This window comes from Bacillus haynesii, from assembly GCF_001969855.1.
GTDB lineage: Bacteria > Bacillota > Bacilli > Bacillales > Bacillaceae > Bacillus > Bacillus haynesii.
Genome location: NZ_MRBL01000008.1, coordinates 1 through 55902 on the forward strand (window position 1 = coordinate 1; position 55902 = coordinate 55902).

The window sequence follows — 55902 nt, forward strand, 5'->3', positions numbered from 1 at the left end:
CGCCGCTAACCTAAGGGAGCAAGCTCCCGTCGGTCCGCTCGACTTGCATGTATTAGGCACGCCGCCAGCGTTCGTCCTGAGCCAGGATCAAACTCTCCATGAAGTTTGATAATGACTACGCACACTCACATGTGCGATTTATTTAATGAATTAACAGGTACGTTTGTCTTGTTTAGTTTTCAAAGATCATTATTAAAGCGACTTTTATATTATATCCAATCTCGGATATTAAGTCAAGAACTTTTTTGAAGTTCTTTTTTTCTTTCGCCGCCGTTTTGCGGCAACGAATAATAATATACCACCGTATTTATGATTGTGCAATACTTTTTTGAGAAAAAATTTAATTTGTTTTAAATGAGCAGCAGCCGCTTGTTACGCAGCTGCTGCCCGAAAGTCATTTAACGATGTCTCATTTGCGGGAATAGTAAAACGTCCCTGATTGAAGGAGAATTCGTCAAAAGCATAATCAGTCTGTCGATGCCGATTCCAAGACCGCCGGTAGGAGGCATTCCGTACTCCAGCGCTTCGACAAAGTCTTCATCCATCATATGCGCTTCATCGTTTCCTTCTTCACGCTCTTTTAATTGCGCTTCAAAACGTTCTTTTTGGTCGATAGGATCATTTAATTCAGTAAATGCATTCGCATGCTCACGGCCTACGATAAACAGCTCAAAACGGTCCGTAAATCGAGGGTCTTCAGGATTCTTCTTAGCAAGCGGAGAAATTTCCACAGGGTGTCCGTATATAAAAGTAGGCTGAATCAACGTTTCTTCAACTTTTTGCTCGAAGAATTCATTAATGATATGTCCTACTGACATGCTTTCAGAAATTTCAATTCCGTGTTCTTTGGCAAATGCTCTTGCTTCTTCTACCGATACTACTTTCCAGAAGTCTACACCGGTGGCTTCTTTAACAGCATCGACCATATGGAGTCTCTTCCATTCAGGCTTGAGGTCGACTTCATAATCTCCGTATTGAACAGTCGTAGTGCCGAGCACTTCTTGTGCAATATGAGCAATGAGGTTTTCCGTCAAGCTCATAATATCTTTATAGTCAGCATAAGCTTCGTAAAGTTCGATCATCGTAAATTCAGGATTGTGCCGTGTGGAAACTCCTTCATTTCGGAATACACGTCCGATTTCATAGACTTTTTCCAATCCGCCGACAATCAGCCTTTTCAAATGGAGCTCGATAGCGATCCTCATGTAAAGCGGCATATCAAGCGCATTATGATGTGTAATGAACGGACGGGCAGACGCTCCGCCCGGAATTGCGTGCATCGTAGGCGTTTCAACTTCTAAGTATCCGTGGTCATCTAAGTATCTTCTCATCGATTGAATGATTTTGCTTCTCGTAATAAACGTATTTTTGCTTTCCGGATTTACGATCAAATCCAAATAACGCTGACGGTAGCGCTGCTCGATGTCTTTTAATCCGTGATATTTGTCCGGAAGCGGACGAAGGGCTTTTGTTAATAAATCAAAAGATGTAGCTTTTACAGACAATTCGCCTACATTCGTTTTAAACATGACGCCTGTAACGCCGACGATGTCCCCGAGGTCAGAGCTTTTAAACCACTCGTACTGCTCTTCACCGACACTGTCTTTTCTGACATAGATCTGAATCTGGCCCTTTAAATCCTGAATATGCGCGAATCCCGCTTTCCCTTTTCCGCGCTTTGTCATCATCCGGCCGGCAATCGTTACTTCAATTGCTTTTTCTTCTAATTCTTCTTTTGAGAATTCATTATACGATTCAATGAGTTCAGTTGATTGGTGGGTGCGGTCAAAACGGTGTCCAAAAGGATCTTTCCCGCCTTCTCTCAATTGATTCATTTTATCGCGTCTGACTTGCAGCTGGTCGTTTAATTCTTCATGGTTATGCTCTTCATGACTCATCATATATCACTCCGTTACTTTTAGTCTTTCAGGAAAAAAGCAGAAAAACTGCCAGTGAAAACTGGCAGTGAGCAGAGGTCGGATTTATCCTACTTTTGCATCCTGAAGCTCTTTTGCCTCGGCTTCAATCGTAAACGCGTCTAAAAGCTGAACGAGCTCATCTCTCGTTTCACAATGGTTGATTTCATTCCGGACCTTTGCGTTTCCTCTTATGCCTTTTAGATACCAGGCTGCGTGCTTTCTCATTTCGCGGACCGCAACATTTTCGCCTTTCAGCCCGATTAATCGGTCAAGGTGAAGTTTGCAGACAGACATTTTCTCACGCACTTTCGGCTCATCTTTCAATTCGCCTGTTTCCAAATAGTGAACCGTACGGTAAATCATCCAGGGGTTACCTAGCGCTGCACGGCCGATCATGACACCGTCCACCCCTGTTTCATCAAGCATGCGTTTTGCATCTTGCGGAGTTTTGACATCACCGTTTCCGATTACCGGTATTGAAACGGACTGCTTCACTTCTTTGATAATATCCCAGTTCGCCGTTCCTTCGTACATTTGCACGCGGGTCCGTCCGTGAAGAGCGACCGCTTTTCCGCCGGCGCGTTCTACAGCTCTCGCATTCTCAACAGCAAAGATATGGTCTTCATCCCAGCCCATTCTCATTTTTACGGTCACTGGCTTGTCAACAGCCTCCACTACAGCTGAAACCATTTCATAAATTTTATTCGGATCAAGCAGCCATTTGGCTCCTGCATCACATTTTGTGATCTTTGGCACCGGACATCCCATGTTTATATCAATAATATCTGCAGTTGTGTTTTGGTCAACAAACTTCGCCGCTTCGACAAGCGTTTCTTTTTCGCCGCCGAAGATCTGCAGGCTGAGCGGTTTTTCACGTTCATCGATATAAAGCATTCCCATCGTTTTCGCATTATTGTAAAGGATCGCTTTATCGCTGACCATTTCGGCGCAGACCAAACCCGCTCCGAATTCCTTAACCGTCAAGCGGAAGGCGGAGTTGCAGACACCGGCCATCGGCGCAAGCACAACCCTGTTTTTTAATTCTATATCACCGATTTTAAACATTTTTAGTCCTCCTTTCTTATTCTTCTGATGGAGATAATTCCTCCACTGTTATATTTAAAGTATTGGCTACATCCCTGAGCATGCTCTCCGTCGGCATACGATTCCCGCGTTCTACTTCACCAAGCACAGAAACGGAAATACCCAATGCTTTGGCAAACCCTTCTTGAGTATAACCCTTCAGCTTTCGATATGCACGAATTCGTCTACCCCAGATTTCTGCTTCCATACTCTTACACCTTCTTGATTTTTAGCATGATTAGCTCCCTCAAGATCCGGATAAATCTCCAGCAGCGGGATGAGTACAAACAAACGTTCATGCATTCTAGGATGAGGAACGATAAGTTGCTCTGTCTCAATATTTTCACGATTATACAACAAAATGTCAAGGTCTGCAGTCCTCGGCCCCCATCTGATGTCGCGTTTGCGGCCGAGCTCTTTTTCAATACGCTGAGTCAAATCAAGTAATTCAAACGGTGAAAGAGATGTTTTAACAGCTGCAGCCATATTTAAAAATAGATCTTGGTCTGTATACCCGACAGGATCAGTTTCGTAAATCGACGAGATGTCTGTCACCTGTACAGACGGATGGTGATGGAGGAGAGAGACAGCTTTTTTTAGATATTCTTCCCGCCGGCCGATATTCGAGCCGAGCGCTATATATGCCGTGTTGTTCATTTTCGCTTTCTCGTCATCTCGATGGCCACCGATTTATAGTGCCCCGGTATAGGCGGATCAGGCTTGACGACTTTAACCGTACATTCCTGAACCGCTTCAAAGTTCTCCAGCACTTGTGCGGCAATCGTTTCCGCGAGGGTCTCCACAAGGTTGACCGGTTCTCCCTCCACAATCTCTTTGCACAGCTTATACAGCTCTGCATAATTAATGGTGGCATCAATATGATCCGTTTTCCCGGCTTCGCTTAAATCTAGAAAGGCTGTCAAATCAACGCGGAATCTCTGGCCAAGTTTGTTTTCTTCTTTGAAAACACCGTGATATCCGTAAAACTCCATGCCCTCTACATGCACTTTATCGATGATAAACGCCTCCTTTATCAATCATGGCATCCATCATTTTTGCCATCCTGGAAATTTGCTTGACGTCATGCACCCTGACGATATCGCACCCCTTTTGAATACCGAGGCATACTGTCGCCCCCGTGCCTTCCGCCCTCTCCTCAGGCGGCAGATCCAGGACGCGGCCGATAAATTTTTTGCGTGACGTCCCCAATAAAACCGGGTATCCGAGTTCGCTGAATTTCTCAAGCTGATTCATGACCGCCAGATTGTCTTGATACGTTTTGGCAAAGCCGATACCGGGATCAAGTACGATGTGATGATCTTGAACGCCTGCTGATTTTGCAATGCTCACACATTCCATCAAATCAGACAGCATGTCCGGGATCAAGTCCTTATAATTCCGTTCCTCGCGGTTATGCATCAAAATAATCGGCACATTATGAGCGGCTGCAACCCGTGCCATGTCAGGGTCTGCTTTTGCTCCCCAGACATCATTGATGATCGCTGCACCGGCCTTAAGGGCTTCATCGGCCACTTTTGCTTTATAAGTGTCGACGGAAATCGGGACGTCGATTTCCTGAACGAGTTTTTCAATTACAGGTATGACCCTTGACAGCTCCTCATCGAGAGAAACCTTTTCGGCCCCCGGCCTCGTCGATTCTCCTCCGATATCAAGGATATGGGCGCCGTCTTCGATCATTTGTTTTGCATGAATGACGGCGCGGTCGATGCTGTTATATTTTCCGCCGTCTGAAAAAGAATCGGGCGTCACATTTAAAATTCCCATAATCAATGTTTTATCTTCATAAGACAACGTGTATTGCTTTGCGATCAGCTGCTTTGAACGCACCGCTGTTTGAAGCGCCATATCCTTCACCCTTTAATTTAAATATAGTCTTTTGCTGCTTTTCTATCGTTAGTGTATGCCTCTTGCAGACGTTTCGACAAATTTCCATCCTTTCCCGGAAATTCAGTGCTGCCGATTCTCCGGAATGGAACGATTTCCTGAACGGAATTGGTCATCCATGCTTCGTCCGCAAAGAGAAGCTCCTCCAAAGGGTATACCCCCTGTATGACTTCGATTCCCATATCTGCAAGGCGCTCGATGACATATCGCCGTGTGACGCCGCCTAATATGCCGGTATCAAGTGAAGGTGTATACACACATCCGTCTTTTCGCCAAAAAATGTTGGAAACAATTCCTTCGGCTACAGCTCCACCTTCGGTAAGAAAAATCCCTTCTTTGGCAGCGTCGTGTCCGAGCTCCCTTTTTCCGTACAAATTATTTAAAAAGTGATGCGATTTCAAGCGGAACGGACCCTCTGGCGTATTGCGGCGGACCTGTAAGATGACGCCCTCCTTTTCAACCGGAACGGATGCAGGCTGAAAAGGATTCATCATCACCATGACACCGGGGTTTTTGTATACTTCAGGAAAAAGGCCTGATCCGCCGGGACCGGCGGATATATTTAGCCGGACCTTGGCATCCAGATTTGGCGGCTGATTCAACTGAAGCAACCTGTCAAGAATGGCAAACACTTCGCTTTTTGTCAGCTCGAGCTCAATTTTCAGCTGTTCCAAAGCGCTGTACAGCCTGTCCATATGCCAGTCTAAAAGGAAGGGCTTTCCTTCATAAAGGCGGAACGTTTCAAATACTCCGATTCCGTATAAAAAACCATGGTCAAAAGGAGAAAGCATTGCTTCTTCCTCCTTCACATATTGACCGTTCAGGTAAATGATCATGCGTTCACTTTCTTTCGGTAAGTCTCAATAAAATTCTTCAGCATCTCCTTTCCGGAGGCGGTCATAATTGACTCCGGATGGAACTGAACACCTTCAACCGGCAGTTCTTTATGCCTGATGGCCATAATCTCCCCTTCTTCCGTCCAAGCCGATGTCACAAAACAATCGGGCAGCGTATCCGGTTTGACGATCAAAGAATGATACCTCGTGGCCGTGAGCGGATGTTCCAAGCCTTTAAAAACCGTCAACCCGTCGTGCGAAATCTCGGAAGTTTTCCCATGCATTAACCGTTCCGCCCTGACGACGTCGCCGCCGAAAACCTGGGCGATTGACTGGTGACCGAGACAGACCCCGAAAATCGGTATCTTCCCGGAAAAATGGCGGATTGCTTCAAGGCTGATTCCAGCCTCATCCGGACTGCAAGGACCGGGAGAAATCATCAAAAAGTCAGGCGACATATCCTCTATTTCCTGAAGTGTGATCTCATCGTTCCGCTTGACGACCAACTCCTCGCCAAGCTCTCCTAAATACTGAACCAAGTTGTACGTAAACGAATCGTAATTGTCGATCATTAGAATCATATCTCAGCTCTCCTCTGCTCTTTTTTCTCTTCTTCACTCAACTGCAGCGCTTTTTTCATCGCCAGGGCCTTTTTAATTGACTCTTTATATTCATGCTTAGGGTTGGAATCGATGACGATTCCCGCTCCCGACTGCATGAATGCCTGGCCCGCTTTCACATAAATCGTTCGGATCACGATATTAAAGTGCATATCCTGATTATATCCGAACCACCCTATAGAACCAGTATAAAGCCCCCGCCTCGTCGGCTCAAGCTCCTCAATAATTTCCATCGTTCTGACTTTCGGCGCTCCGGTGATCGTACCGCCGGGAAACACGGCATGGATGATATCCACGGCATCGCATTCGTCCCTTAGTTCACCGCACACATTTGAGACGATATGCATGACGTGGGAATACTTCTCAATCACCATGAATTCATCGACCCGGACCGAACCGTACTTGGAGACCCTGCCGAGGTCATTACGCTCTAAATCAACGAGCATCACATGTTCGGCGCGCTCTTTTTCACTCTTGATCAATTCGTTCGCGAGCGCTTCATCCTCCGCTTCATCCGCCCCGCGGGATCTTGTCCCGGCAATCGGCCTTGTTTCAAGCCTGGTGCCCTTTTTCTTAATGAGCAGTTCAGGCGACCCGCAGATGATTTGAAAATCCGGGGTTTCCAAGTAGGCCATGTACGGCGAAGGGTTGATTTCTCTTAACATCTTGTATACCTCATAAGGAGGCGCAGAAAGACGCTCCGACTGGCGAACAGAAAGGTTCACCTGAAATACGTCACCGCTTGCGATGTATTGCTTCACTTTCTCAACGGCCTGAGAAAAGTCGGCTTCTGTAAATGAGGCCGTGAATGACGGGATTTTATTATCATTCGGTTGATGACCGCCAGCGGTCTTCGGATGTTCCATCTTCCACATTTGCTCAAGTCTGTCCAATTTCTCTTCCGCAGCGGCCGGCGTTTCATCATCGGTGTGGGTAATCACCCAAAGCTGCTGCTGCTTATGGTCATAGACGGCTATATCATCAAATACGAGAAAGAATAAATCCGGCGTTTGCAGATCATCGATAGACAGGATTTTGAATTTCTCAATATACCGGGCATAGTCATAGCTTAGAAAACCGACAGCCCCGCCCTGAAAGTCGGGAAAATCTGCAACCGTCTCCGTTTTCAGCGTTTCAAACCACTGAGAAAACTGCAGAAACGGATCCCCCTCTTTGAAAATGATGTCTCCTTTATATTGAATCGTCGTGATGCCGTCTTTCCCTTTCGCTATTGCGACAGGGTCGATCCCGGCTATGCTGTATGCTCCGCCTCTCGCGCTTTCCAGCAGAACGCGGTATTCTTTTCCTTTCGAAAGGCTTTCAAATTGCTGCAAAAACCGGGGATTGGAAAACGGGAACGCTCTGGCTACAGGCCTTCGTTGTCTCATCGTATCATTCCTCTGCCGTTAGTCTAATGTCCTTATTGTAATGCATATCTTTTTTCTAGGAAAAGAGAATTTCATTTCCAATATAGAAAAAAGTCCTTGAGCATGTTCACTCAAGGACACCGAGTTTTTTAAAAGGGCTGCGCTTCATGACAAACAAAAGGCCGCCGACATCGTCGGCAGCCTCCCGTTTCAGCTGGAGCCTATTCAAATTGATAAAGAGGCGTGCTTAAGTATCTCTCTCCGTTACTAGGCAGCACAGCGAGAACTTTTTTGCCTTTTCCAAGCTTTTTAGCGACTTGAAGAGCAGCACAGATCGCCGCGCCTGAAGAAATTCCTCCGAGAATTCCTTCTTCACTCGCCGCTTTACGGGCAAATTCAAAGGCTTCTTCGTTTTTCACTGTGATGATTTCATCGTAAATTTCCGTATTCAAGATTTCCGGAACGAAGCCCGCTCCGATTCCCTGAATTTTGTGCGGACCTGGTTTTCCTCCTGAAAGAACAGGAGAATCAGTCGGTTCCACCGCAAAAATCTTGATGGACGGATTTTTTTCTTTCAGAACTTCTCCGGCACCCGTTATCGTTCCGCCGGTTCCGATGCCTGCAATGAATGCATCTAAACCGTCTCCGAATTGTTCAGCAATTTCTTTACCCGTCGTGCGACGGTGAACTTCTGCGTTCGCAGGATTGTTAAATTGCTGAGGCATAAAATAGCCGTGTTCCTCAGCCAGTTCTTCCGCTTTTTTAATCGCGCCTTTCATTCCTTCAGCACCCGGAGTCAGTACAAGCTCAGCTCCATATGCACGCAGAAGGTTGCGGCGCTCAGAACTCATTGTATCAGGCATAACAAGAATCGCTTTGATGCCTTTCGCTGCAGCGACCATGGCAAGTCCGATTCCCGTATTTCCGCTTGTCGGTTCAATCAGTGTATCCCCTTCTTTCAGAAGGCCTTTCTCCTCAGCGTCTTCTATCATAGCAAGCGCGATCCGATCTTTTACGCTGCTTCCAGGGTTCATATACTCCAGTTTCACATATACTTCAGCACTGTCTTCATCAACTAGTCGATTTAATTTAACGACAGGTGTATTTCCGATTAAGTCATAAACAGAGTTTGCAACGCGAACCATTTGAACACCTCAATTTCCGAGTAATTTTATTGGGATTATATCTAATTTATCAATATCAAAATATTTTGTCAATCTTTATTTTTTTCGTCATAAAACCAGGATACTTTCGCATCTTTCCATAGTGTCTTGACCGAAGCTTTGTCGCCTAATTGATCCATCGCGATCTGCCTTCTGATTTGATTTTTTACTTCGCTGTAAGTGAAAGCTTGCCCCGGGAGCTTTTCTTTAAGCTGGATGATCGCATAGCCTTGGCTCGTTTTAATCGGTTCATCCACCCATTGATTTTCCTTTAGTTCCTCGGCTTTCGCTAAATATTCGGCCGGAACGTTTTCGTGCTGATCATTGACGAATCCGAGGTCGCCGCCGTAAGGAGCCGTATACCGGTCAGTCGAGTGTTCAGCTGCGGCTGCTTCAAAGCTGGATCCTTCCTTCAGCTCTTTAAGAACTTGTTCTGCTTCGTCTTGATCTTTGACAATGATATGTTTGAGGCGGTAAGAATCATCGAATTTATATAAGTCCTTATTTTTGTTATAGAATGACTTCAATTCGCTGTCAGAAATCACAATGTCTTTTGTCAGGAGCTCTTCAAGAAGAATATTATGCTTGATCTGCTCTTTCCATTCTTTTTCTGTCGTGTCTTCGTCTTCGTAGAAGGAATTGTATACAGCTTTAATCAGCAGAAATTCTCTTTCAATGTCGTCATCAGACACTTTGATCTTGTTTTTTTCGGCCATTTGGGTAACAACGCGGTCGTTGATCATATCTTCAAGCGTTGATTTTCCGTAGCGCTCTTCCATTTCGCTCAGCCATTCTTCACGCGTGATGCCGTTTTTTCCGATATGTGCAATGACTTCTTGAGCTGACGATGAAGAAGCTGTCTGCGCTTTCGTGAGAACATACGCGATTACGATACAATTGACGAAGATCGCACCTAAAATAATCGGCCAAAGTGTTCTTGATTTCAATATGGTGTCTCCCCTTTCCCCATTGTAAAAGACCCGCTACTGATAGCGGGCTTATATTTCATCTCGAAGCGCTTCAAGCTCTTCCTTTGTAAACCGATACGTTTCATTGCAAAAATGGCATTGAGCCTCAGCTTGGCCATCTTCATCAATCATCTGTTGAATTTCATCCTTGCCAAGACCGATGATACCTCTTGAGAAACGCTCTTTTGAACAATTGCATGTAAACCGGACAGGAACAGTTTCCAGTATTTCCGGTTCTTCTCCCAATACCGCAGCCAGCACTTCCTCAGGTGTCAGACCTTTCTGAATCAGCTTTGAAATGGGCTCCACTTGAGAAAGGTTTGTTTCAAGCTTCGTGATGGTTTCATCGTCCGTGCCCGGCAGCAGCTGAAGGATAAATCCGCCTGCAGCTAAAATCGTATTGTCGGGGTTGACGAGCACCCCTACACCAACCGAAGAAGGAACCTGCTCAGAAGACACGAGATAATATGTAAAATCCTCGCCGATTTCTCCTGAAACGATCTCAACCTGGCCTGTAAATAAATCGCGGAGACCTAGATCTTTGACTACGCTTAGCGTGCCTGACGTTCCGACGGCTCTTCTGACGTCAAGTTTGCCGTGTTCATTTAAGTCGAAATGAACGTGCGGATTGGACACGTATCCTCTGACATCTCCTTTTGCATTTCCGTCAGCGACAATCGCGCCGATCGGTCCGCCTCCTTCAATCTTAACGGTAAGCTTGTCTTCGCCTTTCAGCATAGCGCCGAGCATGACAGCCGCCGTCATCGTTCTTCCTAAAGCGGCGGAAGCGGTAGGCCATGTGTTATGCCTTCTTTGGGCGTCATGAATCGTTTCTGTTGTATTCGCTGCATATGCCCTCACTTTGCCGTCATATGCGATGGCTTTCACTAAATAATCCATACCTTATCCTCCTATACACTTTCAACACGATTCCGTTCATAAATAAGTTCTAGTCCCTTCAACGTAAGGAACGGGTCAACAATATCGATGCAGTCCGATTCGTCTGCAATCAAGGAAGCAAGGCCGCCCGTCGCAATGACTTTCGGATTTTTCTTGGACTGCCATTTCATCCGCTTGACAATGCCTTCAACCTGTCCGACATAGCCGTAAAGGATTCCGGACTGCATCGCGCTGACCGTACTTTTGCCGACAATATGATCAGGCCGTGCAATTTCAATTCTGGGAAGCTTGGCAGCTCTTGAATAAAGCGCTTCAGTTGAAATTGTGATGCCCGGCGCGATCGCACCGCCCATATACTCCTTGCGCTCGTTAATATAACAGTACGTCGTAGCCGTTCCAAAATCAACGACAATCAGGGGGCTTCCATAGAGATGAATAGCCGCCACTGCATTTACAATGCGGTCTGCTCCGACTTCTTTCGGATTATCGTATTTTATGTTTAATCCTGTTTTCATTCCCGGACCGACAATTTGAGGCTCGATCTGAAAATATTTGTTACACATTCTTTCGAGGGAGAACATGATCGGAGGTACAACTGATGAAATAATAATCCCTTCGATTTGGTCAAACATCAGTCCGACATAATCAAACAAAGAACGAAGAAGCATGCCGAATTCGTCTTCTGTTTTATGGCGGCTTGTCTCAATCCGCCAATGATATTCGAGCTCTCCTTCGTGGTAGATGCCAAGGACGGTGTTTGTATTTCCCACATCTATAACAAGCAACATTCTGATCACCACTTTTGACTAGTTTCTCTTACTTGGACATAAAACATTCTACCATCATACAATACACGATGCCGATTCTGTTTGTAAACGAATCAAACCGGGGTGAATAAAGATTTTCGAAAGCGGATTTTTCAGCCATAAAAAAAGAAAACTGCCAAAAGTAAGCTTGGCAGTTTTCCTAAAGATGCGAAAGAGCGTCATTACTCTTTTTCATCCTCGTTTTTCTCTTCGTCATCTCGTTTATTGATGTTAACTTTCACATCATCTGTCTTCTCCTGATCATCCGAATATGTGCGATCAGGAAGTCTTCCGTGCTCAGACAAATGTTTGATTTGTTCAGCGTCGAGCGTTTCAACTTCCAGCAATGTTTGAGCGATCAGCTCAAGTTTGTCGCGATTTTCAGTAAGGATTGTTTTTGCACGTTCATAACATTCCTTAATGAAGCGCTGAATTTCCTTATCGATTTCATACGCAATCGCGTCGCTGTAGTTTTGGTCATTGTTGAAATCGCGTCCCAAGAACACTTGCCCGCCTTGCGATTGTCCGAATTGAAGAGGACCGAGCTTTTCAGACATACCGAATTCGGTCACCATTCGTCTGGCAATGCCTGTAGCGCGCTGGAAGTCGTTATGGGCACCCGTGCTGACCTCGCCGAAGATAATTTCTTCAGCTACACGGCCTCCAAGCAAGCCGACGATTTTATCGAGAAGTTCGGGTTTGGTTTGGAAATAACGGTCTTCCTTAGGAAGCATGACGGCGTATCCGCCTGCTTGGCCGCGCGGTACGATCGTTACTTTATGCACCATATCCGCTTCATCCAAGACAAGTCCGATAACGGTGTGTCCCGCCTCGTGATAAGCCACGATATTGCGTTCTTTTTTCGAAATCACCCTGCTTTTCTTTGCAGGTCCGGCGATGACGCGGTCTGTCGCTTCATCGATGTCTCGCATATCGATCTTTTTCTTATCTTGACGCGCCGCTACGAGAGCCGCTTCATTTAGAAGGTTTTCAAGGTCTGCACCTGAGAATCCAGGCGTCCGCATCGCGATCGCTTTTAAGTTTACGGATTCATCAAGCGGCTTGTTTCTTGCGTGTACTTGAAGTACAGCTTCACGGCCTTTGACATCCGGGCGGTCAACAGTAATTTGACGGTCAAAACGTCCCGGGCGCAGCAATGCAGGGTCTAAAATATCGGCGCGGTTTGTCGCAGCGATAATGATGATTCCTTCATTGGCACTGAATCCATCCATTTCAACAAGAAGCTGGTTGAGCGTCTGTTCACGTTCATCGTGACCTCCGCCAAGACCTGCTCCCCGCTGGCGTCCGACAGCATCAATCTCATCGATGAAAATCAGACACGGCGCATTTTTCTTGGCGTTTTCGAACAAGTCGCGAACCCGTGATGCACCAACCCCGACGAACATTTCAACGAAGTCAGATCCGCTGATGCTGAAGAAAGGCACCCCTGCTTCACCGGCACAAGCTTTCGCCAGCAATGTTTTACCGGTACCCGGAGGTCCGACCAAAAGCACGCCTTTCGGAATCCTTGCTCCGAGCTCAGCGAATTTGCGGGGATCCTTGAGGAAATCAACGACTTCCACAAGCTCTTGCTTTTCTTCATCTGCTCCTGCCACATCTTTGAATTTGACGCGTTTCTTTTCTTCTGTATAGAGCTTCGCCTTGCTTTTTCCAAAGTTCATAACACGGCTGCCGCCGCCTTGAGCCTGATTAAGCAGGAAGAAGAAAAGAATGAAGATAATAACAAAAGGAATGATGGTGGTAAAGAACGTCATCCATCCATTTGCTTCCTGTGCAGGTTCTATTTGTATCTTCGTTTTTTTCACTTGATCAATGATTTGATCTGCCCCTTTTCCTTCAGGAACATGGGTCAGGAAATACTGATCTTTCTCATAGGTCGTCAGCTGCCCTCGAACCTCGTACACACCCCTGACAGGCTGGATCGAGACATTTTCAACCTTCCCGTTATCTAGGTTTGAAACAAAGTCACTATACGTCATATTCTCTGTTTTCGGATTTGCGGTTTGGAAGTAGCTCACAACTCCGATCACAACTAATAAAATAAGTAAATAAAAAATGGTATTACGGAAGACCCGATTCATTCCTTACCTCCTCCCACAGTAAGCACAACTATGTTCAATAGTATCATAGAAAATCGTTCCAATACAACAGATATCCCTTTCGCTGACAAGCCCGAATCAGCTCTCATAAACCGCAGGTTTCAGCACTCCGATGTACGGAAGGTTACGATAGCGTTCAGCATAATCGAGACCATATCCGACAACGAAAGCATCGGGAACTTCAAAGCCGACGTAATCCGCTTTGATATCCGCTTTTCGTCCGCTTGGTTTATCAAGAAGGGTTACGATCTTAATCGATTTTGCTTTGCGGTATCGGAAAAGCTCTACAAGATAACTCAAGGTTAGCCCACTGTCGATGATATCCTCAATAATTAAGATGTCACGGCCCTCTACAGATGTGTCCAAATCCTTTATGATTTTTACCTCTCCGGAAGAAACCGTGGAACTGCCGTAGCTTGATACATCCATGAAATCCATTTCCAAATATGTATCAATATGCTTCAAAAGATCAGCCATAAACGGCATGGCTCCCTTTAACACACCGATTGCCAGCGGAAACTTGCCGCTGTACTCTTCTGTCAGAGTCGCGCCCAGCTCCTTGACTTTCTTTTGGATCTCTTCTTCTGAGATCAAGATATTTTCAATATCCTGTTTCATTCTTTGCTAGCCCCCTACACTTTTCATGCTGTCTATATTGTAATACAATGCGATCATTGTTTGTAACATCAAGTTCCTCAAAAATGGTTTTTTTCAGACCAGGTAACCAGATAATGTTTCCAACCGCGTCTGTTACAATGGGCCAGCTGTCTCTTTTCGAAAGAGGCACTTTTTCATCAATAAATATATCTTTAACCTTTTTTGAGCCGTTCATCCCTTTAAGTTTGACTCGGTCTCCGTTTTGCCTTGTCCGTACATAAAGGGGAAACTGAACCTGCTTGGGACTTGTTGCAAAAACATCATTTCCTTGCAGCTCCCGGGTTGAACCGGGTCCGCTCACATGAAGGGAGGAGCCGTTGGGAAGCATCAGTTCTTCTTCGTCTGCCCCGCTTATTTCATAATGATAGGAAATATTTTCACATTGTAAACGCTGAAATGTAAACAAACATGTATGATAAGATTTTGCGACTTTTAACCCATTCGGAAAATCAAGGGAACCGGATGGTCCATCTTGTGAAATCCAATCCAGAAACACTTGAATATGATGGGCTGAAAACGCTGATGGAACGTTTTCATAAAGATAGTTTAATATTAGATGAACTCCCCTTCTTTGTAAAGGCATAGGGAGCGCAAGAAGTCGGTCGATGCTGATTTCGACACCGGAACTTGACTTGCTTGTGATTACTGTATTCATTTTGTCTTTCGTTAATGCCTGTAAGTATAATTCGTCTTCTGTCAGGAATTCACTGACGGCTTGAAACCTTTTATGGACATCTTCCGACTCTTTCTTCAGAAAAGGGAGAACATGGTGCCTGAACCGGTTCCTGGTGTAATCATCCTCACTGTTGCTCGGATCGGTTCTAAACGGTATTCGATTCTCTTTACAGTAAGCCAAAAGATCATCCTTTGTCAGCCTTAGAAACGGCCTGAGCAGCCAGCCGCTGTCAAAACGGCGCTTTGGCTGAATTCCGGCAAGCCCGATCCCGACAGTGCCTTTTGCCATCTTCATCAGCATCGTCTCCACCTGATCATCTCCATGATGAGCCAGAACCATGTATTCAGCCCGGTGCTTTTTCATTAACTCCTGAAAAAACGAATACCGACATTCTCTCGCAGCAGCCTGTTTATTCAGATTGTTTTCAGCGGCAAATGTCAGGACATCGATTTGCACCGCCTCGCATTGTATGCCTTCCGCCTCACAGTAGTCCTGAACGAACTGCATATCACGTTCAGACTCTTCGCCTCTGAACATATGATCGACGTGTGCGGCAATCAGCGTCGCGGAGGCAGGAACCGTACGGTGCAGAGCATGCAACAGCGCCATCGAATCAGGCCCGCCGGAGACACCTGCAATCAGCGTCACTCCATCAAATGACAGTTCGTATTTTTTCATGAAATCTTCAATACTTCTCACAATGTCCTCCCACTAAGAGCAGGGTGTATTTCAAAAGATATAAATATCCTAACACTTTCAATCGGTCCCTGCAAAGAAGAGCTATCCGCCGAGAAAGCAGAGCTAAATAAAAAAGAGAACGATATACGCAAAGTAAAGGGCAAGAACACTTACGACGATCAACAGCGTTTCAAAAACGCCGCCGGATTTAGAACTGTTTCTTTGCTTTCTGCGCCCGCTCCTTAACCTTTGCTGCTGAGACGTCCCCCGCTTATGCCGCAGGCCTTGAGACGGGGCGGATGCCGATGAAGAACTGGCTGTTCTCGACTGGCGGCTGCTTTGCATTCGGGACGGCCGGCCGATTTCCAGGAGATCTTCCTTCATTTCATCAGCTGTTCGATAGCTTCCTTTTAAAGCAGAAGCAAGAACCGGTTTATACCGTTTTAAAAACGGATGGCCGTCAATGACTGTCATGAGCTGTTCCTGAGGTCTTGCTGTCTTTTTGAATTCTTTTTTCACTGCACAGTTCACCATAATCATGGCGACGGAAAACAGATCATACGACGGCTCAGCCTTACGGGTGCCAAATTCCCAATAGCCTCTGTCAAAAAACTCCGTATATTCCTTAATTGCCCGGCCTTCTTTTGTCGTCCCGCCCACATCAATGCAGCGGATTTGCGGCGGAGGACCCGTCACGATTAAATTCTCGGGCTTTAAATCTCCAAACACCCATCCTTCGCGATGAATTGCCGACAGGCTTGAGAGAAGCTGGCTGATCAGCACCGGAATCCATTCCTCGCCTTTTTCGTTTACATATCTTAAAAGAAGCGGACCCTCAATATATTCCATGACATAAAATGAAAGTTTTTTGCCGGTACCCGCAACCATCATGTCATCCACATCAAAAAAAGAAGGCCCCATTGCTTTTGCCTGGGCCTTTGAGAAAGATTTCAGAACATTCACTTCCGAGGTAATGGACAGGCTGTCATCGCTCACTTTTAATGCAACGCGGCCCTTTCTTGAATCGGCCAGATACACAACGCCATTCGCCCCTTTTCCAAGCTGTCTGATGATCTTGTAGGAATGATTGTTCCACTTTCCAACAACGGCTGCACCCGGCTTTAGACTAGCCGCCAAACTCGTCGAAGCGTTTTTCATCGTCTTCTAACATTCTCCTTCTTGAGCCGATTTTGTTAAAATGCTGAATCGCCTCTCGTATTGCAGGTCCTGTCGGCGTAATGCCGCCGGCTGAAACCTTGGAAAATATTGAAGAAAGAGATTCAAACTTCGGGGTCCAATCGAGCACAAGCTCGACCTCTTGTTTTTTCCCGGGAAATATAAGCATCGCAAATTCGTTTTCGCCGATTCTTGAATTGAGACTGATGGAAAGGTCTATCAATGCTTCTTTAACGGTCGGAAGCTTCGGATTCATGCTCGCGCTTGTATCGACAAGAACCAATACATGAAGATGTACGGTCTCACCGAGCTCGTCTACGACTTCCATGACTTCACCGCGTTTATCAGGAGGCAGTTCATCCATTTCGGTATGCTTGCCGAGAATTTGTTTGAGCTCACTGTTGACCACGCCTTGAAGGGTTTGTGTCATCGCCTTTTTTGTCACCATTTGAACGGTCTGCGACAGCTGCGACGTATAAACAACCTGGTGAACTCCCCCGCCTGCGAGAGCAATCCCTTCGACTTCTTTCATCGCCTCCTGATCCATTTCATGCTCGTCCATAATCCCAATCACATTCACGGTAATTCCCTGCTCCTTCGCAAAGGCAGCCATGGCCTGCGGGTCTTCGCCGCGGTTTGAACAGCCGTCCGTCAAAAGCAGGATTTGATTCAAGTGCCCCTTTTTCATCGTTTTTATTCCTCCTGGACAAAGATATCTTGATTTAGTTCCATCATCGCCAGAAGAAATTTGATTTATACGAATGCTAAGAAATCTCTTGATTCTTTTGGAAAAAAGCCGGCGCCGGAATGGAGGCCCACTTTGGTGTATTATGGTCCAGCTTGATGACAATCACCGTCATGTCGTCCTCAATCAGACCCGACCTTGTCCGGATCACTTCTTCCATGATTAAGTCAGCGATTTCCTGCGGCTCCTCGGTTTTCAGCGATTTCAATTTGCGCTTCATCCACAGATCATGATTTTCAACATGTCTCGGCCCTTCAAAGATTCCGTCACTCATCATGATCAAAAGGTCTCCCGCTTTTAATTGCTCGCTGACAACATCGACATCAAATTCTGTAATGATGCCGATCGGCAGATTGCTGGCCTGCACTTTGATAATTTGATCGCCTCTTTTAATAAAGCTCGGGGTGGAGCCGATTTTCAAAAACTTGCAGCTCGCATCCTGAAGATCGATGACCGATAAATCCAATGTCGAATAAATTTCATCTGTCGTCCTTAATGAAAGAATGCTGTTGATCGTTTTAATCGCCACTTTTTCGTCGATGCCCGACTGAAGAATCTTTTCCAGCAGCTTGATCGTCTCATTGCTTTCAAAATGGGCCCTTGCGCCATTTCCCATACCATCGCTGATGGCGGCGGCATATTTGCCGGTGCCGAGCTCCATCATATTGTAGCTGTCGCCGGAGACAAGCCCTCCGCCTTTTGCTGCATGCGCGGCTCCTGTCACCACCCTGTATGACTTCGCGGAACCGAAGGCAACGTGACAATATCCATTCGGATGACCGGCGCACTGTTCTGCTTTGACGATAATTTGTTCTTCCAAAATATCGGACAGCATCGGAGCGATGATTTTCTCACACTCCCCATGGCCGTTGCAATACGGGATACTCATTTCAATATCGATGTTTCCCTGCTCAAGGCTGTAAATTTCGACTTGCTGAATCTCAATGCCGAAGTGTTGCAACGCATCCCGAATTTGTTCTTCTTGAATAAAATGCTGCTCTCTCTCTCTTTTTATTTCCCGAGAAAAGTCCGCCATAACCTGAGAAACTCCGAGCAGCTGTTCTGCGACGAGACGCCTGCTGTCATGCACCTTTTGTTTTAATGTCTGGTTCGCCCTAAAATGAGTCAGCTCGTCTTCCATCAGCGCTTCTACTTGCTTTGATTTGGAGCAGTGCTGATGAAACTCCTTTTTCAGCTTGCGGTTTTTAAAATATTGCTTTTCTTCTGTTTCCTGCATAACTCGTTTCATCAAGTCATATGTTTTATCAAAGTTCTGAACCCAGCACTTGTTTTTCTTATAGCAGGACTGGCAGGAGTGTTCTGTCACCGTGCTCAAAAACAGGTCGATCTCTTTTTCTTTCCCTTCATCGTCTGGAACTGAATGATAAAAGGTAGCGAAGCTTTCGGATAAAGCGTGAAAAACGCTCGAAAACTGATCGACCTTTTGGGCGGTGACATCACGGATTTTTCTTGCATACTGCTGCTGTTCCTGGGCGTGCTCAGTCGTCCCCGGTATATACTTGGCCACTTTTTTCGTAATTGACTGAGGGGTTAAAAGGAACAGGCCGATTGCAATCAAAGATTCATAAAGCGTCGGTACCAGTTCAGCCGAACCTTCTCCGTACAGCGAAATCAATAGAGATCCTATCAATAAGCCGACCGCAGCACCGAACTTTTTTCCTTCTTTTAGCAAACCACCGAGAAGGCCTGAAAAAGCCAGCAGGCTCATCTGATATAAATTGCCGATATTTGAGAGGCTGAGAATCAGCCCGGTCACAACCCCGACTGTACAGCCGATGCTTGCGCCTCCGATGAACGCGAAAGCGAGCACGACATAACGGGCCAATATCAGTTCAGCCTGCATGCCTTGAAAAGAAACGCCTGTCAAGCCCGTGAGAACAGAAGCGATTAAAATCATAAAACAAATGATCTCTTCAATTTTCAGCGACTGTTTCGCCCGCTTTGATGTGACAATCGGCAGGCTTTGCAAAAAAATCAGTGTGAGGATAAACGATAATCCGGCTTCAACGAAAGCCATAATATAGTGATAACCTGAAACCGTACCGTATTCGGCATATACGAATCCGCATCTTGTCACAGCCATCGCCAAAAAGACGACGACAGGCAGCGTTCTGACACGGTCTTTTATAATAAGAGACGTCATTTTTGAACATATCGCAAATGTAAACAGAGCCGCAAGCACGAACAGCGAATGCTGAGGCGATATGCTCAGTGCTCCGGCAAGAAGCGCCAGGCATGCAAGGAAAGCTTTATCTTTTTTGATTAAAAGCATCGCTCCGAAAAATGGAAGAGCAAAGGGAATGACCTCTGACAGAATGAAGGCTCGTCCCAATAAAAAACCGATGACCATATAGATCAGCCCTTTATAAAAAAAGAGGGAATATAAATGCTGCATCACGAGCTTCGTCATGCTGCCAAACCATGAATACAATTTTTGAACAGCAGGTCCAGCTATTGGGCTGTTCACTCTTCTTTCCGCTTTTTCCATGCTCTCATCTCCCACTCGTTTATTCGTTGCTTGCCATTATAGCGAAAGATGAAATAAGATTTTGTCAAAAGAAGGTAACGAATTCAAAGAACTGTTCGACGCTTTTTGTAGCATGCTTCAATCACTCTTGATAAGTCGAGTCCATTCCCGTTATTTTGCATATTTTTATGCAGCAAAAAACCGGCTTCAAAAGAAGCCGGTTTCCGGAATGACCCGTACGGGATTCGAACCCGTGTTACCGCCGTGAAAGGGCGGTGTCTTAACCACTTGACCAACGGGCCGTCATATAAGTAGCGGCGGAGGGGATCGAACCCCCGACCTCACGGGTATGAACCGTACGCTCTAGCCAGCTGAGCTACACCGCCATGTTGTTGATTTCTTTTAACGCACAAGTTCTATAATACAAAGGATTGTCCTATCCGTCAATAGAAATTTTAATAAAATTTTATAAGAAAATAAAAAGGCATCCGCTGGGATAAGACGAATGCCTTTCGTATATTATAGAAAGCAGCAAGTTAACCTCTTCTTGCTCCGCGCCCTCCACGTTTTGATTCCGTGTTGCGTTTTAGAGACGATAAGCGATCTTCACTGTCTTTTAAAAACTTATTCATTTTCTGTTCAAACGTTTCTTTAGAGCGGAAATCATTTTTAGGTCTCGAAGGTCTTGATGATTGAGGACGGTCTACAGCCTTTTTGATAGACAAGCCGATTTTCCCATCTTTCTCAACATTGATGACTTTAACTTCTACTTGATCACCGACCTTCAGATGATCATTAATGTCCTTCACGTAGTTATCGGCTACTTCGCTGATATGAACAAGACCTGTTGATCCTCCAGGCAGTTCAACAAACGCTCCGAAATTTGTAATACCTGTTACTTTCCCTTGCAACTTGCTGCCAACTTCAATCGACATAAAAAAAGTGCTCCTCCTTAGACTTAAAAAAGATCATTTGTTTAATTATACATAAAGAAAAAATTAAGTGTCAACAAGGCTACTTGCTCTTATCTTCAAACTTGAAGATGATTTCGCCATCCTTTGAGAGGTAATAATCCTTTCTGGCAAGCTCTGCAACGTAGTCCTCGTCCTTTAATTTCACAATCTCATCTTTCAAATCCGATTTTTTTGCTTCCAGCTGTTCCAATTGTTTCAAAAGATCTGCTTTCTTCTCTTGCTTCGCGCTGATATCCGAAGTCTGCGACCAGAGTGAGCTGACAATCACAATCGCCGACAGCAGCACAACGGCGCCGAAAACCATCAACCGTCTGTATAGACCGCGTCTTTTTCTTTTCAGCTGCTGCTGTTTTCGCTCCATCTGCTCTTTGTATTCGTTCTGTATTTGCGATATGTTGCGTCTTGTGGGATCATTCATTCCAGACGGCCTCCCTTCATTTTTTTAAAAGTTTTGCCCTAATGGTTATGAATAGTTTCTTCCCCTTTTCGAAAAATCCTGCTCCTTTTTGCAAAAAGCGTCTCAACAATCCCCGAACCGGGGCGGGAAGAAGCCTGCAGCATTGATATAGTATAAAATAAATCGGATATCCTGCAACTTTTAATATCTTATATAAACATACCGCAAAAAAACGAAAAAGAACATAGATATTTCTCATTGTAAAGAGAATGATGGCTAAAATAGCTTGAAACGTCCATACAACAGGCCGAAACACCATCATACGCATCATCTTTGAGACCAGCCTGGAGATGAATATAAAAAAGGAAATCATCCATTCCAAAAGCTTGATATAGACCTGCTTAAAAAGGCTTTGATAAGCGGCAAACCCAAGCATGACCGCCAGAAAGATATAAATTCGGAATTCCCCTTCATTCACGCTCAGCAAAACATAGAAAAAAAGGAGACCTTGTACCACCCAAAACAAAAAGTCATGGAGAAACAACAGCCACCTTGCTGTTTTCGGGCGAACGACAAAACGGGTATAGGTGTCAAGGGAAGCGCCAAGCCATGCCCCCATTCCGGCCATGGCCAGCATCGTATAGAACTGTGTGGTCAGCGTCATTTAAACAACTTGCTAAAAAATCCTTTAGCTTTCTCCCCCTGCTGCTCATCCAAATAGACGAGATCAAGCACTCTTCCCTTGATGGAGACCACGCCTTTTTCCACATCGAGATTCTTCATCTGCAGGTTTTCGCCTCTGACCGCAAGCATGCCCATGACCGTCTCCAGTAAAAATTCCTCGTTGTCAAAGCTCTCGACCTGTTTGACACCGGATATATCCAGGAGCTTGCGGCCCTTCATCGTTACATTATGTTCAGGACCAGATGCCCCGCCGGAAGGGTTGTGCTGATCATAATATACATTCATCGATTCATCCCCCATATCCTCATACTAAAGATTCGATACTGCATTGTATGAGACGGGGGATTTTTTTAGAACAAGCCTATTCTCCTCCCAGCTTCTCCTCTTTGAGAATGGTATACATATCAGCGGCTTCTTCTTTTTTTGTCGTATCCTTTAATTCATTGACTTTGACGGTTACAAGTTTTTGGCCGAAACGCACCGCAAGCTCGTCTCCCGCTTTAACAACAGAGCTTGCTTTCGCCTGCTGGCCATTGATTGAAATTCTTCCCTGGTCAGCCACTTCTTTTGCAAGCGTCCGTCTTTTAATCAGCCTTGATACTTTAAGAAATTTGTCGAGTCTCATCGCTTGTCAGCTCCTTTCAATGTCTTTCGCTTCATCCCACAATTCGTCCATTTCTTCAAGCGTCATACTTTCCAGATCCTTGCCCATACGCTTTGCAGATTGTTCAATATGCGTGAACCTTCTGTAAAACTTGGCATTTGTCATCGCAAGGGCTTCTTCCGGTTCGATTTTATAAAACCGGCCGATATTGACGAGCGCAAATAAAAGATCGCCGAACTCTTCTTTCATTTTTTTGCTGTTCTGTTCGGCTTCGGAAATTTCTGAAGAAAATTCTTTCATTTCCTCCTGGACCTTATCCCAAATATCCTCGACATTCGACCAGTCGAATCCGGTCTTTGCCGCCTTTTTCTGAAGCTTGTTCGCTTTTGACAAAGCAGGAAGCGGCTTTGGAATGTCATCGAGGAGGGATGGATCGTCCGCTTGTTTCTCCTGCTTCTTGATCTCTTCCCAGTTTACCATGACGTCGGCCTCATCACGAACCGAGACTTCTCCGAAGACATGCGGATGCCTTCTGATCATTTTTGCGGTGATGCCGCGAATGACATCATCAATTGAAAAAAGGCCGTCATCTTCACCGATCTGTGCATGCAGCAGAACTTGAAGCATCACATCGCCGAGCTCCTCTACAAGGTGGTCGGGATCTTCTTCATCAATCGCCTCGAGCACCTCATAGCATTCCTCGATTAAGTATTTTTTGAGCGATTCATGGGTTTGTTTCCGATCCCATGGGCAGCCGTCCGGCCCGCGCAGCTTCCTGATGACGCTGCGGAACATCGAAAATTCCTGGTACAGACCCTCTTCGTCTTTGACAGGCGGAACGTAGACGCTCGTTAAATTATTGATGCCCACACTTCTGTCCAATTCGTAAAGAGGAACTGTCCGAATGTCTTGCATGCTGCTACCGGCCGCTGTTACAATGACAATTTCATAGTCATCAGGAAGCTTTTCCATCAACGTCAGTTTGACTTCTGAAGCCGTCATTTGATCATATACTTGGCAAATAATCAAATGATGACGGAGCTCGATTTCGTCAGCGGAAAAGCGGACGGCATCGACAAACTGAAACCCGTCAATCGGATCGATCTGCAAAGCATTTAGCGTCGCATCAATAAAGCTGTGGCCTCCCTCGACGACGACGTCGGCCTGATGAGCGTCCCGCCTCTCAAGCAAAAGCTGGACCGTTTTTTCAGCGACGAACGGATGGCCTGGAACGGCATAGAGCACATCCCCCTGCTTCGCCTCTTCAAAAAGCCGCTCTACGATCTCCTCGTAAACATCTTCGAATTGATCATGCTTTTCATAAACCTCATCAAAGAAATGAATCTCCGCTATTTCTTTTTTCAGGTCTTCTATTAATGGATGGTCTTTCGTCCTGACATAAAGAACCTCCGCTTGTGTGAGCCGTTTATATACACCGAGGGTTAATTGATTCATATCGCCTGCCCCCAGGCCGACTACCGTGATTTTACCGGCCATGCCTTCCGCCCCTTTCTCGTTTTAATGCCAGGAGCTTGCTGCCAAAAGGTACAAGCTCAAGTTCTTTTTCTGAAAACACGCGTAATGTGAAGATACCGGACAAAAAGACAACGCCGCCGACGAAAACGGCGCTAAGACTTTCCGCCGCTGAAATCCATCTGCTTTTATGAGGTATGGCCGCTTCAAATGCAAAAAGCCACACCGGCAGAGCGGCCGACATGATCACAGCCGACAACAAAACACCCGCTATCCTGTATTCCGACAGCTTCATCCAGCCTTTTCTTTTCAGCTGAAAAAAATTGAGCCCAGCGACAGTGGCGAATGACATCATAGTCGCAAAAGCGGCCCCGGAAATGCCGAAACCGGGGATCAGGAGCTCGTTCAATACGGCTTTCACCAAAAAGCCGCCGCAGACGGAAACAGCCGGAAGACATGTATTGCCGAGTCCTTGCAAAACAGCGGTCATCGTGATCGCCAGCGATGCAAAGAGAATCGACACACTGAAAATTTGAAGTGCAGCCGTTCCATCGCTGTTCTTAAACAGCATCACATTCACCGGCTCCAAAATACATATCAGACCGGCGGCTGCCCCCGTGCCGATGACGAAGCTCATTTTTAGCGAATACCGGATCTTTTCCTCCAGCACTGCAGTTTCTCCCTTTTTCTTCGCTTTCGTAAGGGACGGGACAAGAGCCGTCGCAATGCTCGCAGCAAAAACGGTTCCCAGCTGCAAAAGCGGCTGTCCCCTGTCATACACCCCTTTTGTATGTTTCGCCTGAAGTTCGTCCATTCCTTGTCCGGCCAACAATGAATACAAGTTCAATGCGTCGACGAGCTGGATGAGAATCAGCATGAGGCCGGCGGTACAAATCGTAACCGAATACAGACACAGCTGTTTCAAAATATCACCCGTACCGGCCTCCATCCGGGCAGCAGTGGTTTTCTTTTCACGCTTGGCCCAAAACACGGCGAGAATGAAAAACGCCGCAAGGCCGCCGACAAGGGAGCCAAAGGCCGCCCCTGCACCGGCGTCATATAAGGAAAAGCCGCTTTTGACGAGCCACCATGTCAAAACAAGAATCGCCCCGACCCGGAGTGTCTGTTCTCCAATTTGGGAAAGTGCGGTCGGCAGCATCCGTTCGCTTCCTTGAAAATAGCCTCTCAACAAAGACACGAACGGTAGCAGCAAATAAGAAAACGACACGGTGCGGATCACCCCGGCAAGGTCGGGATCGCCCATAAACCTTGCGATGGCTCCAGCTCCGGCAAACAAGAGTAGAAAAAAGCCGAGGCCGACAGCCGATAAAAAGAGCATAGACACACGGAGAATCTTTGCCCGGTTTGCAGACCCGTAATCATTCAGCAACTTTGAAATGATGACCGGGAACCCGGAGGTGGCAAGCATCACAGATATTCCGATCATCGGATACACCTGCTGAAAAATATAAAAACCGACATCTCCAACTATATTTTGAAAAGGCACTCTATATACAGCGCTTAATATCTTTGATAATATCCCCGCCAATGATAGGACAAAGGCGCCTTGCCAAAGCCATTGTCTTTGGCCTTTTAAAAACCCCATTCCTTTAAGCTCCTTCCAATGCGCTTTCTGAAAAGCGCACGAAACGTGCTTATTATACCATATTCAGGACTCGTACCCCGCCTGCAACTGTGAATTAAAAAAGAACAGCCCAAAAGGTGCTGTTCCAACTGCTGATGCTGATTCAAGCTGAGAAAAACACTTTCGGCATTCCAGCTCGTTCGAGCAGGAATGTCAAAATAAAAGGAATAAGACCTATTGTTCCATTTGACGGGCTAAAAAGCCGGCGGCAGTTTCAACCGCTTTATGTTCCACTTCGCCGATTGACTGGTCTTTTGAAAAAATGACAACCGCTCCGATCGGATCGCCGTTTGCAACAATCGGGCCGACGGTATAAGAAGCAACCTCTTCATCAATACCATCAATAAACTGAATTGTCTTCGCGTCTCCGTCCAAAACAGAATTGCGCTGATCCATCGCCTTTTCGACCATGTCGCTGATCGATTTGTTTAAATAGTCTTTTTTAGACCCTCCGGATACCGCGATATACACATCCCGGTCGCAAATCAGCACGGAATGGCCCATGCTGTCATAAAGCGCATCTGCATACTCCTTTGCAAAGTCGCCGAGCTCGCTGATCGGAGAATATTTTTTTAAAATAACCTCCCCATCCCGGTCCACAAATATTTCCAAAGGGTCTCCTTCACGAATGCGCAAAGTTCTGCGGATTTCCTTCGGGATCACGACCCGGCCTAAATCATCAATTCGACGTACGATACCAGTTGCTTTCATCTCTGCTGCCTCTCTTTCATTTGATGATATATCTGGTGGATATAAACAGAGCTGTGTACTTATGTAACACTCTCCACTCTTGATTGGTTTTAGTATCCTTCACATCAAATGTAATATACGCGAGAAACAACAAATTTTTATGATGAAGCGATCGTTTGCTTTTTAACGTTTTGAAGGCCTTTCAATATATCGAGAAGCGTTTCCAGCCACTCCTCCGGTTTTCGGTTTTTCACTTGAATCGAAATTTTCAATTTCTTTCCTTCCATCCCGAGGCCGATCTGTCTGCCGTACTTGCTGCCGAGTTCAAACAGTTTTTGGCCGTCAATTTCGGCACTGGCTTTTTCGTCAATCGTCAGCTTGACGGCGTCTTTATCCTGTTTGATCAGCTCGACGCGTTCTTTGATGGCATATACCTTCGCCTCTGCGATGGCGAATAAATATTCGACTTCTTTCGGGTATTCGCCGAAGCGGTCAATCATCTCATCTTGAAGCTCGCTCTTTTCTTCAATGGTTGAAATCGCCCTGAACCGTTTATACATATCTATTTTTTGCTTGCCGTCTGTCACATAAGTCTGCGGAATATATGCGTCAAGCTCCAAATCGATTTCCGGCTCAAACTTTTCAGCTTGCGGTGTATCTCCCTTGCGCGCTTCTATTGCTTCCTTGAGCATTTGCGAATATAAATCGAAACCGACAGAATCGATGAACCCGTGCTGCTGCGCGCCTAAAAGATTTCCGGCGCCGCGGATCGTCAAATCGCGCATCGCGATTTTAAATCCTGACCCGAGTTCTGTAAATTCTTTAATCGCCTGAAGCCTTTTTTCGGCCACTTCCGTAAGGACTTTGTCCTTCCTGTACGTAAAGTAAGCGTAAGCTACACGGTTTGAGCGGCCAACTCGGCCCCTCAACTGATACAGCTGGGAAAGCCCCATCTTATCTGCGTCAAATACGATCAGGGTATTGACGTTTGGAATATCAACGCCCGTTTCAATAATCGTTGTGCTGACTAGCACATCCGATTCTCCCTCTAAGAAATTCAGCATAACCGATTCGAGTTCGTTTTCTGTCATCTTCCCATGGGCATACGTCACCTTGGCATCGGGCACAAGCATCGAGATTTCTTCTGCTTTTCTTTCAATATCCTCGACCCGGTTGTACAAGAAGTAAACCTGACCGCCTCTGGCCAGCTCGCGTTCTATCGCTTCCCTGACCAATGCCCCGTTGTATTCGACAACGTACGTCTGTACCGGGAAGCGGTTTTCCGGAGGCGTTTCAATGACTGACAAATCTCTGACACCGAGCATGGACATATGAAGGGTTCGAGGTATCGGAGTCGCCGTTAACGTCAAAACGTCGACATTTGCTTTAATGCGTTTAATTTTTTCCTTATGTGTGACACCGAACCTTTGTTCTTCATCGATGATAAGCAGTCCAAGATCTTTGTACACAACATCCTTGGACAACAGCCTGTGAGTGCCGATCACGATGTCAATCGTTCCGTTCTTCAAGCCCTTAATCGTTTCATTTGCTTCTTTTCTGGTCCGGAACCGGCTGAGCAAACCGATATTAATCGGGTAGTCCTGGAAGCGTTCCAATATCGTTTCATAGTGCTGCTGTGCGAGGATCGTAGTCGGCACAAGGATCGCGACCTGTTTTCCGTCTGCAATCGCTTTAAAGGCGGCGCGGATCGCCACTTCGGTTTTGCCGTAGCCCACATCGCCGCAAAGGAGCCGATCCATCGGTCTTTCTTTTTCCATGTCCCTTTTAATCTCATGGATCGATCTCAGCTGATCCTCTGTCTCCTGATAAGGAAATGCGGCTTCAAATTCACGCTGCATTTCATGGTCGGGAGAAAACGCGTAACCTTTGCTTGCTTCCCTTTCGGCATAGAGCTTGATCAAGTCATCGGCGATATCCTGGACAGAGCTTTCAACCTTTTTCTTAACCCGTTTCCATTCGCTTCCCCCGAGTTTATAAAGTTTCGGCTCTTTACCTTCGGAACCGACGTATTTTTGCACCTGATCAATTTGGTCAACCGGTACGTAAAGCTTGTCGCTTCCCTGGTAATGAATATTCAGGTAATCCTTATGAATGCCGTTGATCTCCAGCGTTTCAATCCCTAAATACTTTCCGATACCGTGGTTCACATGGACGACATAATCGCCGATCTGAAGCTCAGAGTAGCTTTTGATCCGTTCGGCATTGGTCAGTTTTTGTTTGCGCGCCTGCTTTTTGACACGCTTTTTAAACAGCTCTTCCTCGGTAATGACGGCCAGCTTGATCATCGGCAGCTCAAAACCGGATTGAAGACCGCCTTCCATAATGTAAATCTGGCCTTGGGCAAGCGCTGTATCCTGGTCGGCCTGGGCGGCTTCGATGTCATAATCGGACAATACAGATGCAAGCTTTTCGACGCGCTCTTTGCTGTCCCCTAGGAAAACCGTCGTATATTTCGATTTTTTAAACCGTTCGATCTCATTTTTGAGCACATTCATTTGTCCGTGAAAGCTTTGCATTTGCTTGCTTGAAACATTGACGATGTTTTGCGGACTGGTGTGCTGTACATGCCTTAAAAACAGCGAGTAATACAAAATCGGGCGGGACTGTTTTGAAATGAGGCTGTGAAAAGGAAATGACATCGATGTATCATGAAGGATTTTCCCTTCTTCCAGCAGGCTCGTAATCCACTCTGCCTCTTCCTTTTGCAGCTGGTCTTCCATTTCATGAATACGGCTGATTTCATCTAGTATCAGCAAAGTATTTTTCGGGAAATAATCTAGTAAACTAGCAGGCTTCTCATAGAAATAAGAAAGGTATTTGACCATTTCCTGGCCGATATGCCCTTCCTTGAGCCGCTCTTTATCTTCCGCGATATTTTGGTCGAGAATTTCCTTTTGTTTATCGAGCTTCAGCTTTTTAAGACTGTTGGCAAGGCCTTTATCGATTTGTTCAAGCGCCCTTTGCCGGTCTTCATCCCGCACGATCAGTTCCTTCGCAGGGCCGATCGTTACTTCATCGCGCGTTTCCAGTGAGCGCTGATCATCCGTATTGAAAATACGAATCGAATCAACTTCTGTATCAAACAATTCAATCCGGACAGGGTTGTCTTCAGTCAATGAATAGACATCGATAATACCCCCGCGAATGCTGAATTCGCCTGGAGCCGCCACCATATCCGTACGCTCATACCCCATTTGAACAAGCTTCTGGAGAAGCTGTTCCGGGTCAATGTCGCGCCCCGTCTCAATGTGAATCTGACTGTTTTGCCATGCTTCGACAGGGGGCAGCATTCTTCTGACGGCTGCTGCCGGTGCAATAACGATAGGCGTTTCACCGCTTGCAAGCCTATTTAGAACATCCAGCCTTTGCGAGCGCAGCTCGGGGCTTGCCACTGCAATTTCAGAAGAAATCAATTCGTTGACAGGATATAAAAGGACAGGCTGATCTTTTACCAGCCCTGTTAAGTCATCTGTAATTTTTTGAGCCTGATAAAGGTTATGCGTAATTAAAAATACCGGCCGTCTCGTTTCTTTTGTAAGAGCGGCTGTAAATAATGACCGGGCAGATCCGGAGAGCCCCGCAAGCAGCTGTTCCTTCAGCCCTTCGTTCAAGCCGTTGACGATGGATTTAAAATCATCGCTTTGTGTGATATAGGATTGAATATTGTTCAAATGAGCCCCTCCTCTCTTCCTCAAATAGAAAAATGCTTTGGTCTAGTCTCTACACCAAAGCTATTTATTGAATAAACGAATGATATTGGTGATAATCCGGGTTTCGCTCAAGCGCTTCTTGACAATCTTCACATATCGTCTTTACGTGTAAATCCCCATTATCCATATAAGAAATCATATCGTTTCTTTCATCGTTTGTTAAGTGGTTAAAGCCTAACTGTTCACTGTTTACATAAGAATGATCAAGACTTCCGACTTTAATGCCGCAATGCCGGCAATAATAATGTAAAGCCATAAAGGAACCTCCATACCGAGTCTTTTTAAAACTAGTATGTTCCGTTCCCTTTTGCCTTATACCTTTGCATTAAATTCATTCATGACTTCTAAAAAAGGTTTATCCAAAGAAGCTTCACAGGCCTTGGCCGATTGTCTGACGGCCTCTTGTATCGCCGGCTCTTCTTCATCTGTAAAAGCGCCAAGCACATAGTCGACGATTTTCATGCCGTTGACCGGACGGCCGATTCCGATTCTGATCCGGTTAAACTCCGTTGTTCCCAGATGCTGAATCATCGATTTGATGCCGTTATGGCCGCCTGCGCTTCCTTTCGTCCTCAGACGGATTCTTCCGGTCGGAAGATCCAAGTCATCGTAAATCACTTTCAAATTGTCAACAGGGATCTCGTAATAGTCCAAAAGCGGCCTCAAACATTCTCCCGATAAATTCATATATGTAAGCGGCTTAACAAGTAGAACCTTTTTGCCGGAAACAAATCCGATTCCGTATTGACCGTTGAACTTTGTTTTATCAAGCGGAATGTTCCACTCTTTTGAGAGCTCGTCGATCGTCATAAAACCTACATTGTGTCTCGTATTTTCATATGTTTTACCCGGATTTCCCAATCCTGCAAACACAAGCATTATTCTATGTCCTCCCTTAAGCAAAACCCTGCCTCAGCATACTGAGGGGGAGCATCCTAATTTCCCCTCATTCTAGCACAAAAGACGTAACCGCGGGAGGATTACGTCTTACGTATTTATTCTTCTTTTCCCTCTTCAGTGCCTTTTTCTGGTTCCTCAACGTCTTGAGCGGCTGATTCGGCTTCCGTTTCTTCCTGCTTTTGAGGAGGAAGAATGGATGCAACAACTTCATCAGGCTCATGATTGTACGAATAATCGCCTTTAGACGGAATATCGCCGACGGTTAGAACATCATTGACTTCGAGACTGGAAATATCGACCTCGATCGTTTGCGGAATGTTCTTCGGCTTTGCTGTGACAGACAGCTCGTAAAGCGGCTGCTGAAGAACACCGCCCTGTTTGATGCCCTCTGCTTCACCCGTAAGGTTTACAGGGACCGTCGCCTCCATTTCCGCTTCCATATCAACCACTTTAAAATCGGCATGGACGATTGAATCTTTTAATGGATCCGTCTGCAGCTCAGTCACCATAACTGAGTGCTGATCACCGTTTATATCCAAGTTGATAATCGTATTTTTGCCCTCAGCGCGCAAGATTTTTAAAAGCTCGATACTGTCTAACGCAACGGATTTGTTCTCCAGATTTCTTCCGTAAATGACACCCGGCACATACCCGGATTGCCGGATCTTTCTTAAAGAAGACCTTCTGGGATCCGTTCTTTCTTCCGCTTTTAAAATTGCCATATTCAGCACCATCCTATCGTTAGATTGGTCTTTCTAAAACCATACCCATAACGACAAAACTTTAAACCAGAATCAGCAAATTAATCGAAAAGGAAGCTGACAGATTGCTTCTCATGCACACGAATAATTGCTTCTGCCAGAAGCGGTGCGACAGAAAGCTGCTTGAACTTCGCAATTTTCTTTTCTTCAGGAAGCTCAATGCTGTTGGTCACAACGAGCTCTTTAATTTTGGAATTGTCGATTCTTTCGATCGCCGGACCGGAAAGAACCGGATGCGTACAGCATGCATACACTTCCTCTGCGCCGCTTTCAACGAGCGCATTGGCCGCAAGCGTAATCGTTCCTGCAGTATCGATAATATCATCAATTAAAATGGCTGTTTTTCCTTCAATATGTCCGATGATATTCATAACCTCGGCTACATTCGGCTTAGGTCGGCGTTTGTCGATAATCGCAATCGGCGCTTTCAAGCGGTCCGCCAATTTGCGGGCACGTGTCACACCGCCGTGGTCAGGGGACACGATCACGACGTCCTTGAAATTTTTCTCTTCAAAATAATTTCCTAAAATCGGAACACCCATCAAATGATCGATCGGTATATCAAAGAAACCTTGGATTTGCGGCGCGTGAAGATCAAGCGCAATCACGCGGGTAGCTCCGGCGGTTTCCAGCAGATTTGCCACGAGTTTGGCTGTGATCGGCTCACGGGAACGGGCTTTACGGTCCTGACGGGCATAGCCGTAATAAGGCATCACGATATTAATCGTTTTCGCCGACGCACGTTTCAGCGCATCCACCATGATCAAAAGCTCCATAATATGCTCGTTCACCGGCGCGCTGGTCGATTGGATGACATAGCAGTCGCAGCCGCGGATGCTTTCTTCAATGTTAATTTGGACCTCACCGTCGCTAAAGCGTTTAACAGAACTCTTTCCCAGCTCAACTCCGACGGCATCCGCGATTTCCTTCGCAAGACCCGGATTTGAGTTTAAAGAAAAAATCTTCAAATTGTCGTCTTCATATTTAGACATGGTAAACCTCCGATTTAGGATTATTTTTTGTGTATGTTCTCAACGTAGTCTTCTTTGTTGACTTGTCTTGCTCTGGCAATAGACAAAGCCCGGCCTGGTACATCGTCGGTAATCGTTGAACCCGCAGCTACGTATGCGCCTTCGCCGATTGTCACCGGAGCGACCAAATTGGAGTTGCAGCCGATAAATGCCCCATTTTCAATTTTCGTTTTGAACTTATGTTTCCCATCATAATTTACGGTAATCGACCCGCAGCCAAGATTGACATCCGTTCCGATTTCCGCGTCCCCTATGTAGCTTAAATGAGATGCTTTGCTGCGATCACCAAATTCCGATTTTTTCACTTCAACGAAATTCCCGATCCTTACCTCATTGCCGATCTTTGAGTCGGGTCTGATATGAGCAAACGGTCCGATCGTAACATCGTCACCGACTTCACTGTCCACGACAACGGACTGCTTAATGACCGTTCTGCTGCCGATCGTACTGTTTTCCAGTTCGCTGTTCTGTCCGATGACCGCGTCCTCACCGATGACAACCCGCCCTTTAATGACGGTACCGGGATAAATCACGGTATCTCTGCCGATCACGGCTTCCAGTGAAATGTATGTGTTGTCGGGATCGATTAAGCTTACGCCGTTTTGCATGTGGCGTTTATTGATCCGCTGCTTCATATAGATTTCCGCTTCTGAAAGGGCGACTCTGTCATTGACTCCGAGCGTTTCCTGGAAGTTGTCAGTCTGATAAGCGGCTACAGTTTCACCTTGATTTTTCAAGATCTCAATGACATCCGGAAGATAATATTCCCCTTGTACGTTGTCATTGGAAACCTGCTCGATCGTTTGAAAAAGAGCTTCGTTGTCAAAACAGTAGGTCCCTGTGTTGATTTCTTTGACAAGCCTTTCCTCGTCTGTTGCATCTTTATGTTCGACAATTTTTGCAACATCGCCGTTTTCATTGCGAATAATTCGTCCGTAGCCTGTCGGGTCCTCCGCTACAGCGGTTAAAATCGTCACCTTTGCTGCTTTTTTCTGATGCTCTGTAAGCATGGCTTCCATCGTTTCGGCAGTTAAAAGCGGGGTATCTCCGCAAATGACGATTGTTGTTCCTTTTTCGCTTCCAAGAATCGACTTGGCCTGCTTGACGGCATGGGCTGTGCCGAGCTGTTCAGCCTGGAGGGCATATTCGCTTTTTTCCCCGAGCTGTTTTTTGACATCTTCCGCACCATGTCCAACTATTGTGACAAGTTTTTCTAATGATAGCTTGCGAGCTTCATCGACAACATGCTCGACCATAGGTTTTCCGCAAACAGGATGAAGAACTTTATATAGCTTTGATTTCATTCTTGTTCCTTGACCAGCTGCTAACACAACTGCAAACCGCTTATCCATGTATTGGCCTCCATTATCCCTATTATCCATAGAAAAATATATCCTAAATATGAGTTGATTTCAAGCAAGCCAAAATGAGAAATCGGGAAATCAAGACAGCATATTTTGGATGTTCAGAGCATATTTAGGATTTGCTGGTCAAGGAAACAAAATTGATTCCTTCAGCATGCGCTTTACTCTTATCCGGATTCTCAAACCGTCATCTGCTTTACCTTCCTGTTACTGTTATACGCAACCGAAAACCATATATTGTCATTTTATTATGATAAGATCATTTTTTTTCAAAACAAAAAGGGCTTATCCATAAGCCCTTCTTTTTTAAGAAGCTCCAGCTTCTTCATATTCTATTTCCTCAACGTCACCCAAACGATGATATTCATTTAACACCGCGTCCTGAATTTTTCCGCGGGTGCTTGAGTTGATTGGATGAGCGATATCACGAAATTCTCCATCAGGTGTACGCTTACTTGGCATCGCAACGAAAAGACCATTGTTTCCATCAATTACACGAATGTCATGCACTACAAATTCGTGATCCAGCGTGATGGATGCAATCGCTCTCATGCGACCATCGGTATTCACGCGGCGTAATCTTACGTCGGTAACTTCCACAGTAGTTCACCACCTTTTCCCAATATAAAAACATTAGTGTAACTATTCAACGGTTTTTTTTGTTTTCCTGCATAATTAAAAATATTTTTGTAATATTGGGATAAAAAAACACTGAATTGACAAATTTTCCAAACAAAAAAGATGATTTTGAGACCAAAACCATCTTTTCAGAGTTTTTCCTATTTCACTAATGCGATGACTTCTATTTCAACGAGCGCGTCTTTCGGCAGCCTCGCCACCTCAACGCATGATCTCGCCGGTTTGTGGGTATCAAAGTACTGTCCGTAAACTTCATTTACCTCTGTGAATTGATTCATATCCGCCAAAAACACGGTTGCTTTGACGACAGTCTCCAGAGAGGCACCCGCTTCTTTCAGCACGGCTTTTAAATTGCGGAAAACCTGATGCGTCTGTTCTGTGATGTCTCCAGTCACCATTTCACCCGACGGGGTCAGCGGAATTTGCCCTGAACTGTAAAACATATTGTTGACAACAATTCCTTGTGAATAAGGTCCGATCGCCGCCGGTGCTTCTTTTGTCTGAACAACCTTTGTCATCTCAAACTCCCCATTTCCTATTCATTTTCTGCAAAAAAACGCTGAAAGTTTCCGTTTTGTATTTCCACCTTTTTTTCCTTCATATCAATTTCAGAAAGCGTCAAAAGGGACATATACTCATCGACCAGCCGCTCCTTGACTCCCTGAGCCTCCACAAGAACACCGATGCCCGCTACATGGGCATTGAATTCATCGAGAAGATTGATCATGCCGTTGATCGTTCCTCCCGCTTTCATAAAGTCGTCTATGATCAAAACGCGCGAGCCCGTCCGCAAGCTGCGTTTTGCAAGAGACATCGTCTGAATGCGGTTGGATGATCCGGACACATAGTTAATGCTGACCGTTGACCCTTCGGTTACCTTATTGTCTTTTCTGACAACCACTGTCGGCACATCAAGGTAGCTGGCTACCGCATATGCCAAAGGAATGCCTTTTGTCGCCACCGTCATCACGACATCGATCTCCCTGTCTGAAAAAGCGGAAGCAAAAATCTTGCCGGCCGTCGTTAATACAGAGGGCTTTCCAAGGATATCGGTTAAATACAAATATCCGCCGGGCAATATCCGTTCCGAATCGATCAATGACTCACCGAGCGACTTTACAAATTCCTCCGCTTCATCGCGTTTTACCTTTGGAATGTATTTGACGCCGCCTGCTGCTCCCGGCACGGTCTGAAGCGTCCCGATTCCTTGCTGCTCGAAGGTCTGCTTAATGATGGTTAAATCTTCACTAATGGATGATTTAGCAGATTGATACCGTTCTGAAAAGAAGGTTAATGGCACTAAGACATGCGGATGGGTCAACAAATAATTTGTCAGATCCACCAATCTGCCGCTTCGACGAAACTTCATGCACTTACCTCCAAAATCCGAATATTTTTAAAAACAATATAACTTAACATACGGATTTAATCAAGTTCATTTTGTTCTCCGATCATCCGCACCGCATAAACCTGATCGCAAAACCCTCTTAATCCGTTATAGATTCTTTGCACTTTTGATTCGTATTGAACCAGTCCGAACACAGTGGGACCACTCCCGCTCATCAGCACAGCATCGGCGCCGAACCGCTTCATTTGATTTTTGATCATCGCGACTTCAGGATGCATATTCAATGTAACAGACTCGAGAACATTGCCGAGCTTGTCACACATTTTTTGAAAATCCTTCTCTTCGATCGCGGTAATCATACCTTGAACATCCGGATGTTCAATCTCGTCGACTTTCAGCTGCTTGTACACTTCTGCAGTTGATACGCCGATCGTCGGCTTTGCCAGCACAACCCAGCAGTGCGGCGGAGTCTCAATATGACGGATTTTCTCTCCCCTTCCCGTTGCAAGAGCCGTTCCTCCATGTACGCAAAAGGAGACATCAGATCCGATCTCAGCGCCAAGCTCAGCCAGTTCATTCATCGAAAGCTTCAAATCCCACAGACGGTTCAGCCCTCTGAAGACGGCAGCCGCATCGCTGCTTCCGCCGGCAAGCCCCGCCGCAACCGGAATCACTTTCGTAATAAAAATCGAAACACCTTTTTTAATGCCGTATCGTTCTTTCATGAGCATTGCAGCCTGATAAGCAAGGTTTCGCTGATCGTCGGGAACAAAGCGGTTATGCGAAGAAACCGTTACTTTATCTTCTGCCAGCTCGGTTAATTCAATCCGGTCCGCCAAATCAATTGTCGTCATGACCATCTCTACTTCATGATACCCATCTGGACGTTTGCGGCGAACGTCGAGCGACAAATTAATTTTAGCCGGCGCCTTCTCTAAAATACGCAATCCATTCACCTACTTCTCCATCTAAACATAAGTATCCACATTGTAACATATTTTGAAGTACAGGACGTACAAATGCATGCGTTGCGGCAGGACGCCGCGACCTTAGCATGCGGTCCTTTTTCCTCCAAGTACAAATGCATGCGCCCGCGCAGGACGCCGCAATCTTAGCATGCGGTCCTTTTTCCTCACAAGTACAAATGCATGCGCCCGCGCAGGACGCCGCGACCTTAGCATGCGGCCATTCCTGCAGATCGCGACAATGCCGCCCCCTTGTCATGAATCCTCAGGTCGCGTGCAGCGCGCTGAGCAGTTGAAAATGGATCAATGAAAAAAACGGAGGACTGAAGCGCCCTCCGCATGTCACTGTTTTAATGATTTTGCTGATTTTGAGCCATATGCTGTTCGGCTAATTCGATGGCCCTCTTCACCATGTTACCGGCGTCTCTGGCCCGAATTCCGCCCCAGCCCTCGGTTTTTACCGTATCGTAAAATCCAAGATCTTTAGCCAATTCATTTTTGAATTCCTCTGACATGATGCTTCGACGTCTGCCCATGCGAAACAGCCCCTTTCAAGTATCATACCATCCGTCTGACTCATCATAAAACAAGTGACATGTATTAGCTTTGCTCGATTTGTGCAGAACTTCCCCGAAAAATTTTGGATAAAAAAAGGCAAAACAAAAAGCAGCAAACATAAAGTCCGCTGCTTATTAAAGGGCTACTGAGCTGGTTTTATCATCAGAAAATCTCAATTCAACCGTCTCAGTAAGAATATCCGCATAACTGTATGAAACTCTTTCAAACGAATTCTCGTCTTGGTCTAGTTGTATCACAAAAACAGAAGGGTACGTCTCAGCTAAAATGCCCGAACGCTCAATCGTTTTTCGGCGGCCACCGTTTGCTTTTAACGTCAGCCTTTTTCCCAAATGTCCATCAAGCGATCTTTTAATATCGGACAACGTTTTCGCCATTGCATCCACCTCACTATATTCAGTATACACCAGAAGCCCATTTTTGTCAAATAAAATTTAAATTATATCAACGTTCATGAGCCTCTGTCAATAAAATAATTGTGACAAATTATACGCCGACTTTCCCTTATTTTCCTCATTTTTCGTTTCATTATGTATGTTTTTTTAAAAAAAGGTAAAAACATTCGGCTGTATGGCAAAAACCCGCCATCCGGCGGGCTCGTTTAATCGTTTGCTTTCGTTTTATACGGCATTCCGATACGCAATACGCCTCGCGTCTCAATACCTCCGAGTCCCTTCTCCCTCGTCAAGGTATTTCTGAGCACTTCCCAGACGTTAATGCGGTCCATAAACGGAGTGAAGCTGATTTTTGCGACTATATAGACCGGGTCAAGCGCATGGATGTTGACTCTTGACGGAGAGCTTGCAAAATTTGCACCGGCTTTGATCAGTGACTCAAAATGGGACTGGCATGCGCCGGCAAAAATGACGAGCTGATCAAGATGGGGAATTTTTTTCCTCGCTTTTTGAACGGTTTCGATAAAATCTTTTGAATGCCTGTAGGCATCCAGATCGTTAATATCGCCCTTCTGCTTAGAATAGGCATCATGTCCGGTGATGACGAGAAGATCCGGGCGGTACTCATCGATCAGTTCCTCGATGACTGATGACATTTTCTTTTCATAACAATGAATGCCGTATACAGGAACCCCGATCTTTTCATAGAGCGCCAGACATTTTTTCAAATAAGCCGAATCCCCGTCTAAATGAAGGACTCTTCCGGGCATATGAAAGTACTGCTGTTGATTGTTATATTGGTTTGTGGCGCGGTACTCATGTTTATCGTGAAGGAGTTTGTAATCCTGGCGGAGAAGGTCAAGGGATTCCTTCATTCTCGTTTCTTCTTCCCGCTTTCTCATCTGCCGCTCAGCCTCGCGGACAATCTCCAGGTCCGCCAAATGTGCGTCAGCGATTAATCTGACCTCATCTCCGTGCAAAACGGCTACAGGTTCTCCATTTGCCGATTGATCAATTCGTGTAATTCGAAATAAGATATCTCTTCGATAAGATTTTCTGACGACCATATCGCCTATTTTAAATTGCATGCTTTTCACTCCACACATAGACTAGCCCCATCCTGATGAACATCAAACCATGAAAAGTAAAGGTGCTTCTTTAGCCTATGTGCCCGCCCTTCAAGTGGTGAACGGATGACAAGCCTGATCAGGCTTAAAGCCCGGGTTAAATAAAAAAAGCCCTCCATTTAAAGAAGGACTTCTCTCAAGCGGTCAGATAAGACGGCGAACTCTTCAATGCTAAGCGATTCTCCGCGTCGTTTTCCATCGATTTGTGAATCCTGAAGCGCTCTTTCAATTTTTGATTTATTCTCTTTGCCATTCGGCAGGTTGTTGACGAGGTTGTTGAAAAGCGTTTTTCGCCGCTGTGCGAAGCTTGCTTTTACGACCTGAAAGAAAAAGGCATCATCTTGAACCGCAACAGCCGGCTCTTTCCTCAGCGTCAGCCTGATGACCGCGGAATCCACGTTAGGCTGAGGGACGAATACGGTCTTTGGCACATTCATGACCGTTTTGGCTTCCGTATAAAACTGAACCGCGATGGAAAGGGACCCGTATTCCTTTGTAGAAGGTTTTGCAGCCATTCGGTCCGCCACCTCTTTTTGAAGCATGACGACGATCCCTTTCAGCGGCAGATTTTCTTCTAAAAGCTTCATGATGATCGGAGTCGTGACGTAATACGGGAGGTTGGCGACAACCATCACCTCATCGCAGTCTTGAAACTGTTCGTCCATTACCGCTCGAACATCGGCTTTCAGGACATCCTGGTGAATGACAGTCACATTATCATACGGAGAAAGCGTATCTTTTAAAATCGGCAGGAGCCTTTGGTCGATTTCGAAGGCCGTCACTTTCTTCGCACGTTTTGCCAGCTGCTCGGTCAATGCCCCGATCCCCGGACCGATTTCAATCACGCCTGTACGCTCCGTCACCCCGGCATGGTCGACAATTCTGTCCAATATGTTCGTGTCAATCAAGAAGTTCTGCCCCAGGCTTTTTTTGAATGAAAATCCGTATTTGTTGAGAATTTCCTTCGTCCTAATTGGGGTGGCGATATCTTTATTCATGTTCTTCCTCCCGCAGCACAGCATCCAGTGCACTTAAATAATCACTCTTATTAATCTGAAACATTTGCAGCCGCTTTTGAAGCTGTTTCCCATTTGTATAGCCGATATTCAATATCTCGCCGAGCCGCTCCCTCCTTCGTTTTGCCAGAGGGCCTCCGATCAGGCCGGCTTCGATTAAATCCTGGGCCTCAATCTCAGGTTCCGTCGCTTCCATTTCCTCCTGAACGGTCTTTAAGCATTCGCGGATCGCCTCAAGCGAAGCGTGTTCGACACCGATTCCGCGCTTATTTTTAGGCTTTGCCAAATGCTTGGGCAAAAATGCATGCTTGCAGCCGGGGACTTTTTCTGCAATCGTTTTTCTGATTTTTTCCCCCGGGAAATCGGGATCGGTGAAAATAATAACCCCGCGCGTTTCCTGGGCAAACCGAATCCGTTTGATGACGTCTTCCCCTATGGCAGATCCGTTCGTTTCAATCGTATCTGCATCAACAGCCGATTTGATTTTTGCTGTGTCATCACGGCCTTCGACAACAATGATTTCTTTAATCTTCATTTCTTCCTCCGTATGTTGAAAAACCTTTTATTACATTTTTAAAAAGATTGAAACCTTTTTGTAATAAAACCGTCTAATTTATTAGAAAACAAGATGGATCTATTATAACCAAAAAAACAGAGGGCGCAAAATCCCTCTGCTTATATTAAGAAGCATAATAAATGATATTTAGTTCAATACCTTGATTTTAACTCTTTTGTTTCCCCAGCGGTAAGCTGTAGACTTATTCGGAAAGAATACATCGATTTTACGGCCTTTGATGGCTGATCCTGTATCCGCTGCAACCGCATAGCCATATCCTTCTACATGTACTTTGGAACCCAGCGGAATGACGCTCGGATCGACAGCGATCACCTTAGCGCCCGGATTATTTTTTAAATTAACGCCGGTCGCAGTGTGGCCTGAGCATCCGTTGCAGCTTGCCGTATAAGCTGTAGAGGATACATAAAATTCTTTTCCTGAGGATTGATTCCCGCGCGATACATTCGCGCTGACTTTAGCCACTGCGGCTTGCTTTGTACCGACAGCGATGATTTTGGCTTTGCTTTCGGCTGCTGTTTCCTCTTTAATCAGTTCTCTGGACACTTCCTTGCCGTTTTTCATAACAATGGCATAGTGCTTTTTAAGCTTGCCATGTTTACCGTCCTGTACAACTTTTTCTTTTCCCTTTTCAAGTGAATCGTCCTCTTTTTTCCGGACTTCAAAAGGGATGTTCTCTTCCACTACATCGGTGACTTTTTTGATACGAGTAATGTGAATCGCCTGATCTTTTGTCAGCTTTTTATCAAGCGCAGGCTTAACTTCATCATCGCCTTTTATGCTGATCTTATGATGTTTTAAAAAGTCAGCGACCGTAGTCGAAGTCGTCCATATGTCTTTATCTTTACCGGCATCCTTTACGGTTACTTTAAAAGCCCTTTGCAAAGTCAGCTTCATGTCTTTCGTTATTTCTTTATCAACTGAGGGGTCAATTTGATCGTGTTCCGCCAACTCTAAATTTAAATCTTTCAGAAGTTTGCCGACTGTACCCGCTGTTGTCCAGATTTCTTTTTCCTGTCCGTCGACCGTGAAATGAACAGGTTTTGCGGCAATATACTCAACATTCATGTTTGCCGTTAATTTTGTATCTTCAGCGGGAGAGATGTGATCTTCTTTCCTCGTCTCGATGTCTAAGCTTTTCAGCAGCTCACCTACGGTTTCAGCATTCGTGCGAACATCCTGCTTTTTCCCGTTTATCGAAATGGTGACTTGCTGTTTAGCGAGCTCATGTGCTCCGTAAGCAGTTCCGCTTCCTGCGACAAGCAGTCCAGCAGCAATCAGTATCCATCTGCTTTTGCTAAGCTTTACGGAAAACAGCTTTTTCATTTTTTGTATGATGAAAAACGCCTCCTTCTCCTCGGGGAGATTATATAGAGTATCTACAAGCCTGTCAACCCTCCTCTCTATTTTCTCCGCAAGCCCGCCATCTCTTTTATTATGGGAAAACCACCTCTTAAAAGAAAGAAAGACTTGTCGACAAAGATATCCTATGAGTGTAAACAGACATGTAGAACTTTTTAGAACCGTCCCCCGAAGAGACAAGCTTGAACAAGGCTCGATATCAAATCGTGTCAGCTGATGCCGAAAAGTTTTTTTGCATTTTCTGTGGTGATGGCCGCAATTTCTTCATAAGTCATCCCTTTTAATTCAGCAATCTGTTCGGCGACAAGCTTGACATAGCTAGGTTCATTCCGCTTCCCTCTGTATGGATGAGGCGTTAAATACGGGCAGTCCGTCTCAATTAAAAGTCGGGCATTTGGTATTTGTTTGACCACTTCCTTAGGCTTTTTGGCGTTTTTAAATGTGACGGGTCCGCCGAAAGATAGGTAGAAATTCATATTGATACACTCTTGTGCAATTTCGGCGCTTCCAGTATAACAGTGCATGATCCCGCCGACTTCTTCGGCCCCTTCTTCCCGCAAAATAGAAACGACATCCTCTGTTGCATCACGGTTGTGAATCACGATTGGCAAGCCGACTTCTTTTGCCAAAGCGATCTGTTTTCTGAACACCTCTTTTTGAACGTCCTTCGGCGACTTATCCCAATGATAATCAAGTCCCATTTCTCCGATCGCCACTACTTTCTCATGGGCGGACAGGTCTTTGATCCAAGCCAAATCTTCATCGGTCATATCAATTGCATCAACCGGATGCCACCCGAGGGCAGCATAGATAAAATCGTATTCTTCAATCAATTCCATCGCACGCTTGATCGTCGGACGATCGAATCCTACAACAACAATATGTTCCACTTTTTCTTCCTTTGCCCGAGCAATGACTTCTTCCAAGTCCTCATTAAATTGCTCAGCATTTAAATGTGCATGTGTATCAAATAACATCAGAATGCCACCTTTTTTAGAAATTGTCGAAAAAACAAAAGGTGTTCGACGAAATGTTACACGTGGAACACCCTTTGCCTACATTTATTTGATTCGCGTTCCGTTTGCTAATGAACTGTCTACCGCTGCAAGCGACAGAACGCCATTGTCTTCTCCAGCCAATATCATGCCTTGAGAAAGTTCTCCTCTTAGTTTGACCGGCTTTAAGTTTGTTACACAAATGACTTTCCGGCCGACAAGCTCTTCAGGTTTGTAATGCTTGGCAATTCCTGAAACGACTTGGCGTTTTTCAAAGCCCAAATCAAGCTGGAGCTTTAGCAGACGGTCAGCTTTTTTGACGGGTTCGACATGGATGACTTCAGCGACTCTCAACTCTGTGCTCATAAAATCGTCTATCGTGATTTCCGGAAGCCGTTCAGGTGCTTTTTCCTCTTGCTTCGGTTCTTCTTTTGGAGCCGTTCCCTGCATTTTTGATTTGATATAAGCGACTTCGTCTTCCGCCTCAAGACGCGGGAACAATGGTTCTCCTTTTTGAACTTTTACAGATTTCAGCTGGCCGAAGCTTTTGATGCTGTCCCAAGTTTTCAATGATGCATCCGTGATGCCGAGCTGCGCAAAAATCTTTTCAGGCGTCTGCGTTAAGAACGGCTGCAGCAATACAGCAGTGATGCGCAATGACTCCGCCAAATGGTACATGACCGATTGAAGCTCTTTTTCTTTTTCCTTATCTTTTGCCAGTACCCAAGGGGCTGTCTCATCGATGTATTTATTCGTTCTGCTGACAAACTGCCACAATGATGAAAGCGCAACAGAAAACTCCATATTTTCAATCGCCTGTTCGTACGCTTCAATTGTCTTTTGCGAGAATGATGACAACGGTTCGTCAAAAGCGGTAACCGGGCCTTCATACGACTGAATCCGGCCGTCAAAGTATTTGTTGACCATGGCGACCGTTCTGTTCAACAGGTTGCCTAAATCATTCGCTAAATCATAATTAACCCGCTCGACAAATCCTTCCGGTGTGAATACGCCGTCAGAACCGAACGGCACTTCACGAAGAAGATAATAACGCAATGCATCAAGGCCGTATCTGTCGATTAATGTGACTGGATCAACCACATTTCCTTTTGATTTAGACATTTTTCCATCTTTCATCAGCAGCCATCCGTGGGCAAACACCTTTTTCGGCAGCGGAAGGTCCAATGCCATCAGCATAATCGGCCAGTAGATGGTATGGAAGCGGACGATCTCTTTACCGACAAGATGTACGTCTGCCGGCCAATATTTTTGATAATTTTCATCGTTTGCCGTATTAAAGCCAAGAGCCGTAATGTAATTAAACAGCGCATCGATCCAAACATAGATGACATGCTTTGGATTGCCGGGCACTTTTATCCCCCAGTCGAACGTCGTCCGGGAAACAGCCAAATCTTCAAGACCCGGTTTGATAAAGTTGTTGATCATTTCATTTTTGCGGGACTCAGGCTGAATGAATTCAGGATTTTCTTCATAGAAAGCGAGCAGCCTGTCCGCGTATTTTCCCATGCGGAAGAAGTAAGATTCCTCTTTGATTAACTCAACGGGATGGCCGCTGTCAGGACTTTTTCCTCCGATCACTTCGCCTTTCTCGTTTCGCTCAACATCAACGAGCTGGGTTTCGGTGTAAAACGTTTCGTCAGGGATGCTGTACCAGCCCTCATATTCGTCAAGATATATATCACCATTGTCAAGCAGCTTCTGAAAAACCTTTTCGATCACGTTTTTATGACGTTCCTCTGTCGTCCGAATGAAGTCGTCATTGGATATGTCGAGCTTTTTCCAAAGCTGCTGAATGTCTTCTGCCGCACGATCGACCAATTCCTGCGGAGTGATATTTTCCTTCTCCGCCGTTTGCTGGATTTTTTGTCCGTGCTCATCTGTACCTGTTAAGTATCTGACATCAAAGCCTCTCAGTCTTTTATACCGAGCCATCGCATCACCGGCAACGGTCGTGTAGGCATGTCCAATATGTAGCTTTCCACTTGGGTAATAAATGGGTGTAGTGATGTAAAACGTATTTTTTTCTTGCGGCATGATGGAACCTCCCAATTAAAATGTCAAAAAACTCCCGCCCAAAGGACGAGAGCGGCATGTGTATTCATTCAGTATATACTCAATATATAATCCCTCTTTATATGATACCATCTTAGCCTTCAAGTTCAAGAAAATATACATTGTCGATCCATCATGAATACGGTCGATTACAAATTTTATAACAGAAAGAAATATTATACTTCGACAAAAAAATGCTTTCATTGTCGAATAATGTCGTATATAATCGATATGAGGAAAAACCTTAGTTCGAAAGTCTTGATTTAAGGGCTTTTTTTTGATTGATCATACTGTTTTATCATCTTCATTTCCCTTGTTACATCAGTTCTTCCAAGGTCTTTTGACTATATGATCTAATTTTTACAAACAATAGAAAAGAAAATGATTGACGTTTATTGGAAACCTTGTTATGCTAGGACTGTAAGGATTTTGTCGAATAATGACGAAGATAATAAACACCTATAAAAATAACAATCTTTCGGGAGGAGAATGAATATGAAATCTACAGGTATTGTACGTAAAGTTGATGAGCTAGGACGCGTGGTGATTCCGATCGAACTTCGCCGTACGCTTGGAATCGCGGAAAAAGACGCTCTTGAAATCTATGTAGATGACGAAAAAATCATCTTGAAAAAATATAAACCAAACATGACTTGCCAAGTTACAGGTGAAGTTTCTGATGACAACCTTAAACTTGCAGGCGGTAAATTGGTTCTTAGCCCTGAAGGCGCTGAGCAAATCATTAACGAAATTCAAGCACAACTTCAATCTCAAAAATAATTATTTTGATTATACAAAAACCGCTCTTGCCGAAGCAAGGGCGGTTTTTTAGTTTTGAATATGATAAGCGTCATAAATTTTCCGTTTCGGAACGCCGCGGTCAACCGCGGTTTTTTTAATGGCTTCTTTTGAATGATATCCTTCGCTGATATAATGCTCGACATGTTCTTTTTCTGAAAGGAGCTCCCACCAGATCGTCTCTTCAATCGTTTCTTCACAGTTGCTTCCCTCGATCACAAGGCAAAACTCTCCGCGCACCTGTTCCTGTTCAGCCCATGTGAGCGCTTCTTCGATCGAACCTCTGATAAATTCTTCGAATTTTTTCGTGAGTTCTCTTGTCAATGCGATTTGCCGGTTGCCGAATACCTCTCTAATGGCTGACAAAGTTTCTTTCAGCCGATGCGGTGACTCGTAAAAAATCATCGTTTCCTGTCTGTTCTTCAAAGCCTCGAGCTGTTTTTTCCTTTCCCGTTTGTTGCGGTTCAAAAAACCGAAAAAGAAAAACGGCTGCGGTGCAATGCCTGAAGCAATCAGTGCGGTCAAAGCGGCATTTGCACCGGGCAAAGGCACAACATAGCCGCCCATTTCGATAAAATCGCGGACGATTTCAGCCCCGGGATCAGATATCGTCGGCATTCCGGCATCACTGACCAACGCGACGTTTTTTCCTTCTTTCAGCGATTCCAAAATTTTGTGCCCACTGCTTTCTTTATTGTGTTCATGGTAGCTGACAAGCTGTGTCTCGATTTCATATACATGGCACAATTTCTTCGTCTGCCTCGTATCCTCCGCAGCGATAATGTCCGCCTCTTTTAACACAGAAACCGCTCGAAATGTCATATCCTCTAAATTGCCGATGGGTGTCGGAACGAGATATAACAAGCCCATGTCTGATTTTTGGTCAAAGCTCTTTTGCCGGTTGATAATCAACACCCTCCCGTCTTTTTTCTTCTATATAACGTTCTTTGTTTTTTCTCGATAATTTTTTGAAATAGTACTCGGCCTGCATCGCTTCTCGTTTCGTTGAAAAGGACTCTGCATAATGGAGCTTAACCGGCAGCCTTGCCCTCGTATACTTGGCGCCTTTCCCGTCATTATGGGTTTTCAGGCGCTTCTCGATATTGTTTGTATAGCCGGCGTACAAGCTGCCGTCCCGGCACGCAAGCACGTAAAAGTAATGGCTACTCGTCTCCATATAAAATCTTCCTTATTTCAGGTGTATATTGATCTTGTTCATCATACACGAATAAAGGAGGCAGAATTTTCAAGTCAGGCCGGCCGTCTTTTATTCCTTCCACTAAAATGGTGTTGGCTTCTTTGCTTTTTTTCGGGTAAACAAATTGGACCCGCTTCGGCTCGATTTGGAAGGCCTTCATCAATTCAAAGATTTCGAGCAGTCTCCCCGGCCGGTGAACGAGAGCGAGTTTGCCGCCCTGCTTTAATAGCTTGCTGCTGACGCGAACGACGTCTTCAAGCGTACAGTAAATTTCATGTCTGGCAATGGCCAAATGTTCATTTAAGTTTTGCTCCGTTTTTTGCGGCGTCTTGAAATAAGGCGGGTTGCATGTGACGACATCAGCCTTATTGTATCCGAGCACCTGCGGCATATTGTTCAAGTCGTCCCTGATGAGATGAATCTGTTTTTGCAGGTTGTTGTATTCCACGCTGCGGAGGGCCATGTCATACAACCTTTCCTGAATTTCCACCCCGGTGATGGCGGCTTTTGTGCGGGTGCTGAGAAGCAGCGGAACAATCCCGTTCCCTGTGCACAGATCAATGATGTTTCCTTTTTGTATCGGAACGTAAGCAAATTTCGACAGCAGAACAGCATCTAAGGAAAATGCAAAAACTGTCGGGCTTTGCACGATTTTCATATCTTCTGCCAGTAAATAATCCAGTCGTTCATCATCTTTTAATTGAATCATGTCTTTTCCCTTTCCTAAACACATTGTACCGTTAAAAAGGCTTCCGTTCCGCCGGAAGCCTTTCTTATTTTTTATTTAAAAACGAGAGGCAGAACAGACAGTCTCCTTCTTTGCGAACACTTCCGTAATGGACATTGCAAATATGGAAGCCCTCCTGATACAGGCGGGCCAAATTATCATGGCCCTCTCCAATATCAGCATGCCCTGTCTTTTCTGCTTTTATCTCTTTTTCATCGGATTTTGCGCTTTTTAGCCTTTGATCCGTCTCTTCCAGCCTCTTGCGCAAATGCTCGTTTTCAAGCTGTAAATGATTGTTTTCTTCAATCATTTCCCCGATATGCTGCTTGAGATCTCCAAGCTGGCGGTAAAGGGACCCGATTTGTTCTTCTAAATTTATCACTGTATCAAACAATTCTTTTTTATCCAAGGTTTCACACCTCGTTAATCTGTGGTTTGTGCAGATACGACACCTTCTTGCAACAGCTCATCCCACGTATATTCAACGACTTTGTCGCAGTCTGTTAGTTCGACCTGGAGAATGCGTTCGAGAATATTCAACCCGACGACTTTTGCCGGGCCGTTGGACGTGGCGATCACTTCCCCGATATCCGGAAGCTGTTCTTTGGCTGTTTCGTATTCATCGTTTTCATACTTCAGACAGCACATCAGCCGTCCGCATAGTCCGGAAATCTTCGTCGGATTCAGCGACAGATTTTGATCCTTTGCCATTTTAATAGAAACGGGCTCAAAATCACCTAAAAATGTGGAACAGCAAAGCATTCTTCCGCACGGTCCGATACCGCCGAGCATCTTCGCTTCATCCCTGACGCCGATTTGTCTCAGCTCGATTCTCGTTTTAAAGATTGATGCCAAATCTTTGACGAGTTCTCTAAAATCGACTCTTCCATCAGCCGTAAAATAAAAAATGACTTTGTTGCGGTCAAAAGTGAATTCCACATCGACGAGCTTCATCTCAAGGCCGTGTTCGTTAACCTTTTTCTGGCATACATCAAAGGCGGACAGCGCAGCTTCTTGATTCTCCTCAACGATCAGACGGTCGCGCTCATCCGCAACTCTGATCACTTTTCTTAAAGGCAGCACGACATCGTTCTCGTCTACTTTCTTGTTGGCGATGACAACCTGCCCGTATTCAACACCGCGAACCGTTTCGACGATCACACAGCTGTCTTTATCTATCTGAAATCCGTTCGGATCGAAATAATATATTTTGCCCGCTTTTTTAAAGCGGACACCAATAACGTTGTACAAGCTTATCCCTCCTGCAGCATTAAAACCAAGTGCTCCATTAATCCTTGAGCATTCACATTGGAATAAAGCCGTTTTTTTGCTTCTAAAACAGCAAGTATCTGGTTTGTCACTCTTTGTTGTGTTGTTTGCAGCGCATGCTGTTTTAATGATTGGAATAAGTCCTGAAATAGTATTTTATCTTCATGTCCCAACTGAATGGACAACACGTCGCGATATATAAATAAAAGCATATCAAGACCCATTTCTTGATGGTCTTTCTCCTTGAAAAAGGGCATCCACTGATCTTGAATATAGAAAAAAGCATGTCCTTTTCGCTGGTGTAAGACTTCATACAATTTTATCACTTTCGCTCGCGACTCTGCAAACTGATCATTTCGACTCAATTCGAGCGCTTCCGATAAATTGTTTGTCATATTCGACAAAAGGGCTGCAATATTCGGTGAGACCTCTTGTTTGATCAGTTCCTTTTCAATTGATTCGGGCTGCAACGACTGAAAGGATAAAACTTGGCATCTCGATATGATCGTATCGAGTAATTTTTGCGGCTGTTCCGTTAAAAGAACAGCGATTGTATCGCTGCTCGGCTCCTCTAAAAACTTCAGCAGGCTGTTCGCCGCATTGACCGTCATTTGATCCGCATGGGAAATAATGTACAGCTTTTTATGCGATTCCAAACCGGTCTTTGAAAACTCTTCCTGAAGCGCCTGGATTTGTCCCTTTTTAATGGACAGGCCGTCCGGATGCACGACGTGTACGTCCGGATGGTTTCCTGATTCAATCCGCTGACAGTTCCTGCACGACTCACATGGCTCTGCTCCGTCTTCAAGGCAAAAAAAGCTTTTTGCGAGAAGGGTTGCAGCGTCTAATTTGCCCGTCCCTTTGCGCCCTTCAAATAAATAGGCATGGGCAAGCCGATTTCTTTCTATACTATTTTGCAAAAGCTTCATGACCCGTGGCTGAAGCTCCTGCATTTCTGTCCAGGTTGTAGCCATACCATCACTCTCTATGTGTAAAGGTTTATCAGTAAACCCTTTATTTCGCCAATGCATTCTAAAAGTTCGATAGAGGATTTTTCCTGATCCATAAGATCCTCTGTTAATTGCACAAGCTTTTCGTCCAGTTCTTTTACAATGCTTAATGTCCGGCTGTTTCCGTACAGATCGAAGCTTCTTGAATTCTCCACCGTCAGACCGTTTTCAACGGTCTCTTTTACAAATCGTTTGATCAAGCCTTTGAACCTGGCCAAATCTTTGAAGTTTCTCGATTTTGAGAGGCGTTTTCCGAACGCTTCAATATCTGTTAAAAGCATTGTCAGCTGTTCAACTCGAAGCTTGCCGCTTTGTATATTCATCTTCTCTTTAAATGAAGCAGAAACATTTTCCCCTCTTGCAGGCGGAGTCTGCTGTTTCTCTATCATTGTACGCAGTTCTTGACTTATTTTCATATCCTCAACCCTTAAAATTGATGGAATTGCTCGATCGGCAGTACAAAAACGGTTGCTCCGCCCACTTCAACCTCAACGGGATAAGGAACATATGAATCGGCATTTCCGCCCATTGGAGAAACAGGGGCAATCAGCTGATCGCGCTTGCTTCCGTTTTCTTTTATCAAGCTTAAAGCTTTGTCTACTCGAATATCATCTACACCCAACATGAAGGTTGTGTTTCCCGATTTCAGAAAGCCGCCGGTTGACGCCAGTTTGGTCACGCGAAAATTGTGATCGGTCAAAGCCTTTAAAAGCCGGTTGCTGTCTTGGTCTTGAACAACAGCGATAATTAACTTCATATGAAAAGCCCCCTTTTGGATGGAAACACTTAAGGATACTCTTGTTACCATTATAACAATGAATGGTAAACAGGTCACAACTGATTTTCTTTTAATGCTCCCTCAATGATGTTATTTACCCTTTTTAACACATGTTCAACATTCTGACTGGCATCCACGATCCGAAATCGTCCGGGAAACCGGTTCATAACTTCTTCATAGCCTTTTTGAACAAGCTGATGAAAGTGGAGCTTTTCCAGATCAAGCCGGTTTTTCTCTCTGGCATGATTTAAATTGATCCGTTTCATTCCCTCTTCCGGGTCGATGTCGAAATAAATCGTCACATTCGGCATCATGCTGCCGATCGCAAATCGATTAACAGAATATACTTCATCAATGCCGAGTCCCCTGGCATACCCCTGATAAGCAAGCGAGCTGTCGATGAACCGGTCGCATAAGACGATTTTCCCTTCTTCAAGCGCCGGTTTTACTTTTTCGACAAGGTGCTGCCGTCTTGCGGCCGCATATAACAAGGCCTCTGTTTTTGGATCCATAGCTGTATGGCTTGGATTTAAAATAACCTCGCGAATTCGTTCAGATATTTCAATGCCGCCCGGCTCCCTTGTCGCAAGAACAGAATAGCCGTTTTTCTTCAATTGGTCTGCCGCAGCCTGAAGGATTGTCGTTTTCCCCGCACCTTCAGGCCCTTCAAAAGTAATAAATAAACCGTTCATGATTTCTCCTCTTCTATATATACAGTTAGTTGCTTTTGTTTGAGCTGATTGCTGCCCTGAATGTGTACATTCAGATCGATGAGCCGCGTCAGCCGGCTGATCGTCTCTTTTGTTATTCTCTCACCCGCCATGATCAACGGAATACCCGGAGGGTACGGTATGACCGGTTCTGCGCTTATTCTGCCCGCCGCTTCGGCAAAAGGCACCGATTCTTTTTTGAAGGCGGACAACTTGTTTTTCCGGTAAGGTAAAGCCGTGACTTTTTCAGAAGGGATGCCGATTCCGGCAGGATGATCGTGTTGAACAACTGTATCTTTTATTCTTTTGCCGATTGTGCTGATCAGTTCCGGCGCAGGCTTATTTTTTCCTTCAAGCGGCAGGATCAACAAGACTTGCCTTTCATCTGCCAATTCAGGATGGATGCCGTTTGCTTCAAATATGGATTTGAGCTCAAAACCGGAGTGGCCGTACGCTGATCTGATACACAGCTTAAGCGGATCTTGCTGGATACGGTCATCAGCCGGCTCGACGATCTCGGCTCCGTTTATTTGAGAAAAGACTTCTCTCAAGTTGATGAGCTCTTTCTCAATATCGGCTGTTCGATTTGTTTTCAAGAGATCTTCGGCGTATGCCCTGGCTATATCCAAAGATGCCATGATTGGATAAGAAGGACTGCTGCTTTGAAGCACGGACAGATAGTATGCCAGTCTGTCTCTGTTGATCCTGCTGCTGTTAAGATGCAGATAAGACCCCATCGTCATCGCCGGGAGCGTTTTATGCGCGGACTGGACGACGACATCGGCGCCCGCTTTCAGCGACAACTGGGGAAATGGATGGCCCAGCACAAAATGGGCGCCGTGAGCCTCGTCGACTAGAACGGGAATATCGTGTTGATGGGCCTCTTCTATGATCGGCTTCAGATCAACTGCATGTCCGTAGTAATTGGGATATGTCAACACGATCCCTTTAGCGTGCGGATATTGCGAAATGGCATCTTCTACCGTTTCATACAGTATATGTGTGGGAACGGCCATCGTCTCATCAATTGCCGGTGTCAAAAAAACCGGATGGGCGCCTGAAAGTTCAATCGCATGAAATACAGACTTATGGCAGTTCCGCTGAACGAGTATCGTGTCACCCGGCTGACAAACAGCCAAGATCATAGCCAGATTCCCGACGGTCGAACCATTGACGAGAAAAAAACTTTCTTCCGCGCCATAAAGCTGCGAAACTAAATCCTGTGCTTCCTTGATGACGCCTGATGGCTCATGCAAATCATCCAGACCCGTCAGTTCAGTTAGATCCACTTTGAGAATCGTTTCAAAAAAAGTTTTCGCTTCATCAAAAAAGACATCTCCATTGTGATGTCCCGGAACGTGAAAAGAATAATGATGTCCTTCAGCATGGTTCACCAATGCTGTATATAAAGGTGTCTTCATATAAACCGATCCTTTAGTCATCTTCTCTATTTTCTTCGGCACCCGGGTGCTGCGGGATGCCGGTATGACATTCTGCATTTATTATACCCTTCAAGGCGGATTACATAAAGGGCGGACGTTTTGGTAAATGTTTATCTTGCTTATGATAAACGGTTTTGGTTTTCTTTCATGTCCAGCAGCTTAGCCTTGAGACCATCTTCCATTGCCCTTATTTCTTCTTCTGCCTGCAGGCGCTTTGAACGGCCTTCCGCTTGAATTTTAAGCGTCTCCTCAAGTGTTCCGATCAGATTGTCCTGCACTTGTTTCAATGTTTCGATATCGATAAAGCCGCGCTCATTTTCCTTGGCCGTTTCGATCGTATTGGCCTTCAGCATTTCGGCATTTTTCAAGAGCAGTTCGTTTGTTGTGGCTGACACCTGTTTTTGAGCCTCTACTGCCCGGCGCTGCCTCAACAGGGTGAGCGCAATGGCAACCTGGTTTTTCCAGAGAGGGATTGCTGTCATAATCGAGGATTGGATCTTTTCCACCAGCACTTGATTTGTGTGTTGGATCAAACGGATTTGCGGGGCGCTCTGCAGCGTAATTTGTCTGCTTAACGTTAAATCATAAACCCGCTTTTCCAGCCGGTCGGCAAACTGAATCATATCGTTTACTTCCTGAACGGCCATATGATGATGTTCTGTTTTCGATTTCTCTTTTAATTCAGGAATGGTTTTATGATTTAATTCTTCAAGCTTCAGCTGACCGGCTGCAATATAGACATTCAGTGCTTCATAATATTCTTTATTTTTTTCATAAAGCCGTTCGAGCATCTTATTATCATCGATCAACGCGCTTTTGGAATGCTCAAGTTTTACGCTGATTCTATCTATTTGGGCGCCGGTTTTTTGATACCTTGATAATACTTCTTGAACAGAATGGGATACTCTTCCGAAAAAACGGGAAAAGAAGTTCCTTTTTTCAGTTTTCAATTCATCAGGGCTGACCTGTTCAAGCTTTTTCATTAAGTCGCTTAAAACCTGCCCAATTTCACCGATATCTTTTTTTTGGACGTGCTCAAGCATCTCGTGTGAACAGTTCAAGAGCTTGGATTGGGCTTGCGTTCCATACAGAGTAATGCTGTTATGGTTTTTCGGATCGATCTGTTCGGCCAGTTGAAATGCCTGCCGGCGTTTTTCTTCAGATAACGTATCAACCAGATTTACTTGCTGCCCGCGGTGTTCTTCCTCCATGCCGGAAACAGGCGCTTCTCCTTGTCCAAAAGGATCGGAAAGCAAATCATCAATTTCAAGCTGTGCGCCAGTTTTGTGTAACGATGGTTTATATTCGCTCATTTCAGCTTTCCTCCATCAGCTTTTTTTCATTGAATGCTTCGCGACGTCCAGTTCAAACTCCAAGTGGTCAATGTCTGTTTTCAGCAAATCATATAGGTCGTCTTCCAATTGCTTGGCTAGCTTATCGATCATCATACGCGTTTCGCTTAAAGAAACTTCAAGCTTCGCATTGCGCTTTGGCTGTGACGCCAAAAACGCATGCTTTTCCGTCAGTTCAACAATTGAATCGAGGCTTTGATAATAAAAGCGTTCAACCTGGTAAAAACGCTTTGGTTCGTTCTTTGTGATGCCGTAAATTTTTCTGACGATACGAAGAATTTCTATATTCTGTTTAATCGTTTGAATGTTTTTGACTGCAAATAAGGCTTTTCTTAAACGGGCAATTTTCAGCTTAGCTTCCCGCAGATTCTGCTTTATATAGGCATATTCCCGCCGTGTAAGCTGGTTTTCTTTTAAAAATAAATACGTTCCGTACCATTTCCCGCCAAGATAAACGGCAATCCAGGCTCCGGCTGCGTAAGCGGAGGACAGCAGAAAAGTCTGGTTAAGCGCGAAGAAGCTTGTGAACCAAAGGAGCACGGACAATGCGCTTGCAGCAGTTGCACGAAGCATAAAATGAAGAATCGGTTTCATTACACCACTACTCCTAATATATCAATTTCTTTTTTTATGATAAATCGGTCGTTTCTTTATACTACTCTCTAATACGGATATCGGCTAAACAAAGTTTCAGCTCAAAAATCATGGTATATAGCAAAAAAGACACCTTAACCGTGTCTTCATCAATTTCATTATACCCTTCATCCATACCGACTTAAAGGCTTAAAAAAAAAGACCTGAAACGGTCTAAGAATATAATGGCGGCGTACGGAGACTCTTTAATTTTTTGACATAGTCAGAGTATTCGGGGTCTGATGTTGATGTAGATATAATCTTTTTCTCACAATCCGAACATAAAAATTTCGTATAAAGGTGAATTCCTTCGGTTTTATTTTCCTCGCAAATGATACACGTTTCCCCATGATTAGATTTACTCATCCATTCCACCTCCATGGGTTTCAGTATTCCCAAAGAACAACATTTGTATACAAAATTAAGAAATTTTTTGAAGGTTAGATTAGTATATGTAGTCGAGAAGTGTTAGGTGTTTGTATCAATGTAGTTCCACACAAAAAAGACCAGCTGATATCAGCTGGTCTTTCTAAGTGCTTGGCGGCGTCCTACTC

58 protein-coding genes, 2 tRNA genes, 1 rRNA gene and 1 pseudogene are annotated in these 55902 nt (G+C 45.2%); 1 reads left to right on the forward strand and 61 read right to left on the reverse strand.

Annotated elements, in window-relative coordinates:
* The 48 genes and pseudogenes from BTA31_RS08810 to metG form a co-directional block, all read right to left on the reverse strand.
* A 16S ribosomal RNA gene (locus tag BTA31_RS08810) occupies positions 1-103 on the reverse strand; the annotation flags it as partial.
* 295 nt (positions 104-398) lie between these two features.
* Positions 399-1898 (reverse strand): lysine--tRNA ligase, encoded by a 1500-nt coding sequence (gene lysS, locus BTA31_RS08815; RefSeq protein ID WP_076790927.1) that lies wholly within the window; start codon positions 1896-1898, stop codon positions 399-401.
* A gap of 84 nt (positions 1899-1982) precedes the next feature.
* Positions 1983-2984 (reverse strand): tRNA dihydrouridine synthase DusB, encoded by a 1002-nt coding sequence (dusB, locus tag BTA31_RS08820; protein ID WP_043926201.1) that lies wholly within the window; start codon positions 2982-2984, stop codon positions 1983-1985.
* Between the two features lie 16 nt (positions 2985-3000).
* Positions 3001-3210: a helix-turn-helix domain-containing protein gene (locus BTA31_RS08825; RefSeq protein ID WP_003178262.1), complete on the reverse strand. Its 210-nt coding sequence runs from the start codon at positions 3208-3210 to the stop codon at positions 3001-3003.
* Complete coding sequence (gene folK, locus BTA31_RS08830) at positions 3162-3659, reverse strand: 2-amino-4-hydroxy-6-hydroxymethyldihydropteridine diphosphokinase (protein ID WP_043926202.1); 498 nt, start codon at positions 3657-3659, stop codon at positions 3162-3164. Before folK ends, BTA31_RS08825 begins: the two co-directional genes overlap by 49 nt.
* On the reverse strand, positions 3656-4018 hold the full coding sequence (gene folB / locus BTA31_RS08835; RefSeq protein ID WP_076790989.1) for a dihydroneopterin aldolase: 363 nt from the start codon (positions 4016-4018) through the stop codon (positions 3656-3658). Before folB ends, folK begins: the two co-directional genes overlap by 4 nt.
* Complete coding sequence (gene folP / locus BTA31_RS08840; RefSeq protein ID WP_076790930.1) at positions 4011-4868, reverse strand: dihydropteroate synthase; 858 nt, start codon at positions 4866-4868, stop codon at positions 4011-4013. Before folP ends, folB begins: the two co-directional genes overlap by 8 nt.
* Positions 4869-4885: 17 nt before the next feature.
* The gene (gene pabC, locus BTA31_RS08845) at positions 4886-5743 is read right to left on the reverse strand and encodes an aminodeoxychorismate lyase (protein ID WP_076790934.1); all 858 of its coding nucleotides are present in this window, start codon (positions 5741-5743) and stop codon (positions 4886-4888) included.
* Positions 5740-6324, reverse strand: coding sequence for an aminodeoxychorismate/anthranilate synthase component II (gene pabA, locus BTA31_RS08850; RefSeq protein ID WP_043926206.1), 585 nt, complete (start codon positions 6322-6324; stop codon positions 5740-5742). The genes pabC and pabA overlap by 4 nt, the downstream gene beginning before the upstream one ends.
* Complete coding sequence (gene pabB / locus BTA31_RS08855; protein WP_076790936.1) at positions 6321-7751, reverse strand: aminodeoxychorismate synthase component I; 1431 nt, start codon at positions 7749-7751, stop codon at positions 6321-6323. Before pabB ends, pabA begins: the two co-directional genes overlap by 4 nt.
* Positions 7752-7951: 200 nt before the next feature.
* Entirely contained in the window at positions 7952-8875 is a 924-nt protein-coding gene (gene cysK / locus BTA31_RS08865) for a cysteine synthase A (protein ID WP_043926208.1), read from the reverse strand.
* Positions 8876-8943: 68 nt separating this feature from the next.
* A complete protein-coding gene (locus BTA31_RS08870; RefSeq protein WP_076790938.1) occupies positions 8944-9840 on the reverse strand; it encodes a peptidyl-prolyl cis-trans isomerase in 897 nt (298 codons plus the stop codon).
* A gap of 51 nt (positions 9841-9891) precedes the next feature.
* Positions 9892-10761: an Hsp33 family molecular chaperone HslO gene (gene hslO / locus BTA31_RS08875; protein ID WP_043926210.1), complete on the reverse strand. Its 870-nt coding sequence runs from the start codon at positions 10759-10761 to the stop codon at positions 9892-9894.
* Positions 10762-10772: 11 nt separating this feature from the next.
* Positions 10773-11549 (reverse strand): type III pantothenate kinase, encoded by a 777-nt coding sequence (locus BTA31_RS08880; protein ID WP_076790940.1) that lies wholly within the window; start codon positions 11547-11549, stop codon positions 10773-10775.
* A 200-nt stretch (positions 11550-11749) separates the two neighbouring features.
* Positions 11750-13669 carry an ATP-dependent zinc metalloprotease FtsH gene (gene ftsH, locus BTA31_RS08885; RefSeq protein WP_043926211.1) on the reverse strand — a complete coding sequence of 640 codons (1920 nt, stop codon included), beginning with the start codon at positions 13667-13669 and terminating at the stop codon, positions 11750-11752.
* A 96-nt stretch (positions 13670-13765) separates the two neighbouring features.
* A complete protein-coding gene (gene hpt / locus BTA31_RS08890; RefSeq protein WP_003178236.1) occupies positions 13766-14305 on the reverse strand; it encodes a hypoxanthine phosphoribosyltransferase in 540 nt (179 codons plus the stop codon).
* Positions 14289-15719, reverse strand: coding sequence for a tRNA lysidine(34) synthetase TilS (tilS, locus tag BTA31_RS08895; RefSeq protein ID WP_076790942.1), 1431 nt, complete (start codon positions 15717-15719; stop codon positions 14289-14291). Before tilS ends, hpt begins: the two co-directional genes overlap by 17 nt.
* A 102-nt stretch (positions 15720-15821) precedes the next feature.
* Positions 15822-16856 carry a protein kinase domain-containing protein gene (locus BTA31_RS08900; protein WP_076790945.1) on the reverse strand — a complete coding sequence of 345 codons (1035 nt, stop codon included), beginning with the start codon at positions 16854-16856 and terminating at the stop codon, positions 15822-15824.
* On the reverse strand, positions 16825-17562 hold the full coding sequence (locus BTA31_RS08905) for a VWA domain-containing protein (protein ID WP_076790947.1): 738 nt from the start codon (positions 17560-17562) through the stop codon (positions 16825-16827). Before BTA31_RS08905 ends, BTA31_RS08900 begins: the two co-directional genes overlap by 32 nt.
* Positions 17563-17638: 76 nt before the next feature.
* Positions 17639-20128 carry a stage II sporulation protein E gene (spoIIE, locus tag BTA31_RS08910; protein WP_076790950.1) on the reverse strand — a complete coding sequence of 830 codons (2490 nt, stop codon included), beginning with the start codon at positions 20126-20128 and terminating at the stop codon, positions 17639-17641.
* 209 nt (positions 20129-20337) lie between these two features.
* Positions 20338-20409: transfer RNA gene (locus BTA31_RS08915), tRNA-Glu, on the reverse strand.
* Between the two features lie 10 nt (positions 20410-20419).
* A tRNA-Met gene (locus BTA31_RS08920) sits at positions 20420-20493 on the reverse strand.
* A gap of 150 nt (positions 20494-20643) precedes the next feature.
* Positions 20644-21042, reverse strand: a complete 399-nt coding sequence (locus tag BTA31_RS08925) for a S1 domain-containing RNA-binding protein (protein WP_043926214.1) — start codon at positions 21040-21042, stop codon at positions 20644-20646.
* Between the two features lie 79 nt (positions 21043-21121).
* Entirely contained in the window at positions 21122-21499 is a 378-nt protein-coding gene (locus BTA31_RS08930) for an FtsB family cell division protein (RefSeq protein ID WP_043926215.1), read from the reverse strand.
* Between the two features lie 16 nt (positions 21500-21515).
* Entirely contained in the window at positions 21516-22142 is a 627-nt protein-coding gene (gene yabQ / locus BTA31_RS08935) for a spore cortex biosynthesis protein YabQ (protein ID WP_076790952.1), read from the reverse strand.
* Positions 22139-22447, reverse strand: coding sequence for a sporulation protein YabP (gene yabP, locus BTA31_RS08940; RefSeq protein WP_011197470.1), 309 nt, complete (start codon positions 22445-22447; stop codon positions 22139-22141). The genes yabQ and yabP overlap by 4 nt, the downstream gene beginning before the upstream one ends.
* Positions 22448-22523: 76 nt before the next feature.
* Complete coding sequence (locus BTA31_RS08945; RefSeq protein WP_076790954.1) at positions 22524-22787, reverse strand: RNA-binding S4 domain-containing protein; 264 nt, start codon at positions 22785-22787, stop codon at positions 22524-22526.
* A 6-nt stretch (positions 22788-22793) separates the two neighbouring features.
* Complete coding sequence (yabN, locus tag BTA31_RS08950) at positions 22794-24263, reverse strand: bifunctional methyltransferase/pyrophosphohydrolase YabN (protein ID WP_076790956.1); 1470 nt, start codon at positions 24261-24263, stop codon at positions 22794-22796.
* Positions 24253-25845, reverse strand: coding sequence for a putative polysaccharide biosynthesis protein (locus tag BTA31_RS08955; protein ID WP_076790958.1), 1593 nt, complete (start codon positions 25843-25845; stop codon positions 24253-24255). The genes yabN and BTA31_RS08955 overlap by 11 nt, the downstream gene beginning before the upstream one ends.
* Before the next feature lie 213 nt (positions 25846-26058).
* Positions 26059-26595: a stage V sporulation protein T gene (spoVT, locus tag BTA31_RS08960; RefSeq protein WP_043926220.1), complete on the reverse strand. Its 537-nt coding sequence runs from the start codon at positions 26593-26595 to the stop codon at positions 26059-26061.
* Between the two features lie 137 nt (positions 26596-26732).
* Entirely contained in the window at positions 26733-30266 is a 3534-nt protein-coding gene (gene mfd, locus BTA31_RS08965; RefSeq protein ID WP_076790961.1) for a transcription-repair coupling factor, read from the reverse strand.
* Between the two features lie 64 nt (positions 30267-30330).
* The gene (locus tag BTA31_RS08970) at positions 30331-30561 is read right to left on the reverse strand and encodes an anti-sigma-F factor Fin (RefSeq protein ID WP_035337504.1); all 231 of its coding nucleotides are present in this window, start codon (positions 30559-30561) and stop codon (positions 30331-30333) included.
* Positions 30562-30617: 56 nt separating this feature from the next.
* Positions 30618-31184 carry an aminoacyl-tRNA hydrolase gene (pth, locus tag BTA31_RS08975; protein ID WP_076790965.1) on the reverse strand — a complete coding sequence of 189 codons (567 nt, stop codon included), beginning with the start codon at positions 31182-31184 and terminating at the stop codon, positions 30618-30620.
* Between the two features lie 116 nt (positions 31185-31300).
* On the reverse strand, positions 31301-31927 hold the full coding sequence (locus BTA31_RS08980) for a 50S ribosomal protein L25/general stress protein Ctc (protein ID WP_076790967.1): 627 nt from the start codon (positions 31925-31927) through the stop codon (positions 31301-31303).
* An 80-nt stretch (positions 31928-32007) separates the two neighbouring features.
* Positions 32008-32958: a ribose-phosphate diphosphokinase gene (locus tag BTA31_RS08985; protein WP_043926224.1), complete on the reverse strand. Its 951-nt coding sequence runs from the start codon at positions 32956-32958 to the stop codon at positions 32008-32010.
* A 20-nt stretch (positions 32959-32978) separates the two neighbouring features.
* Positions 32979-34349 (reverse strand): bifunctional UDP-N-acetylglucosamine diphosphorylase/glucosamine-1-phosphate N-acetyltransferase GlmU, encoded by a 1371-nt coding sequence (gene glmU, locus BTA31_RS08990; protein ID WP_076790970.1) that lies wholly within the window; start codon positions 34347-34349, stop codon positions 32979-32981.
* A 318-nt stretch (positions 34350-34667) separates the two neighbouring features.
* Complete coding sequence (spoVG, locus tag BTA31_RS08995; RefSeq protein ID WP_003178198.1) at positions 34668-34961, reverse strand: septation regulator SpoVG; 294 nt, start codon at positions 34959-34961, stop codon at positions 34668-34670.
* 179 nt (positions 34962-35140) lie between these two features.
* Positions 35141-35518, reverse strand: coding sequence for a 2-iminobutanoate/2-iminopropanoate deaminase (gene ridA, locus BTA31_RS09000; protein ID WP_003178196.1), 378 nt, complete (start codon positions 35516-35518; stop codon positions 35141-35143).
* A pseudogene (gene purR, locus BTA31_RS09005) lies at positions 35516-36369 on the reverse strand (pur operon repressor); the annotation flags it as partial. The gene ridA and the pseudogene purR, both read right to left, overlap by 3 nt.
* 56 nt (positions 36370-36425) lie before the next feature.
* Positions 36426-37295, reverse strand: a complete 870-nt coding sequence (gene ispE, locus BTA31_RS09010) for a 4-(cytidine 5'-diphospho)-2-C-methyl-D-erythritol kinase (RefSeq protein WP_043926228.1) — start codon at positions 37293-37295, stop codon at positions 36426-36428.
* Positions 37296-37663: 368 nt separating this feature from the next.
* Entirely contained in the window at positions 37664-37849 is a 186-nt protein-coding gene (locus BTA31_RS09015; RefSeq protein ID WP_003178189.1) for a small, acid-soluble spore protein, alpha/beta type, read from the reverse strand.
* 156 nt (positions 37850-38005) lie between these two features.
* Complete coding sequence (veg, locus tag BTA31_RS09020) at positions 38006-38266, reverse strand: biofilm formation stimulator Veg (RefSeq protein WP_003178187.1); 261 nt, start codon at positions 38264-38266, stop codon at positions 38006-38008.
* A 224-nt stretch (positions 38267-38490) separates the two neighbouring features.
* Positions 38491-39372: a sporulation peptidase YabG gene (gene yabG, locus BTA31_RS09025; protein WP_076790973.1), complete on the reverse strand. Its 882-nt coding sequence runs from the start codon at positions 39370-39372 to the stop codon at positions 38491-38493.
* Positions 39373-39530: 158 nt separating this feature from the next.
* A complete protein-coding gene (rsmA, locus tag BTA31_RS09030) occupies positions 39531-40409 on the reverse strand; it encodes a 16S rRNA (adenine(1518)-N(6)/adenine(1519)-N(6))-dimethyltransferase RsmA (RefSeq protein WP_043926229.1) in 879 nt (292 codons plus the stop codon).
* Positions 40402-40962: a ribonuclease M5 gene (gene rnmV / locus BTA31_RS09035; RefSeq protein ID WP_076790976.1), complete on the reverse strand. Its 561-nt coding sequence runs from the start codon at positions 40960-40962 to the stop codon at positions 40402-40404. The genes rsmA and rnmV overlap by 8 nt, the downstream gene beginning before the upstream one ends.
* A gap of 168 nt (positions 40963-41130) precedes the next feature.
* Positions 41131-42327, reverse strand: a complete 1197-nt coding sequence (locus BTA31_RS09040; RefSeq protein ID WP_239693163.1) for a G5 and 3D domain-containing protein — start codon at positions 42325-42327, stop codon at positions 41131-41133.
* Positions 42328-42572: 245 nt separating this feature from the next.
* Positions 42573-43340 carry a TatD family hydrolase gene (locus BTA31_RS09045; RefSeq protein ID WP_076790978.1) on the reverse strand — a complete coding sequence of 256 codons (768 nt, stop codon included), beginning with the start codon at positions 43338-43340 and terminating at the stop codon, positions 42573-42575.
* Positions 43341-43424: 84 nt separating this feature from the next.
* Positions 43425-45413, reverse strand: coding sequence for a methionine--tRNA ligase (metG, locus tag BTA31_RS09050; RefSeq protein WP_076790980.1), 1989 nt, complete (start codon positions 45411-45413; stop codon positions 43425-43427).
* Between the two features lie 507 nt (positions 45414-45920).
* On the opposite strand from metG, the gene BTA31_RS09055 reads away from it, so the two are divergent.
* Entirely contained in the window at positions 45921-46211 is a 291-nt protein-coding gene (locus BTA31_RS09055) for an AbrB/MazE/SpoVT family DNA-binding domain-containing protein (protein ID WP_085959887.1), read from the forward strand.
* Between the two features lie 48 nt (positions 46212-46259).
* Here the strand turns inward: BTA31_RS09055 and rsmI are convergent, their stop codons facing one another.
* From rsmI to BTA31_RS09120, 13 genes are all read right to left on the reverse strand, one after another.
* On the reverse strand, positions 46260-47138 hold the full coding sequence (gene rsmI / locus BTA31_RS09060; protein WP_094777421.1) for a 16S rRNA (cytidine(1402)-2'-O)-methyltransferase: 879 nt from the start codon (positions 47136-47138) through the stop codon (positions 46260-46262).
* Entirely contained in the window at positions 47113-47406 is a 294-nt protein-coding gene (locus tag BTA31_RS09065; protein ID WP_043928911.1) for a GIY-YIG nuclease family protein, read from the reverse strand. The genes rsmI and BTA31_RS09065 overlap by 26 nt, the downstream gene beginning before the upstream one ends.
* On the reverse strand, positions 47393-48136 hold the full coding sequence (locus BTA31_RS09070) for a tRNA1(Val) (adenine(37)-N6)-methyltransferase (RefSeq protein ID WP_020449796.1): 744 nt from the start codon (positions 48134-48136) through the stop codon (positions 47393-47395). Before BTA31_RS09070 ends, BTA31_RS09065 begins: the two co-directional genes overlap by 14 nt.
* Positions 48137-48200: 64 nt before the next feature.
* On the reverse strand, positions 48201-48563 hold the full coding sequence (gene yabA, locus BTA31_RS09075) for a DNA replication initiation control protein YabA (RefSeq protein ID WP_043928913.1): 363 nt from the start codon (positions 48561-48563) through the stop codon (positions 48201-48203).
* Positions 48564-48577: 14 nt separating this feature from the next.
* Positions 48578-49405: a competence/sporulation regulator complex protein RicT gene (gene ricT, locus BTA31_RS09080; protein WP_020449794.1), complete on the reverse strand. Its 828-nt coding sequence runs from the start codon at positions 49403-49405 to the stop codon at positions 48578-48580.
* Positions 49406-49407: 2 nt separating this feature from the next.
* Positions 49408-50397: a DNA polymerase III subunit delta' gene (holB, locus tag BTA31_RS09085; protein ID WP_076790983.1), complete on the reverse strand. Its 990-nt coding sequence runs from the start codon at positions 50395-50397 to the stop codon at positions 49408-49410.
* A gap of 11 nt (positions 50398-50408) precedes the next feature.
* The gene (locus BTA31_RS09090; protein ID WP_043928914.1) at positions 50409-50849 is read right to left on the reverse strand and encodes a YaaR family protein; all 441 of its coding nucleotides are present in this window, start codon (positions 50847-50849) and stop codon (positions 50409-50411) included.
* Positions 50850-50860: 11 nt separating this feature from the next.
* Positions 50861-51190 carry a cyclic-di-AMP receptor gene (locus tag BTA31_RS09095; RefSeq protein ID WP_003178156.1) on the reverse strand — a complete coding sequence of 110 codons (330 nt, stop codon included), beginning with the start codon at positions 51188-51190 and terminating at the stop codon, positions 50861-50863.
* A 74-nt stretch (positions 51191-51264) separates the two neighbouring features.
* The gene (gene tmk / locus BTA31_RS09100; RefSeq protein ID WP_043928916.1) at positions 51265-51903 is read right to left on the reverse strand and encodes a dTMP kinase; all 639 of its coding nucleotides are present in this window, start codon (positions 51901-51903) and stop codon (positions 51265-51267) included.
* The gene (locus tag BTA31_RS09105; protein WP_076790995.1) at positions 51900-53342 is read right to left on the reverse strand and encodes an aminotransferase class I/II-fold pyridoxal phosphate-dependent enzyme; all 1443 of its coding nucleotides are present in this window, start codon (positions 53340-53342) and stop codon (positions 51900-51902) included. The genes tmk and BTA31_RS09105 overlap by 4 nt, the downstream gene beginning before the upstream one ends.
* 140 nt (positions 53343-53482) lie before the next feature.
* Positions 53483-54676: a toxic anion resistance protein gene (locus BTA31_RS09110; protein ID WP_076790985.1), complete on the reverse strand. Its 1194-nt coding sequence runs from the start codon at positions 54674-54676 to the stop codon at positions 53483-53485.
* A gap of 15 nt (positions 54677-54691) precedes the next feature.
* Positions 54692-55309 carry a 5-bromo-4-chloroindolyl phosphate hydrolysis family protein gene (locus BTA31_RS09115; RefSeq protein WP_076790987.1) on the reverse strand — a complete coding sequence of 206 codons (618 nt, stop codon included), beginning with the start codon at positions 55307-55309 and terminating at the stop codon, positions 54692-54694.
* Between the two features lie 213 nt (positions 55310-55522).
* Positions 55523-55714, reverse strand: coding sequence for a sigma factor G inhibitor Gin (locus BTA31_RS09120; protein ID WP_020449787.1), 192 nt, complete (start codon positions 55712-55714; stop codon positions 55523-55525).
* Positions 55715-55902: the final 188 nt, after the last annotated feature.

Coding starts and splice junctions, on each gene's coding strand:
- lysS (WP_076790927.1), bottom strand. CDS start 1,898: ATGAGTCATGAAGAGCATAACCATGAAGAATTAAACGACCAGCTGCAA.
- dusB (WP_043926201.1), bottom strand. CDS start 2,984: ATGTTTAAAATCGGTGATATAGAATTAAAAAACAGGGTTGTGCTTGCG.
- BTA31_RS08825 (WP_003178262.1), bottom strand. CDS start 3,210: ATGGAAGCAGAAATCTGGGGTAGACGAATTCGTGCATATCGAAAGCTG.
- folK (WP_043926202.1), bottom strand. CDS start 3,659: ATGAACAACACGGCATATATAGCGCTCGGCTCGAATATCGGCCGGCGG.
- folP (WP_076790930.1), bottom strand. CDS start 4,868: ATGGCGCTTCAAACAGCGGTGCGTTCAAAGCAGCTGATCGCAAAGCAA.
- pabC (WP_076790934.1), bottom strand. CDS start 5,743: ATGATCATTTACCTGAACGGTCAATATGTGAAGGAGGAAGAAGCAATG.
- pabA (WP_043926206.1), bottom strand. CDS start 6,324: ATGATTCTAATGATCGACAATTACGATTCGTTTACGTACAACTTGGTT.
- pabB (WP_076790936.1), bottom strand. CDS start 7,751: ATGAGACAACGAAGGCCTGTAGCCAGAGCGTTCCCGTTTTCCAATCCC.
- cysK (WP_043926208.1), bottom strand. CDS start 8,875: ATGGTTCGCGTTGCAAACTCTGTTTATGACTTAATCGGAAATACACCT.
- hslO (WP_043926210.1), bottom strand. CDS start 10,761: ATGGATTATTTAGTGAAAGCCATCGCATATGACGGCAAAGTGAGGGCA.
- BTA31_RS08880 (WP_076790940.1), bottom strand. CDS start 11,549: ATGTTGCTTGTTATAGATGTGGGAAATACAAACACCGTCCTTGGCATC.
- ftsH (WP_043926211.1), bottom strand. CDS start 13,669: ATGAATCGGGTCTTCCGTAATACCATTTTTTATTTACTTATTTTATTA.
- hpt (WP_003178236.1), bottom strand. CDS start 14,305: ATGAAACAGGATATTGAAAATATCTTGATCTCAGAAGAAGAGATCCAA.
- BTA31_RS08900 (WP_076790945.1), bottom strand. CDS start 16,856: ATGAAAAACGCTTCGACGAGTTTGGCGGCTAGTCTAAAGCCGGGTGCA.
- BTA31_RS08905 (WP_076790947.1), bottom strand. CDS start 17,562: ATGAAAAAGGGGCACTTGAATCAAATCCTGCTTTTGACGGACGGCTGT.
- spoIIE (WP_076790950.1), bottom strand. CDS start 20,128: ATGGAAAAAGCGGAAAGAAGAGTGAACAGCCCAATAGCTGGACCTGCT.
- BTA31_RS08925 (WP_043926214.1), bottom strand. CDS start 21,042: ATGTCGATTGAAGTTGGCAGCAAGTTGCAAGGGAAAGTAACAGGTATT.
- BTA31_RS08930 (WP_043926215.1), bottom strand. CDS start 21,499: ATGAATGATCCCACAAGACGCAACATATCGCAAATACAGAACGAATAC.
- yabQ (WP_076790952.1), bottom strand. CDS start 22,142: ATGACGCTGACCACACAGTTCTATACGATGCTGGCCATGGCCGGAATG.
- yabP (WP_011197470.1), bottom strand. CDS start 22,447: ATGAATGTATATTATGATCAGCACAACCCTTCCGGCGGGGCATCTGGT.
- BTA31_RS08945 (WP_076790954.1), bottom strand. CDS start 22,787: ATGAGACTCGACAAATTTCTTAAAGTATCAAGGCTGATTAAAAGACGG.
- yabN (WP_076790956.1), bottom strand. CDS start 24,263: ATGGCCGGTAAAATCACGGTAGTCGGCCTGGGGGCAGGCGATATGAAT.
- BTA31_RS08955 (WP_076790958.1), bottom strand. CDS start 25,845: ATGGGGTTTTTAAAAGGCCAAAGACAATGGCTTTGGCAAGGCGCCTTT.
- spoVT (WP_043926220.1), bottom strand. CDS start 26,595: ATGAAAGCAACTGGTATCGTACGTCGAATTGATGATTTAGGCCGGGTC.
- BTA31_RS08970 (WP_035337504.1), bottom strand. CDS start 30,561: ATGGCTTTACATTATTATTGCCGGCATTGCGGCATTAAAGTCGGAAGT.
- pth (WP_076790965.1), bottom strand. CDS start 31,184: ATGCTTGTGTTTGCAGGATTGGGAAATCCGGGTAAAACATATGAAAAT.
- BTA31_RS08980 (WP_076790967.1), bottom strand. CDS start 31,927: ATGGCAATTTTAAAAGCGGAAGAAAGAACGGATCCCAGAAGGTCTTCT.
- BTA31_RS08985 (WP_043926224.1), bottom strand. CDS start 32,958: ATGTCTAAATATGAAGACGACAATTTGAAGATTTTTTCTTTAAACTCA.
- glmU (WP_076790970.1), bottom strand. CDS start 34,349: ATGGATAAGCGGTTTGCAGTTGTGTTAGCAGCTGGTCAAGGAACAAGA.
- ridA (WP_003178196.1), bottom strand. CDS start 35,518: ATGACAAAGGTTGTTCAGACAAAAGAAGCACCGGCGGCGATCGGACCT.
- BTA31_RS09015 (WP_003178189.1), bottom strand. CDS start 37,849: ATGGGCAGACGTCGAAGCATCATGTCAGAGGAATTCAAAAATGAATTG.
- veg (WP_003178187.1), bottom strand. CDS start 38,266: ATGGCGAAAACGTTGTCCGATATTAAAAGATCGCTTGATGGACATTTG.
- yabG (WP_076790973.1), bottom strand. CDS start 39,372: ATGCAATTTAAAATAGGCGATATGGTCGTCAGAAAATCTTATCGAAGA.
- rsmA (WP_043926229.1), bottom strand. CDS start 40,409: ATGAATAAAGATATCGCCACCCCAATTAGGACGAAGGAAATTCTCAAC.
- rnmV (WP_076790976.1), bottom strand. CDS start 40,962: ATGAAGATTAAAGAAATCATTGTTGTCGAAGGCCGTGATGACACAGCA.
- BTA31_RS09040 (WP_239693163.1), bottom strand. CDS start 42,327: ATGAAAAAGCTGTTTTCCGTAAAGCTTAGCAAAAGCAGATGGATACTG.
- BTA31_RS09045 (WP_076790978.1), bottom strand. CDS start 43,340: ATGTTATTTGATACACATGCACATTTAAATGCTGAGCAATTTAATGAG.
- metG (WP_076790980.1), bottom strand. CDS start 45,413: ATGCCGCAAGAAAAAAATACGTTTTACATCACTACACCCATTTATTAC.
- BTA31_RS09055 (WP_085959887.1), top strand. CDS start 45,921: ATGAATATGAAATCTACAGGTATTGTACGTAAAGTTGATGAGCTAGGA.
- BTA31_RS09065 (WP_043928911.1), bottom strand. CDS start 47,406: ATGGAGACGAGTAGCCATTACTTTTACGTGCTTGCGTGCCGGGACGGC.
- BTA31_RS09070 (WP_020449796.1), bottom strand. CDS start 48,136: ATGATTCAATTAAAAGATGATGAACGACTGGATTATTTACTGGCAGAA.
- holB (WP_076790983.1), bottom strand. CDS start 50,397: ATGGCTACAACCTGGACAGAAATGCAGGAGCTTCAGCCACGGGTCATG.
- BTA31_RS09090 (WP_043928914.1), bottom strand. CDS start 50,849: ATGAAAATAAGTCAAGAACTGCGTACAATGATAGAGAAACAGCAGACT.
- BTA31_RS09095 (WP_003178156.1), bottom strand. CDS start 51,190: ATGAAGTTAATTATCGCTGTTGTTCAAGACCAAGACAGCAACCGGCTT.
- tmk (WP_043928916.1), bottom strand. CDS start 51,903: ATGAACGGTTTATTTATTACTTTTGAAGGGCCTGAAGGTGCGGGGAAA.
- BTA31_RS09105 (WP_076790995.1), bottom strand. CDS start 53,342: ATGAAGACACCTTTATATACAGCATTGGTGAACCATGCTGAAGGACAT.
- BTA31_RS09110 (WP_076790985.1), bottom strand. CDS start 54,676: ATGAGCGAATATAAACCATCGTTACACAAAACTGGCGCACAGCTTGAA.
- BTA31_RS09115 (WP_076790987.1), bottom strand. CDS start 55,309: ATGAAACCGATTCTTCATTTTATGCTTCGTGCAACTGCTGCAAGCGCA.
- BTA31_RS09120 (WP_020449787.1), bottom strand. CDS start 55,714: ATGAGTAAATCTAATCATGGGGAAACGTGTATCATTTGCGAGGAAAAT.